This is a genomic window from uncultured Rothia sp. (genome assembly GCF_963507905.1).
GTDB lineage: Bacteria > Actinomycetota > Actinomycetes > Actinomycetales > Micrococcaceae > Rothia.
Genome location: NZ_CAUOUU010000014.1, coordinates 1 through 56,083, shown reverse-complemented (window position 1 = coordinate 56,083; position 56,083 = coordinate 1). Strand labels below are relative to the sequence as shown.

50 protein-coding genes are annotated in these 56,083 nt (G+C 56.9%); 2 read left to right on the top strand and 48 right to left on the bottom strand.

Annotated features, from left to right (window positions below):
- Positions 1–18 precede the first annotated feature (18 nt).
- From RQ593_RS08425 to RQ593_RS08305, 25 genes are all read right to left on the bottom strand, one after another.
- A complete protein-coding gene (locus RQ593_RS08425; RefSeq protein ID WP_311450343.1) occupies positions 19–741 on the bottom strand; it encodes an exonuclease domain-containing protein in 723 nt (240 codons plus the stop codon).
- A 462-nt stretch (positions 742–1,203) separates the two neighbouring features.
- Positions 1,204–1,587, bottom strand: coding sequence for a hypothetical protein (locus tag RQ593_RS08420; RefSeq protein ID WP_311450342.1), 384 nt, complete (start codon positions 1,585–1,587; stop codon positions 1,204–1,206).
- Between the two features lie 177 nt (positions 1,588–1,764).
- Positions 1,765–2,652 (bottom strand): ArdC-like ssDNA-binding domain-containing protein, encoded by an 888-nt coding sequence (locus RQ593_RS08415; RefSeq protein WP_311450341.1) that lies wholly within the window; start codon positions 2,650–2,652, stop codon positions 1,765–1,767.
- Positions 2,653–2,842: 190 nt separating this feature from the next.
- On the bottom strand, positions 2,843–3,268 hold the full coding sequence (locus tag RQ593_RS08410; protein ID WP_311450340.1) for a hypothetical protein: 426 nt from the start codon (positions 3,266–3,268) through the stop codon (positions 2,843–2,845).
- A 173-nt stretch (positions 3,269–3,441) separates the two neighbouring features.
- A complete protein-coding gene (locus RQ593_RS08405) occupies positions 3,442–3,669 on the bottom strand; it encodes a hypothetical protein (RefSeq protein WP_311450339.1) in 228 nt (75 codons plus the stop codon).
- Between the two features lie 211 nt (positions 3,670–3,880).
- A complete protein-coding gene (locus RQ593_RS08400; protein ID WP_311450338.1) occupies positions 3,881–4,354 on the bottom strand; it encodes a hypothetical protein in 474 nt (157 codons plus the stop codon).
- Positions 4,355–4,545: 191 nt separating this feature from the next.
- Positions 4,546–4,779 (bottom strand): hypothetical protein, encoded by a 234-nt coding sequence (locus RQ593_RS08395; protein ID WP_311450337.1) that lies wholly within the window; start codon positions 4,777–4,779, stop codon positions 4,546–4,548.
- 244 nt (positions 4,780–5,023) lie between these two features.
- Positions 5,024–5,869, bottom strand: a complete 846-nt coding sequence (locus RQ593_RS08390; RefSeq protein WP_311450336.1) for a hypothetical protein — start codon at positions 5,867–5,869, stop codon at positions 5,024–5,026.
- Positions 5,870–6,123: 254 nt separating this feature from the next.
- A complete protein-coding gene (locus RQ593_RS08385) occupies positions 6,124–7,179 on the bottom strand; it encodes a hypothetical protein (protein WP_311450335.1) in 1,056 nt (351 codons plus the stop codon).
- Positions 7,180–7,409: 230 nt separating this feature from the next.
- Positions 7,410–8,000, bottom strand: a complete 591-nt coding sequence (locus RQ593_RS08380; RefSeq protein WP_311450333.1) for a hypothetical protein — start codon at positions 7,998–8,000, stop codon at positions 7,410–7,412.
- A gap of 256 nt (positions 8,001–8,256) precedes the next feature.
- Positions 8,257–9,321 carry a hypothetical protein gene (locus RQ593_RS08375; protein WP_311450332.1) on the bottom strand — a complete coding sequence of 355 codons (1,065 nt, stop codon included), beginning with the start codon at positions 9,319–9,321 and terminating at the stop codon, positions 8,257–8,259.
- 171 nt (positions 9,322–9,492) lie between these two features.
- Entirely contained in the window at positions 9,493–10,206 is a 714-nt protein-coding gene (locus tag RQ593_RS08370; RefSeq protein ID WP_311450331.1) for a hypothetical protein, read from the bottom strand.
- A 170-nt stretch (positions 10,207–10,376) separates the two neighbouring features.
- Entirely contained in the window at positions 10,377–11,321 is a 945-nt protein-coding gene (locus RQ593_RS08365; protein ID WP_303964844.1) for a hypothetical protein, read from the bottom strand.
- A gap of 206 nt (positions 11,322–11,527) precedes the next feature.
- Positions 11,528–12,160 (bottom strand): hypothetical protein, encoded by a 633-nt coding sequence (locus tag RQ593_RS08360; protein ID WP_311450330.1) that lies wholly within the window; start codon positions 12,158–12,160, stop codon positions 11,528–11,530.
- Between the two features lie 178 nt (positions 12,161–12,338).
- The gene (locus RQ593_RS08355; protein WP_311450329.1) at positions 12,339–13,361 is read right to left on the bottom strand and encodes a hypothetical protein; all 1,023 of its coding nucleotides are present in this window, start codon (positions 13,359–13,361) and stop codon (positions 12,339–12,341) included.
- A 198-nt stretch (positions 13,362–13,559) separates the two neighbouring features.
- The gene (locus RQ593_RS08350; protein ID WP_311450328.1) at positions 13,560–14,114 is read right to left on the bottom strand and encodes a hypothetical protein; all 555 of its coding nucleotides are present in this window, start codon (positions 14,112–14,114) and stop codon (positions 13,560–13,562) included.
- 319 nt (positions 14,115–14,433) lie between these two features.
- Positions 14,434–15,120, bottom strand: coding sequence for a hypothetical protein (locus tag RQ593_RS08345; protein WP_311450327.1), 687 nt, complete (start codon positions 15,118–15,120; stop codon positions 14,434–14,436).
- A 78-nt stretch (positions 15,121–15,198) separates the two neighbouring features.
- On the bottom strand, positions 15,199–15,687 hold the full coding sequence (locus tag RQ593_RS08340) for a hypothetical protein (RefSeq protein ID WP_311450326.1): 489 nt from the start codon (positions 15,685–15,687) through the stop codon (positions 15,199–15,201).
- 479 nt (positions 15,688–16,166) lie between these two features.
- Positions 16,167–16,664 (bottom strand): hypothetical protein, encoded by a 498-nt coding sequence (locus RQ593_RS08335; protein ID WP_311450325.1) that lies wholly within the window; start codon positions 16,662–16,664, stop codon positions 16,167–16,169.
- A 151-nt stretch (positions 16,665–16,815) separates the two neighbouring features.
- On the bottom strand, positions 16,816–18,765 hold the full coding sequence (locus tag RQ593_RS08330; RefSeq protein WP_311450324.1) for a hypothetical protein: 1,950 nt from the start codon (positions 18,763–18,765) through the stop codon (positions 16,816–16,818).
- A 40-nt stretch (positions 18,766–18,805) separates the two neighbouring features.
- Positions 18,806–21,373, bottom strand: coding sequence for an ATP-binding protein (locus RQ593_RS08325; protein WP_311450323.1), 2,568 nt, complete (start codon positions 21,371–21,373; stop codon positions 18,806–18,808).
- A 17-nt stretch (positions 21,374–21,390) separates the two neighbouring features.
- Positions 21,391–21,966, bottom strand: coding sequence for a hypothetical protein (locus RQ593_RS08320; RefSeq protein WP_311450322.1), 576 nt, complete (start codon positions 21,964–21,966; stop codon positions 21,391–21,393).
- Between the two features lie 51 nt (positions 21,967–22,017).
- Entirely contained in the window at positions 22,018–22,275 is a 258-nt protein-coding gene (locus RQ593_RS08315; protein WP_311450321.1) for a hypothetical protein, read from the bottom strand.
- Positions 22,276–22,347: 72 nt separating this feature from the next.
- The gene (locus tag RQ593_RS08310; RefSeq protein WP_311450320.1) at positions 22,348–23,379 is read right to left on the bottom strand and encodes a conjugal transfer protein; all 1,032 of its coding nucleotides are present in this window, start codon (positions 23,377–23,379) and stop codon (positions 22,348–22,350) included.
- Positions 23,373–23,612: a hypothetical protein gene (locus RQ593_RS08305; RefSeq protein ID WP_311450319.1), complete on the bottom strand. Its 240-nt coding sequence runs from the start codon at positions 23,610–23,612 to the stop codon at positions 23,373–23,375. Before RQ593_RS08305 ends, RQ593_RS08310 begins: the two co-directional genes overlap by 7 nt.
- A 256-nt stretch (positions 23,613–23,868) precedes the next feature.
- Between RQ593_RS08305 and RQ593_RS08300 the strand changes: the two genes are divergently transcribed.
- A complete protein-coding gene (locus RQ593_RS08300) occupies positions 23,869–24,585 on the top strand; it encodes a hypothetical protein (protein WP_311450318.1) in 717 nt (238 codons plus the stop codon).
- Positions 24,586–24,746: 161 nt separating this feature from the next.
- Here the strand turns inward: RQ593_RS08300 and RQ593_RS08295 are convergent, their stop codons facing one another.
- The 23 genes from RQ593_RS08295 to RQ593_RS08185 all read right to left on the bottom strand — a co-directional run bounded on the left by RQ593_RS08295 (position 24,747) and on the right by RQ593_RS08185 (position 48,965).
- Positions 24,747–25,550 (bottom strand): hypothetical protein, encoded by an 804-nt coding sequence (locus tag RQ593_RS08295; protein WP_311450317.1) that lies wholly within the window; start codon positions 25,548–25,550, stop codon positions 24,747–24,749.
- Positions 25,551–25,732: 182 nt separating this feature from the next.
- A complete protein-coding gene (locus RQ593_RS08290) occupies positions 25,733–26,461 on the bottom strand; it encodes a methyl coenzyme M reductase subunit gamma (protein ID WP_311450316.1) in 729 nt (242 codons plus the stop codon).
- A 114-nt stretch (positions 26,462–26,575) separates the two neighbouring features.
- A complete protein-coding gene (locus RQ593_RS08285) occupies positions 26,576–28,255 on the bottom strand; it encodes a replication protein RepA (RefSeq protein ID WP_311450315.1) in 1,680 nt (559 codons plus the stop codon).
- 1,223 nt (positions 28,256–29,478) lie between these two features.
- Positions 29,479–30,258, bottom strand: coding sequence for a hypothetical protein (locus RQ593_RS08280; RefSeq protein ID WP_311450314.1), 780 nt, complete (start codon positions 30,256–30,258; stop codon positions 29,479–29,481).
- Positions 30,259–30,279: 21 nt separating this feature from the next.
- Positions 30,280–32,052, bottom strand: coding sequence for a hypothetical protein (locus RQ593_RS08275; protein WP_311450313.1), 1,773 nt, complete (start codon positions 32,050–32,052; stop codon positions 30,280–30,282).
- A gap of 455 nt (positions 32,053–32,507) precedes the next feature.
- Entirely contained in the window at positions 32,508–34,556 is a 2,049-nt protein-coding gene (locus RQ593_RS08270; protein WP_311450312.1) for a hypothetical protein, read from the bottom strand.
- A 194-nt stretch (positions 34,557–34,750) separates the two neighbouring features.
- Positions 34,751–36,493 (bottom strand): hypothetical protein, encoded by a 1,743-nt coding sequence (locus tag RQ593_RS08265; protein WP_311450311.1) that lies wholly within the window; start codon positions 36,491–36,493, stop codon positions 34,751–34,753.
- Positions 36,494–36,693: 200 nt separating this feature from the next.
- Positions 36,694–37,377 (bottom strand): hypothetical protein, encoded by a 684-nt coding sequence (locus RQ593_RS08260; RefSeq protein ID WP_311450310.1) that lies wholly within the window; start codon positions 37,375–37,377, stop codon positions 36,694–36,696.
- A 175-nt stretch (positions 37,378–37,552) separates the two neighbouring features.
- The gene (locus RQ593_RS08255; RefSeq protein ID WP_311450309.1) at positions 37,553–37,948 is read right to left on the bottom strand and encodes a hypothetical protein; all 396 of its coding nucleotides are present in this window, start codon (positions 37,946–37,948) and stop codon (positions 37,553–37,555) included.
- A 450-nt stretch (positions 37,949–38,398) separates the two neighbouring features.
- On the bottom strand, positions 38,399–38,998 hold the full coding sequence (locus RQ593_RS08250) for a hypothetical protein (RefSeq protein WP_311450308.1): 600 nt from the start codon (positions 38,996–38,998) through the stop codon (positions 38,399–38,401).
- A 321-nt stretch (positions 38,999–39,319) separates the two neighbouring features.
- On the bottom strand, positions 39,320–39,811 hold the full coding sequence (locus RQ593_RS08245; protein WP_311450307.1) for a hypothetical protein: 492 nt from the start codon (positions 39,809–39,811) through the stop codon (positions 39,320–39,322).
- Positions 39,812–40,146: 335 nt separating this feature from the next.
- Positions 40,147–40,596 (bottom strand): hypothetical protein, encoded by a 450-nt coding sequence (locus RQ593_RS08240; protein ID WP_311450306.1) that lies wholly within the window; start codon positions 40,594–40,596, stop codon positions 40,147–40,149.
- Between the two features lie 202 nt (positions 40,597–40,798).
- Positions 40,799–41,269 (bottom strand): hypothetical protein, encoded by a 471-nt coding sequence (locus tag RQ593_RS08235; RefSeq protein ID WP_311450305.1) that lies wholly within the window; start codon positions 41,267–41,269, stop codon positions 40,799–40,801.
- Positions 41,270–41,486: 217 nt separating this feature from the next.
- Complete coding sequence (locus RQ593_RS08230) at positions 41,487–42,047, bottom strand: hypothetical protein (protein ID WP_311450304.1); 561 nt, start codon at positions 42,045–42,047, stop codon at positions 41,487–41,489.
- Between the two features lie 176 nt (positions 42,048–42,223).
- Positions 42,224–42,874, bottom strand: coding sequence for a hypothetical protein (locus RQ593_RS08225; protein ID WP_311450303.1), 651 nt, complete (start codon positions 42,872–42,874; stop codon positions 42,224–42,226).
- Positions 42,875–43,056: 182 nt separating this feature from the next.
- A complete protein-coding gene (locus tag RQ593_RS08220) occupies positions 43,057–43,887 on the bottom strand; it encodes a hypothetical protein (RefSeq protein ID WP_311450302.1) in 831 nt (276 codons plus the stop codon).
- Between the two features lie 191 nt (positions 43,888–44,078).
- A complete protein-coding gene (locus RQ593_RS08215; RefSeq protein ID WP_311450301.1) occupies positions 44,079–44,522 on the bottom strand; it encodes a hypothetical protein in 444 nt (147 codons plus the stop codon).
- A gap of 11 nt (positions 44,523–44,533) precedes the next feature.
- The gene (locus tag RQ593_RS08210; protein WP_311450300.1) at positions 44,534–45,025 is read right to left on the bottom strand and encodes a hypothetical protein; all 492 of its coding nucleotides are present in this window, start codon (positions 45,023–45,025) and stop codon (positions 44,534–44,536) included.
- Between the two features lie 145 nt (positions 45,026–45,170).
- Positions 45,171–45,710 (bottom strand): hypothetical protein, encoded by a 540-nt coding sequence (locus tag RQ593_RS08205; RefSeq protein ID WP_311450298.1) that lies wholly within the window; start codon positions 45,708–45,710, stop codon positions 45,171–45,173.
- 216 nt (positions 45,711–45,926) lie between these two features.
- Positions 45,927–46,700, bottom strand: coding sequence for a hypothetical protein (locus RQ593_RS08200; protein ID WP_311450297.1), 774 nt, complete (start codon positions 46,698–46,700; stop codon positions 45,927–45,929).
- 262 nt (positions 46,701–46,962) lie between these two features.
- Complete coding sequence (locus RQ593_RS08195) at positions 46,963–47,232, bottom strand: hypothetical protein (RefSeq protein ID WP_311450296.1); 270 nt, start codon at positions 47,230–47,232, stop codon at positions 46,963–46,965.
- 260 nt (positions 47,233–47,492) lie between these two features.
- A complete protein-coding gene (locus RQ593_RS08190) occupies positions 47,493–47,960 on the bottom strand; it encodes a hypothetical protein (RefSeq protein WP_311450295.1) in 468 nt (155 codons plus the stop codon).
- A gap of 129 nt (positions 47,961–48,089) precedes the next feature.
- Entirely contained in the window at positions 48,090–48,965 is an 876-nt protein-coding gene (locus tag RQ593_RS08185; RefSeq protein WP_311450294.1) for a hypothetical protein, read from the bottom strand.
- Between the two features lie 287 nt (positions 48,966–49,252).
- On the opposite strand from RQ593_RS08185, the gene RQ593_RS08180 reads away from it, so the two are divergent.
- Complete coding sequence (locus RQ593_RS08180; protein ID WP_311450293.1) at positions 49,253–50,017, top strand: hypothetical protein; 765 nt, start codon at positions 49,253–49,255, stop codon at positions 50,015–50,017.
- Positions 50,018–56,083 lie beyond the last annotated feature (6,066 nt).

Sequence of the window (56,083 nt, the reverse complement as noted above, 5' to 3'; positions counted from 1 at the left end):
AGCCGGGGCTCTGAGACTCTAGCGGCGTACAGGCCATTCAGGGTGGCACGTGATGGTTTCGTCGCCCCTGGAAGCCCTCAGGTACGCCTGAAGGTCTTCCATCTGGACGGCGTACCATTGGCGCTGTGCCACGTGCAGGCTCGACGCGTCCACCTCGAAGAGTGCAGGGGTCTCAGCGGTGAGCTTGACGCTCAGCTCAGCGGCGGCACGTGCGTCAGCGGTGGCATTATGCGCCGCCTCTCCAAGCTCCACGCCATAGGCTTCACAGAGGGCACCAAGGTTACGGCGACCCTTCCATTTCAGGTGTGCCTTGCGGTGCATGGTCAGACCGTCAATCAGGCGCAAACCGCCGCTGTAGATGTCCGCAAAATCGGTGCTCAGAGCCAGACCATTGCGGCGGCTCTCATGGAGCAAAACCGTCATATCGAAAGACCCATTGAAGGCAACGACGGGCATGCGGTAGCGGGCACACTGTGCCAGAGCCGCCAGGATTTGGGCAATGCCTTCACCGGCGGGCATGCCCATATCTCGCACGTATTCGGTGCTCAGACCGTTTACGGCGGTAGCGGCGGCGGGCACCTCAATGCCGGGGTTGATAAGCCAGGTACGGCGCTTCACAAGGGCATGGCTAGGGCTGTAGTACAGCAACGACGCGCTAATGATGCGGTCTTCCCTTTCCTGAACGCCGGTCGTTTCAGTATCGAAGGCAACATAGCCATTCTCAAACCAAGTACGTGCCATTTTAAAATCCTTTCCTCTACATATCATGACATGATATGTAATCAATTTCCCAAATGGTTCAGAATATGACAATTGTTAATTGTCATATTCTGTTTTCCATGCTCTTATTGTGCATTTTTTGATTTTGTAGAAATTATTATTTTTGGGGTTTGTCCCTTTGGTAAAGTCCCTAAAATCGAGGGAAAAAAATTTTTTCGGGGGTAGCGGTTCGGCTGCACCACCCCGGGTGCTTAGGCGAGCCCCTGCAAGGGCTGGAGCCGCCCGGGTGCCTCATGCCCCGCCGGGGCTGTCCTAGCTTGCTGTGCCTCGCCCCGGGCGGTGGTATCGGCTGGCTAGGGCGCCAGGGTCACCGGTGCCTGTACGGTGAGCGCCTGGAGCTGGCGGGGTGCCCACCCCGCCCCCTCACTCAGGGGGCGGGTCAGAGAAGGGCGGCGGCTGGATTTAGCCCCCCTGCTCACCGGGCTACGCCTCGCTAATGGGCACTGTGAAATCGAAGATGTCACTGACCTTCTCCAGCTCAAGGTATTCAGCCGCACAGCGGAACAGCGCATCTAGCATCCCCCTCATGTTGCCTTTTCCGGACGCTTCGTAGATGTCCTGGCATACCCTTTCCCAATCGGGGGTACGTGCCAAAATCAGGGCACCCTCACCGACGAAGCTACGTAGGGGCGTTACGGGGCGGTTGAGCCCAATGACCAGCATGCGAATTTCGGCGGTTTGGGGGTTTTCTTTCCGTGCCTCTTCCGGTGAGATAGGCATTTCCAAAACCGGGATAGAAAAGGGGAACGGCTTAATGTTCTGCTTTTCCTGGTAATCCTTCAGGGAAGCGGGGCGGGTGGTTTCCATTGGTATTCTCCAATCATTCAAGGGCGGTTCATCAGGGTTTTCCCTGATGCTTTTATCGTCCTATTTTTTGATTTTCTTTTTTAGGGTTTGACATTGCTTGTCCTTTTCCTAAATAACCCTTTTCGGTGCCTTTCACCCCCAACCAAAGGTTGGGGGTGAAAGGCACCACAGGAACCCCTATTCCTTGCCCTCCAGGGGAATTACCGCGTCAAGAATGGTACGGGCGGTATTCACAACGTTGCTTGCCGCCTTTGCCAGTACCGAAACATCTTGTGCAGACCAACCGGCGACATAGGGAATGTTCTTTGTGGAGACGTCCAAACCCCATGCAGAGGTCACCACATAGGCGACGGATTCGGCTTCAGTCTCAGCCAAAGAGCGGCAACTCTCACGGTTGGAGTGGTACGCTTCCATGTCCAAATCTTCGTGCATGAGGGCGTGCCCGATTTCATGCGCCAGGGTGGAAGCTCGAAGGTTGGAAGTTCGCAGCGAATTGATGCTAATTTTCCGTTCCTTATGGTCGGTATAGCCGCCCAAATTAGCCCCTAGCGGCTCTTGTACGACCTTCCAGCCTTGAGCGGTGATGAAGGCTTCCAGAGCCTCATACAGCCCCTTATCGGCGGTCTCAGGGGTTTCTGCTTGGTGCACCTTGAACCCTTCAGGAAGGGGCTTAGCGCCCTCCAGCGGCTCGACCTGAGAGACGTCAAAAACAGAGACCTGGCGAAAGTACGTAACGCGTTTGGTCTCGCCGTTTTCGTCGGTCACCGGCTTGCCGTCATCACCTTTGACGATTACGGTACGGGGGGCAAGAATCCTAAGCCCTTTTTCACCCTTACGGACGGTGTACCCCATTTCACGCCAGGTCTTGAACCCGGCGCAATTGGTGGCATAACGATTCTGGGAAAGAATCAATACCATATTCTGGAAAGAATAGCGGCGGAAATTAAAAACAGACTGCAACATAGAATGCCAATTGTCGGTAGACTGCAATTCCTTCACCGCCTGATTAAAGACTTCCAGGGTGTCGATAACATTCTGTGAGCGCTCGCTCTTGGTGCGTGCCATAATGGCACCTCCTTACGGTAGGGGAAAAATGAACCTGTCGGTAACGACAGGTTCATCATCTCGTTTTTGGAGGTTTCAGAAATATCTTTTTTGGGGATTGTCCCTTTTATAAATCATGGTTTTGAAGCGTCGGAATAATTTATTATTCCGACGCTTCAAAACCCTCTCTTTTTAGCCCATATCGAGATCGTTAGGGCTTACCCCGGGGGCTGCTCTCAGCGGGGTTTTTGCCCTGGCTGTGGGTGCTGAGGCATTGCCTCCAGAAGGTAATCAGCTCAGAGATTTCCTCTTGATGCTCCAGGACCCACCGGCGGCTCATCATGACCGCCTGGACGCTACGGGCCACATGATGTGTTGCCGGATCCTTCAGCAGCCTCTGCATAAGCTCATCACCGCTGAAGGTGTGCACCTGTGGATCTTCCATCATCTCGATCAGGGTGTGCAGGAACCGGACGAAGGCAGCCCGGGGTGCCACGGCGAGCGCGGCGGGCGGCTCTGTGCCGGGGTGCGCCGGCTGCTTTGTGGTGGTGCTCTGCTGTGAGCGGGCGGTTAGGCGGGGTACCTTTGGGTTCTTGAGGGTGGTTAGGGCGGACTTGATCAGATGGTGGGGGTTCATGGCTACTTTCCTTCAGAGCTTGGGGGTGGGGGTGGGTTCATCTTCCCGTAGGTGAGGTGGGTGCGTCTGGGATTCTGACAGTGATGTCCTTTTCCTAAATCTCAAGCTGCGCCCCCCTTGCTTGGAGGGGTACCTCCAAGCAAGGGGGGCGGGGTGGGTGCCTGTGCCGCCTATCACATGGTTTCTAGGCGGGCGGTTAGGCGGGTGTACAAGCGGCGTACACGCGCCCCCATGCGGTACCTGAGGGTCTTGCGGCGCTCATTCTCTCGACGGATAGCCGCCGTATCCATGAGCTCACCTGTGGACGAGCGGACGAGCACACACACGCTTCCCTTCTCGTTGGTCACCTTCAGGTGGGGGCGACGGTACTTGGTGCAGGTGCAGTCTTCATGACGGTTCATGATTCTCTCCTTCAAGAGCTAGGGGGTATCAGTCATCTGTGCTGACAGGTTCATCATCTCGATTTTCGGGCGGCGTTTTTGGGTTTCGACATTGCTTGTCCTTTTCCTAAATCACCCCTGGAACGCTGCGCCCCGCCCCCCTTCTAGGGGGGGTACCCGCCGCCCTGCACCGCCCCGTAGAGGGGTGCAAGGCGGGCGCGGGGCGGGTGGGTTATGCGCCGTGTCCGCATTCCTCACAAACCCGGTCGGTCATCTCCTGGGTCGCCATCTTATAGGCGACACCCCATGTGTAACCGCCTGAGGGAACCTCACCGCGAAACACCTTATGCATGGCTTCTAGAGCGTCATTCCATGACACAGAGACCGGGACGGTGACTGATTCGAGCGGGGCATCATCCCAGCCGGTCACGGTCACCTCTGAGGCTTCCAGACCCAGCAGAGCCGCCATGTCTGAGGCGAGTGTGTCATCAGAGCCGGAACCGGTGCGTACCAAAGCGTTAAAGCTTTCGGTAATGTCCCTGACACATGCAGAGCATGGTTCACCGTGCACCGGCGCTATGTCCTTCACAGCGTCCCAGATGCCCTGCTGTGCTATCCACGGGTACAGGGCGGGGATAGGGTAGGTCACCGTCGAATCAGTGTGATTCAGGGCGCGGCATGCGGATACGGGACTCAGGGTGCTCATGGCTTCCTCCTTCAAGGATTAGGGGTGTCAGTCATCTGTGCTGACATGGTTATCATCTCGATTTTTGGGGCGGCGTTTTCAGGTTTGACCTCGTTTGTCCTTTTCCTAAATGCCCCTGAAAGAGCTGCGCCCCGCCCCCCCCCGCCTAGAGGGGGGGTACCCTCCAGGCGGGGGACGCGGTGCCTAGTCGCCTATCGCAGAGCGTCCAGGCGTTCGGACAGGTCAGCGGCTAGGCGGGTGTACAAGCGGCGTACACACGCCGCTACGCGGTACCGCACGGTCTTACGGCGGGCTTGCTCTCGACGGATAGCCGCCGTGTCCATAAGCTCACCTGTGGACGAGCGGACGAGCACGCACGCGCTACCCTTCTCGTTGGTGACCTTCAGGTGCGGGCGGCGGTAGGTGGGACAGGTGCAGTCCATCATGATTCTCTCCTTCAAGAGTTAGGGGGTGTCAGTCATCTTTGCTGACATGGTTATCATCTCGATTTTTTGGGCTCGATTTTTAGGATTTTCCCTGTTTGTCCTTTTCCTAAATCACCCCCTCCACTCACCCACCAATCACACCCCACACCACCAGATCCACACAGCAGCACACACACAAAAGGGGCCCCACCCCTCCACCTCACAGGCAGAGAAGCAGGACCCAAAAGCACCTACATCAACACACTTAACGCCACGTCTTCACCAACGGACGATTCACCAACGGAGCACCCTCCGGACCCTTCACATACGGCATAATCCACTGATGCCGCCGCAACGCACGACCCTGACCATACGGAACATTCCTCCAATGCCCCCGCACCAACACCTGATGACTCAAAGGCGAGCGCTGCCGCTGATCAGCAGGCCCCTCATCCTCCAGCACCGCCGCCGGGGTGCTCTCCTGGATCAGGCGGGAGGTCACCCGTACTGATCGCACCTGCGCGCCAGGGTAGATGTCGTAGCGCTTGCCGTGCTTGCGGCGGCTCTTACCCTTCACCTTCTGTGTAGTGGCTTCAGTGATAGAGGAATCGCCCATCAGCAGGAAGGTCGCTTGAAGCAGCAGGGCGGCGCCTTTGAACCCGGCAGCAAACTGCTCTAGCTCGATCACCTGATCTACCTGGTAGTAGTCGTCGCCTGCCTCTGGGCTGTAGCTGACGATGACATAAACGGTCTGCTGGATACGCAGGAAACCGATAGCTACCAAGGTATCGGGCTCCTCGTCATCGTCTGTGGGTAGACCAGCAGAGAAATCTAGGATCTCGATACCGGTGCCTCTCTCGAACAGGACCAGGGCGCTCGCTCCTTCACCCCACCGGGGTAGGTTGTTGGTGGATTCGATGAGGGGGAAATCTTCAGCTTGGGCGGCGTCAACGGCGATAGCTGCCATCTCATCGGAGACCCAGAACAAGTTGGTGGGGTTGTTCTGCTGATCTTTGAGCAGAGTGAGCGCGGGGTGTTCAGGGTTGAAGCGTTCGGTGGCTTCGTGAAGGTGTTTGGGGACGTCGTGGACGAGGATTCGGGCTGCGCTCATCAGGGGTTTTTCCTTCTACGGTAAGTGGTGGGTGTTTCCTTTTTAGAATCGCATATAAGGGCCTTAGGGCGGGGATTCGACCTCGTATGTCCTTTTCCTAAATTCCTTTTCGGCTACCCCCTATACCCTCCCCTGGTCTTGGGGGATTTTCTCAGCTGCACGACAGACACTCACCCCTTGTGTGACTGGCAGGCGCTCGCCGCCGCCGCTGAGCGGGGCGGGGCGGCGAGCGCTCACCCAAGGGGGTGCGTGGGTTATGCGGTCTGGGTCAGGTGTGCCTGGTACTGAGCCCATGCTTCCATGACGGCGGTATCCTCGATGACCGGGCAGACCCATGCGAATTCCTGAGCCGCCGCCGCGAGATTGTCTACCCGCCAATCCTTGAGCTTGTCCTGCATGCGGGAGGTGAGCGGGGCGTAGCGGCTCATCCAGATGCAGAAGGCACGCACCACAGGAGAGGGCAGGCTATTGCCGTGGGTGCTCAAGAATGCCTGCATGTCACGGTTCCATTCCTCAAATTCGTGATCGCTGAAGAAGACGGTATCCGTCTGGGTGGAAGGGTAGAGCCTCTGTGCCATGTCCTTTACCTGGGTGATGGCATCTTCCAGGGTGAGACCTTGCGGGTGCGCAATGTCAAAGAGGGTGACCGGTCCGGTTTCTCGTCCGCCATCCAGCCATGCCTGCACCTGTTCACGTGCCTTGTCGCAATCTTCCATCCAGCCCTCGAAGCCGTTCAGTACCTCCCAGCTGGTCAGCATCGCCTCTTCCTCAATCGCCCAGGAGCGGGTGGTGGTGTCGAAACGCTCCAGGAAGAGGTGTTCAACCTTGCCCATTTCCAGGCAGGAGGCAAGCGCCGCCGCCCGGCGGTACCGTTCAAGTACCCGGGCAGAATCAGCATCGTCGCAGAGCATGATGCGCGGTACAGAGCCGTCCAGGGAGGCGTCCAGTACTTCCTCGCCGCCAAAGACGATGCCTTCGACATCTTCTTCAATCTCGAAGGCGAAAGCGCACCGGCTCCCCAAGAAAATCCGTGCCCAGCGAGCCGCAATCTCAGCGCCCAGGCTCAGCAGTGCTTCTTGTGCGCGGCTCTGGCACCAATGACGCAGACCGTAGGATGACTGCTCCTCGGTGCGGTTATCGGCAATCAGCACCGTTGCGCGGGCGCCTGCCATCGGGTCGTAGAGCGGGCTGTTAATCTCGCTTTCCCAGGCACGCCGTGCCCGCATCCTCCACACCGCGCCGGTGCGTTCGTACCTCCATGTGGCACGCACACGCTCGTAATCCACAGAGCCGCAGGTCATCGTTTCCATTGCCCTTATCCTTTCTGTTTCTAGGGGCTAGGTCTACCCCTATCCTCTCCCCCGTAGAGGCAGCTATCGAGAAAAGAAGAGGGCTTGTCCCTTTCCTAAATATCTGTCTGGCGGCCCCCCTGTAGGGCATCTTCTAGCAGCCATACCTGCACCCCTGATCTCTCCCCCCCCATGAGATAACAATGAGGTGGCCTATCCCGCATCACGGGATAGGCCACCTCATTCACGCGCTAGTTCTGCTTGATGTGCCAGGTAATATGCTTCACCGAATTAGAACGTGCACACCGTTCGTGATCGTGTGCTGCACCTTCTTCTTCCAGCCGTTTCTTGAGGCAAAGGTAGTAGTGCCAATACTCGACCGTCGTGTACGAGTAGCCCTGATCGGAAGGCACTACATGAATCACGCCTCTACTTCTTGCCTTCAAACCGGTTGGGTCTCCGTCCCATCCTGAAGCGGTCCAGTAGTCCTCATCGGGATGATAGTAAAGGGCTGTTTCGTGACCTTCCCTGGCCCCTTCCACCGTCGAGTAAAGATCAACTCTGGGCTTACGGCGCTGCACATCCTCAAAGGTCGTACCGTGCTTAACCTCGTTGCGGCGAAGATACTCGTTGTACGTATAGAAGTTCGTATCAATCTTGAGTATCTGATCAACGGGCTCTACAACCACCGTTTCTTGATGGGCGCGGCGGTACTTCTCATTCCGCTGCTTCAGCTCCTTGCGTAGCATTTTTGTCTCCACTGCATCTACAACCATCCAAATGACCAAGAAGATAGCACCCATCACGAACGGACCCAGCACAAAAACCAGCGTCATCGACATCGTTCACTCCTTTCTCTCAAAAAACATCTGCTCCACCCTGGGAAGTTCTACCCGATTGCCGGGTGCCTGAAGACCCTTCATCATCTCGTCCTTCCAATCTGTAGGGGTATGCCGCTATTTTCCCCGTAGATTCAAGGGTCTACCCCATATTCGGGAGTTGATGTCCCACTGCTAAATACAGGTTTCTGCCAATACCACAAGGCGCCGGTACACGGAGGGAAGCCCCCCTACCGGCGCCTTGAAAGCTCACCATGTTTTAGTCTTCAATGTCGCCGAAAGGCACGAGCGTCACATCCTCATGCTGGAGCAGGCCCATCACCTGCCGGGCACGCAGCGAGGTCATCTGCAACCCTACGTCTCCAAACCATGCTCCGAACCCAAGGTCAACCGGGGCCTGGTCATTGATCTTGGACAGGTACCTGCCATCTGAACGCTGAATCACGTACAGCTGAAGGCTGACCTGATGCTGACCGCTGAGCACTTCACCGTAGAACCCCGGGTAGTCTTCCTTATGGCTGCTGAGTGCTCCAGTGTCTTCGTTGAAGTAGCCGTTGTCTTCGAGCCAGGAAACCCGGCGGGCAAAGCGTGAGGTATCGGCAATGATCACGTTTCCTGCCCTCAATTCTTCAGCCATCTGTACTAGGCGGCGGTTGAACTGGGTGCGGGAGCGGGCAACCCACCGTTCCTTCCGCTGTGCATCGCCCTCATCCACCAGATTTTCCTGTTCCTGCTGCGCCTCATAGTGCATGAGGTACCGGAGCGAGGAAATGCTCATCATTTCAGGATCAACCGTGAACTCTGCATATTCGGGGTACAGCCCAACCATGGTAGGGGCAAGCGTATGGGAGCCAATGCGGAAGTCCTTAACAATCTGTGCTTCGTACTCGGCCCGCTCCTGAAGGCTAGGAATCTTGTTAATATCCCATGCACGGTAGGTAGACAGGGCCAGTAGCTGCCAACTCATCTGCTGTGGGGTGAAGGTGCGTAGACGCATCATGACGTTAAACAAGATGCAGTCCTGCTCCTTCTGACCGTCCTTCTGAGGTACCGGGCGCCTCACCCACACAAACCGGAAAGCGCACGTGGGCTCTGCCTCAGGGTTGAGCATGAGGCTGCGGTAGACTTCCTGAGCGAACTTCAGCTGCTCACCGGCGGTGAATTCAACGACCCACCCTTCCCCCTCCTGGCGAATATGGGTACCCGGCTCCGGAGACTGCACCCCGTAGGATGCATAAAAATCATCCCTGAACTCCCGCGCCTGCTCCAGAGAGCCAAAGACACGCCGGTACGCGGCGCTCCCCTTCTTCTTCTTCTGCATCATATCCTCCTGACGTGCTGATCTAAGGTGCTTCTAGCATCAGACACATCAGAGGACTCTGAAGCAGATTCGGCGCTCATGTCCCTTAGCTACATCACAGGCTGCCACCCACAAAAAGAAGCACCAGCAGAGGGAAAACTCTCCCCTCTACTGGTGCCCACAAACCCGTTACGATCAGGGATTCTTTCGAGCATACGGGTGACGGAAGTACAGCTCAGACACTCGCTCCCAGTCCTGGGCATCCTCTTCACTTAGCTCACCGGATTCATTAGCCCACGCATAATCCCCGAGAAGATCCATAGTCCTAAACTCACTTTTGGTAGCAGGCGCCAGAGTCAGACGTTCCTTCTCATCATCTAGCCCAAAGGCGTAGCGGAAATACGCGGCCACGTTCTCTACCGAATACTCCAAAGGCTCAGGATGCGCCAAAACAAGGCTGTATTCATCAGACTCTTCGATAGTCTCCTGAATATATTCCTTGCTCAGCTCAGAAATCTGACCCACACTCGGATATAAGCGCAACAGACGAACACCAGAGTCAGCAAGTTCCTTAGACTTAGCAGCAAGCACCTCGTCCGAGTAGTCCCCCTCACCCCAATGCAGGTAGCCGTAAGGGGCATGTATATCATCGGCAGGTTCCACGACATTACCCTTTTCGTCGGTCACCAAATCATGACATTCATCCGTCCACATCGTGGATTCGGGACTGAAGTGATCGAGAGCATCAAAAGAGCGTGAGCTACCCACACCCACACCATTTGAAGCCCACTCAGCCAGACCCTCCAGACTATCCACAGCCCGAGCGACTACCACCCACTCACCATTGGGCTGCAACACCTCAACGGTTGCCACGTATTTCTGATTCGACTGCTGAATCTCTGCCGTCATCACTTTCTCCTTCTCCTTGAATTGATCTTTACACCTTGAGGGTACGCGCTCGCTGACCAGGGCGCATCCGATTTCGTCATTCTCCCTCTGCACCCTGTGGCGCATAGAGGGAAGACCCCGGCACAGCACGTAGGATTACTTCGTGCTGTGCCGGGGTCTTTTGCGGTGCGTTAGCGGGTTTCCATCCGACGGCTCAGCACAACCTCACGGTCCAGCTCATCCTGACTCAGAGGCTTCACGGAATCTTCCGGCAGCCCGTAGCGGCGCTCCAGCTCAGCAGCTGCCAGCACACCCTGGATAGGCAGGTCGCTGGTAATCATCTGGGAGATGCCGATGCGCTGAGTCGGAGACTTCCACATCTGCTCGGGGACGTCCAGCAGGTACTCGACGGCGTCGTAGTGTGCTTCGTCGCCGGTGTAGATGTCGCGGAAGCGGTGCCAGGTGGGTCCTTCTTCGTCTTCTGCCTGGGCCCAGACCCACAGGGCGGCTTCCAGGCCGATGCGGAACAGACCGGCGGGAGAGGCTGCCTTCATGATGGGAGTGAAGCGGCAGCGGTAGGATACGGTGCCGTCCTCTTCACCGTAACCGTATTCTTGCATCATCTCTGCCAGGTGCTCCTTAGCAGGAACCAGCTTCACGCTCTGATCACCGAACACGTAGCGGGCGTAGGCCAACACGTTCTCAACCGTCAGCTCCAGGGGGCGGGTGTGGAAGGTCATCTTTTCCATCTCTTCCAGGTCGTCCTCATCAGCGACTTCCCCCTTCTTCCAGTTGGAATCGAACAGGGCGGTGACGGTGCCTTCTTCTCCGTCCCAGTACTGGCCGTCATCGGTGAACCAGCGGTAGTAGGGTCCTTCCAGCTGCTTCTTGGTCTCTTCTGAGAAGGCGGTGAATCCAGAATCTTGCAGGTCTTCAATGAAGAGTTGCTGGGAAGGTCTCGGGTCGGTTTCCAGCCATGCCAGGATGTCGCTGAGGGTCTGGTAGCCGTCAATCAGCGGTTCCTCAAAGGTGGTGTTCTTCCAGCCGTCACGCACGGTGCGAGTGAGCACGTACTGCTCGTCGGTGACAATATCCTTCTGCAATTCGGCCACGGGGGCCTGATCCATCAGTGCCATGATGGGTCCTCCTTCTTTCTGTCGGGTAGTGGACAATTTTAGGAATCTTCTTGTGTGTTGTGTTTTCAGTATGGCCTCTGAATCGCCTGCCTGCACTGGGTTTGGTCAGGTATGTCCCTTCCATAAATAGGGGGCACCACCCCTCCCCCCTGCTGCTCTCCAGAGACACAGGCAAGGGGGGCGGGTGCTTCACCGGAAGGCGAGGGCTAAGCAGCTACCAAACCGGCATCTGCCAGTCGGAACCCTTCAGGGGACCACTGCCCGGTCACCTCCTGTTCAAAGGACTCCAGCAGCTGCCCTAAATCCTCGCCCTCGTTGAACTCAGCATTAGGCATATCCGAAGCCTTCAAACGCACCCAGTCATCGTCCCTCTGCACTTCCAAGGCAACATCTGCCCAATCGCCATTGAGAAATTCCAGCAAATCCCGCGCCTGCATCCGGTGCTCATCCTCATTATTGGCGCCAAAGCTCACCCCACGCACTTCACCCCACGGGGAATCAGCAGCAACAAACCCGACCGCCTGCGCATCCCACAAATCACGCACAACACGGGTTGCACACTCTAACCCACACTCACGGATCAGCGAACGCACTACCTGCACTTGTTCCCTCTCAGCCTTGGTCTTCCACCAGCCCTCCAGGCAGCTGTGCGGTTCGCCTTGGAGAGCTACGGCGTACTGTGGTTCCCATGCGGTGCCGTCGATTTCGACAAAATCACTGAGCGAATCGTAGACATTGACACGGTAGGTTTCACCCTTCCAGACTCCTGTGGCGATCACGCCGCTTTTGTGGCGCGGGGTGCGTCCGATGGCTTCGGGGGTGAATTCGGGGCGACACATCTTCTCTTCCTCCTGATGTTCAGTGCTGTTCTGATACCTCTACTATCCCGATTTTTAGAGCCCTCTACTGAAGTTTTGACAGGTATGTCCCTTCCATAAATAGGGTGGCTGCGCCGGTGCTAGAGAGGGGGTGACCCCCTCTCTAGCACCGCCGCCCGCCCCGGGTCACCCCCGTCGGCTAGGACTCAGCAGGTACCATCTTCAACACATGAGGCCACGGTCCCATCTTCGCCTCATCCATGACCCGCCGTGCCTTCACCCAGGTCATCTTCACCCCTGCACCATCACCAAGCTGTACCGCCCCCTGAGCGACACGCTGAACATTGCGCCCGCCCTCATCCTGAAGCACGTACAGGTCGGTGTGTACCTTCTTCACACCCGTCAGAACCTCGAAACAGAACCGTGCCACGTCATCATCTCCAGGCTCCAGCGGGTTCATGGCGGGGGTGAAGTACCCGCGCTCGCTGAGCCAGCTGACGCGGCGGGCGAAGGGTGAGCTGTCAGCAACTGCGGTGTTTCCGTATGCGAGTTCTTCACCCAGAAGCAGAAGATGGCGGGCGAAGGCTTCGCGGGTCGGGTAGTTCCAGTCTTCAGTGACCCATTCGCTGTCCGGGTAGCGGTAGGTGAGCGAGAGGGTGTTTTCCTTTTCCTTGATGATGAGGCGGCGGTATTGCGGGCTGAGCGTCACTTCTGCGGGGTGCAGGGTGTGGCGGCGCATTCCGTCGTGCAGACAGTCCATGAGGGTTTGTTCACAGGTGGCGCGGGTGGAGGCGTCAGGAATGGATTCCGGACCCTTCCATGCGTCGTAGACGTCTGAGACGATGGATTCCCAGCGGAGCCCGCCGGTGTAGAAGTTCTTCCACAGGAAGCCCAGGGCGTAGACGATACCGTCTCGTTCCATGCCGTTATCGGGGTCGGTGTAGGTCTCACGTGCCCAGAGGAAACGGACATCTCGCACCTTTTCGGGGTTGGTTGCTCGAACGTCTGTGGAGAGGTCCTTTAGAAGCCGTGCCAGCTGAGCGGAGGTCATCTCGACCGCAAAGCCTTGCCCGTCCTTGATGAGGTGTGCATTCGGGGCGGGTACTTCTGCCTGATACCAGCCGTAGAATTCGTCACGGTACGCCTTAGCTTCTTCCAGGGTGTCGTAGCTACGGCGGTAGACCTTACCGCGTACCGGGTCGGTGTAATACGAAGCCTTCATAATGTCAGTCCTTTCATGAGGCGGTGGATACCGGCTAGGGGCGTTTCCCTTTTGTTCCGGTGATGGTTTCAGTATTCCTGGATTTGGGGCAGCCTTTTTAGGTTTCGCCCTATTTGTCCCTTTCATAAATGGGGTGGCTGCAGCGGCAACTAGAGAGAGGGGGTGACCCCCTCTCTCTAGCGCCGCCTGGCTGACCGATTAGCTTTCCAGCACGTCACCGATGAGGTAGCCGCATGAGAGGGCGGTGGGTTCCTGGAGGATGAAGCCCTCTCGAATCAGCACGGAGCGTACGTGGGCATCTCCCAGGTCGCCGCGTACATTCGCCTGGATTCGCTCGATGAGCTGAGAGTATCCGGGGGCGGGGACGGCTTCTAGGATGCTGTCGAAGACGCTACGGGGGTTCAGAGCGTCGGTATCAGCGGTAACCGGGGGCATGGCGGCAATGATGGAGCGAAGGCTCACCTCAACGCCAAAACGGCGTACCCAGGACAAAACGTAGCCAATCCTCCAGTCGGTGCGTACCGGCACGTCATGAAGCTCTTCCAGGGTCAAGATGCCCAGGGTGTAGAGCTTTTCTGCCATGTGGTGAGCGAATCCCTCGACGGTGCACACGGTGGTGGATGCCCCGCCGTCGAGGGGGAAGAGTTCGGCGGCGGCACGCCCGTTCAGGCGGGCGGATGCCACCCAGAGTTTGGGGGCGTGAACCTCAACAGCAAGCAGGTTCTCAACAGGGTTCGGGCAGGGGGTACGCATGGGGCGTCATTCCTTTCATTCGGTCGTGTTGTTGTGCCTTTATCGTCTCGCTGATTGCCGCCCCACTTGTCTGTTTTTCCCTATTTGTCCTTTTCCTAAATACCCCTTCTGTAAGGGGTGTTAAATAAGGTGTGGCCGCACCCGGTGATGGGGTGCGGCCACAAAGGCTGGCGGGTTCTCTATGCCTTACTCACGGCAGGCAGCGTAACGCCCGGGGGCAGCAGTAGCTTACGGAAAGGATTAGGTGAAATCATGCCCCCTCCATCCGGGAACCGCACCTTGTTGGCGGCGCGCTGCAGATCATCAATCTGCGCGGCGGTCAGCTCCTGAAGGTATACGACACATGAAGGACGAACACGTGCTTGCGCTCCCAATCGGAGAGGTAGCCGATGCAGGCCAAGTCTTCATCAACGTACATGCGCTCCACGCGCTCTACTTTCCAGGCTGCCTTCTCATCCACGATGATCTGACCTGCCGGGATGTACTCATCACCCCGGGGGTTCCGTGACTGCACCATCACGTCCTTTTTCGGACGCTGAGGTGTGGTCACCGTATGCCCCTGACGGACCGACTCTTCCGTGGGATCCAAAGAGACCCTAAACCCCAAAGGGATACCGTCATAGTCCTGAATCTCATGCGAGCCAACATGAAATCCTAGCTGCCTGAAACGCTCAGCGACCTCTCGCATCAGCTCCTCAGACGCCTTCCACGCCTGCATGAGGCTGCCCCGTAGCGGCATCTCGATTCCTTCCACCTGATCAATGACCGAGGCAAGGTTGTCCATCCACCCATCAGGGGCATGAGAGAACCGCCGCAACGCATCATCACTGCGTACCAGGTGCGGGCGGAACAGGCAAGGCTCTTCCTCTGTGTGGTGAAGCAGCCTCATTTCAAAGTCTGAGGTGACATCCATAATGGCTTTTCCTTTCGACGGTGTTTCTTCCTCTTCAGTGTGACAGCTGAAGCCGCCGCATGTGGTACTGGCGGTCATCTGCTGCGTGTGCAAAAAAGGACCCCTCCAGATTCAGAATCTGAAGGGGTCCTCCTAAACGGTTTATAACTCGCTCTCTACAATACCGCACCCTTAGGTCAGGTCACGAACGGGAATGTCCTTCTTCAGATTGAACTGGTCAATCAGCTTCTGCTCTGCTCGGGTGTACGGCTCAATCAGCGTCAAGTCTTCCCCTTCAGCCTCGGCGTACCAGTCCGGCAGACTCCAGCCCTTGCCGCTATATTTCTGCTCAGCGGGGACATCTTCACCGTTTTCATCCGCACAGGTCAGATGCACATACGGGATCTGGTTAGTGGACGCGGCCGAGCGGCGCACCCATTCCAGGGCCAGGGTCGGATCTTCCAGCACGTCGTGGCGGCTAACGACCTCCCAGAAGTCGATGTCCTCACGAATCTTGAAGCCACGGCGGTTCAGCAGCAGGTGACCGTCTGCATCGTATTCTTCGTTCCATTCACTGATTTCTTCGGCGATGCCGTCGTAGTCGTAGAACCCTTCCGAGCTGGACAGGGCATCTGCAACATAGGCCTTAACATCCGAGATGCGGGTGTAAAGGGTGGTCATGGTGGGCCTCCTTAGGGCTACACGGGGTACGTGTCGTGTTGTTATGCCCCTTACTGTAGGCTCCCCTCATCCCCTACTACGGATGAATCGTAGGTCTTGTCCCTTTCCTAAATCAGAATGAGGCACACTCTTCCACCCCACCCCTTGTCCCCTACAACCACCCGCCGGTACACTAAAAACCACATGTCGGTAAGACATATCTTAGGAATCTTCAATCCGGCTAGAGCCATGAAAGCTCTAGCCGGATTTCTTTGTACCCACCCCCTTATGCCCCACAATCTGCTCACACACCCAGGGGGACATTTGATACCCAATACCTCCCGCACACCATATATATAAGGGCACACCCCGCCGCCCTTAACAGAAAAAGGCCCTGCAGCTAAAGCTACAAGACCATCACACACTTTCTTGGGCACAAAAAGAGGCGGCGCACCATGACCCTCACCAGGACACATGGCACGCCACCACAACCACACGACCTACAGTTTAATTTTCTGTCCGTCGTTACCCAAAGTGTACATCGAAGCACGCGCTTCTGAACAACCCTGCACCTCACGCACACCCACCAGAGACGCAAACTTCGTCGGAGCACTCTTACACGCCCGCACCGTCACCGTACCACTGGCATCATCCACCGAAATACTACCGGTCATACCCAAAGAACTCAAAGCCGCATTCCCCTCAGAAATCATGCGCCCCCGATCAATATTGCCGTAATCGGCAGCACCAGCAGCCGTCGCAATACGAGCCACCGACTGAGCCGCACCCGTAGCCTGCGACTGAGCCGAATTCTTCTGGCCCATATCCACCAGCAAAACACCCATCGCAAACAAGAAAACCGGCACCAACACCAGCACCATCACCGCCTGAGACGCACCCTCCTCACCACGATCACGAACCTTACCCACGGCAGCGCTCAGCTGCGCTCGCATCAGGCGGTAGAGGGTGAAGTTTTTAGGGGTATTGGCAGAGCTCATAATGGTCTCCAAGTCGTAGGGGTGGTTGTATTGTCCAGTATATCTCTTTAGTACACATATACGAGGAAAGGGAGGTGGGGTACAAGGCTGCGGGCCCGGCAGTCACCCGCCAGACCCACATCCTCAATCAGGAATCAAAGAGAGGACCCCCTTAGTCCCTCTCCTTTTTCTTCTTCTCGCCCTTCTTTGAGCTCTCCTCTGCATGCCTGAGCTGATCATTGATACTGAAGGAAGGGTACGCATAGCGTCGCTCGACGGTCATCATGCGGCGCTGACCCCGACGAGCCATCACCGTACCCGCCACACGCATGCCCATACCGGGGACGAAAGAGCCAGGGACAAAGGCCGCAAACGTACCTGCTCGCTTGAGCATTTTGCCCCGCCGCTGCATCCTCTTCCCATCCTTGTAGTACTGGCTGTGAGCAGGACCCATGTAGCGTCGCATCGCGGCATGATTCTGCGGCACACCGCCCTGGCTGTAGGCTGGCTGCTCCGCACCCTTCTTGAACCGGGCCGCTCCGAGCCCAAGCAAGCCGCGCTTCTGAGAGCCAGCAGAAGCCTTCTCCACAGCACCGCTGTGTGAAGCGCTCGCACCAGCACCCATTCCGGTTGCCTGAATTGCCTTGGCGGAGAATGCCGGGGCAGCTCCAGCGAACTTCACCGGGGCAGCTGCGCTGGCACCTTTCAGACCAAGTCGAGAGAGACGTTCTGCCAGCGCACTGCCGTCCAGCCCATGGTCTCGGAAATATGCCCAGGTCTTTTTCGCCAGGATGAAGACCAAGACAGCCATGATGATGCTCCGAAGGATGGGTGCCCAATCCCGCGTGGCCTCATAATATTGTTCCAAAACGTACAGATATAAAATCAATATGCCAATGAGGGCGCCGCACTGCATGGAAGCATAAAACGTGCCAACAACTCTGACGAAGAACCTGTAACGATCAACCATGGGGAGCATCGCATACCAGGCGAACACGGTTGCCAAGACGCCATTGACGCAGGCATCAAAGACCGCTTTAAAAATCAGGCCAATGAAAACCGCCACGAGAAAAAGCGGAGAGAGAGCGCCCAGTGTGTAGGTGGCCAGCAGAACGGCTCGATAAAAGTTTGGGTTATCGACCCATTTCTTTGTGTCCGAGCATCCGCTAGATCCTGTGATAGCGTCCCTTCGATCATTGCTGGCGACATCTCGGTAGTCCTTATCCCGCAGCATTGAGTCGAATTCTTTTTTGCACTTGCCATCCAGGTTCTGTCCAAAGCTCACGACCTGGAACGGCTCACGGATCAGCACCGACGCTAACGAGCGGGTGATGATGTCTTCAGGCTTCTGATTGGTCAGCCCTGTTCCCATGCCGCTGGCTTCAATTTGAGCCCTCTTCTTGTCGTGAAAATAGATGTCGGTGGCAACATCTGATCCCCACGTCGTGGCATTGAGGAGCCAACCTGTCTGCTTCGTTCCGTCGTCACCTTGATGGTCGCGCAGCTTTGCAGTGGGATTCGCCAGGGCGGACCCAGAAATCAGCGTGGTAATCGTCAGGATGATCGCCAGCTCCGCAGTAGCTGCCCCGCGCATATGCAGCACGAAAAAGAACAAGCTGAAGAACGCAGCGACAATCGTCAGAATCATCGGCTGGATGTGCATCCGCTCCATCAGAGGCGAAACCTGCGCCCCAATAAACATGAACGGTGAAAGGATCCAATCCAGCCACTGAAACGACAACACATAGTGCAACAGAGACAGAGCCAGAGCAATCATCCCGAAATGGGCACCCCACTGAAAATCAATGAAGAACGCCACAACCGTCTTGCTGAAGGTCATGGCATCGCCACGGTCCAAAGGTAGCGTTGAATAGCGGCTGAGCTCAATGCCATCTTTATCTTTCAGGTTCGAGGTGTCCAGAAAGAGGGTGAACGCATCGCCACTGCTCTTCTTCCCTTCATCGGCATGCACGACAGGATCAGTGACCGCCGCAAGAAGCAGGTAAATCACCATGATCTTCACCGCCAGAGCAGCACGAGGCCTGCGCGCGGCAAAGGACAGCCACCACTGCGCCACCACAGTAGAAGGGCTCCGGTAAGCCTTCAAAGACGAGAAAACCATGGGAAATTCCAATCAGAATAAAGAAGAATATGTTGAAGACCTACGCCTCAACGAGAGAACGGTCAGCAAATACTTGTTGCTTTTTCTTCATCGTGCTAGGGGGAGTAGTCAACGTTGCCTGACGAGTCTTCGGATCCAACGGCAGCTGAATCTTAATTTTTCCGATGCGCGATTTCACGTCACGATAAATGCACTCACCACGACGTTCTTCCTCCTCCTCTGGAGACAATCCAGCCAGAAGGTCGCGGTACTCAGCCGTATCGTAGCCTTTCTGCAACCAGGACAAATTCACATTGGCCAAGTCCTGGTCCGCAGTGCGGAAGAGGAAGCGGTGCAAAATCAGGCTGCGCAGCTTAGCAGACCCAAAGTCGAGAGCCGAGTGCGAGCCAAGACCGATAGCAGCCTTGTGCTTTCGACCACGACTAATAAACTGTTCCACTCGATGACAGGCCTCAGGAGAGGCCGTCAGGTGGGCTGCCTCATCGACAATGAAAATTGATTCACGGGAATCATCGTGCGTCGCCAGCTGATAAGAAATAGCCGCAATATGGCCATACGTCGCGTAACCAATTTTCTTGGTCAGCGTCATCTGAGCACGCATCTCAGCGGTGGAAAGGTCATTCTCTGACGGTAGATCCATGCCGTGGGTCGCAAAGATGATCGCCGGGGCATCCAAATCCAACACAGGCAAAGAGTCATCGAAGAGATACCTCATGTGCCTCTTGCGCGACAAGATGTCAATCTTCACCGCCGCCTCTTGTGCACCCTCGATGAGGTTATCCGGCACACCACGACCTTTTGCCAGCGCATCACGCAGCTTTGACATGGACGTGATTTTCTCAAAATACGGGTTATTTTCGGGATTGAGGACGCTGTCAATAGCAGCACCTACCGGAGTGAACGCGTTCAGCCCAAAAAGCATCGAAAGCAAGTCCATGACCTGCTGGGCCGCCTCTTCGGGAGAGTCACTATTGCGGATCGGATCAAGAGAATACTGGGGGTTCTCAAAATCAAGAACAACGACTTCGGTCATTGCCTTAGCCAGTTTGGCCCATTCCTGATTCTCCGAATTATCCACAGCAATCACCTGTCCACCGCGGTTAATAGTGTGCGCAGCAACAGTTTTAAGAAATGCCGATTTGCCCGAGCCGAGATCACCCACAGCACCGAAGGAACCCGAACGGTTAGCCTCAGCATTCCCACCAGGACTCATAAAAACCGGAGTGTTGCGCCCAGAGGACAAGTTCTCACCAATCAAGAAACCATGGTTCTCACCCAGCTGAGTCTCAACCAACGGCACACCAATACTGAAATCGTATCCGGTAGTAATCTGCGTCAACTCATTCGTGATGCTGGAGGCCATCGTTCCCGGCAGCATATCCCACCACAGGCTACGCTGATCTCCCACGGGCGCGTCCAGGACGAACTCACTACCACCGAAAAAGGTCTGCACCTCATTAGCCTGTGCTTCCACCAGCTCAGGAGTCGGACCACTGACCGAAAAAATCATCGACGCACTGACCTTCACCTCACGCTCCGAGGCATTCAGACTCTCCACAAACTCTTCCAGAAGCTTACTCGCCTGAGCCAACTGCGACAGACCACCAGAAATCCTATTTCCAGAACCATCCTGCTGGAACAGCTGATCCTCAATATTGCTCTCACTACGGGCACTATCCTGATTCGCCTTATGCTTCGACTGAACCTTCACCCGCAGAACAAATTCACAATCGACCGGCAGCTTATTGACCGCCTCCAAAAATTCACCGCCGGGGAACACAAAACCACCGACCGGGGTGGCCGACATAATCATCTGAGCCTGATAGGTCGGAGCACCCAAAGGATGTTCCACCTTCACATAGCGACGCTTGAACGCCTCAACACGACCAGAAACACCATCCACATCAGACATACCAGCTTCATCCAGCAGCGGCTCAGGCAACGACCGAAGATTCACCCACCCATCAGCACGGTTCTCCGCAGTGATGCGAGCATCCATCGGGTAAGGATCCTCCGTACCAATTCCACGCATCTGCGCATGATCCCAAATCCACTGCACCGCCTTCATCGACACCGGAACCGGATTGAAAGCGACAGGAATACGCATCGACAGCTCACGCGCACGCCTCTTCCACCGACCGAACATCTCATCAGAAGGAGGAACCACCGGAAGACCCAAATGCGACTGCACCGGCTGATGAGCAGCCCAGACAGAATCCTTCACCCGGTTCACCGGCTGCGACCACGTCGACAGAGGGAACGTGATGAAGAACATGCGCTCGCCGGAAGGGCTATTCTCTAGCTTTTCCATCGTCAGCTTCGTCTCGTTCACCCAGCCGGGATAATCGGGCAGGTGGATGCCTTCGGTCATGGATTTGATGATGGACAGCGGGTCAGTGTCAGCAATCAGCGAGTAGATGGTGTATTCGCCGTGCAGACGCTGATACAGGGACTGGTGAGCGGCGCGGGCGGCGATTTTGTCTTCCTTGAGCGCGAACCCATAGGGCAAACCGGTCAGCGCGTAGATGGCGTGGGCGATACCGTGCTGGGTGACGAAGATGTTTTCACGACCCCACAGCAGGGGGTTTTTCCGGGTCGATGCTGCCATGTTTCGCTCTCCTGTCGTTAGTTTTTGGGCCGTGCGGCGATGATGTTTTCTAGGGTGGAACGACGGTTCGCCGTCGTGGTGGATGGGGCCGGGTTCTTTTGCGTCACAGGTTGGGGCTCTGCCCCCTGCGAGGCGAGGAACTGCTGACAAGCACGAAGTCGTGCCTGCTGCGCTTGTTCAAAGACTTTGATGCTTTCCTCTTCTGTCTTGAAGGGGCGATACAAACGAGGCTGACGAATCTTGAACGGAGCTCCCCGAAAGGTGCCATTTTTCGGCGCTGAAACTGCCGAGGCAGAGGATGCGGACATGTAAAAAAGGTTGCGTCGAGTCTCAGGGATTTTGCCCACGGCAATGGTGATGCCCCAGGCACCAGCAAGGATGAGCGCCGCATCCGTGATGATGAACCCGGTTGAGAGGAACCGGCTCACCACCTGCCACAGAATCATCAGGGCGATGACACCGACGACCAGCTGCGGGATCGTATAGGGTCCGCCCCAGATGCGGGTGCCGTCGGTCAAACGTCCCACCAGGGTCGGAATCTTCAACCCGCGAGTGTAGAACTTTCCGACGCGCAGATCATCATCGAAATTCATTGCGATTCCTTTCAAAGTGTCAGGTGGTGAGCATCAAGTGCGCGGGGTGGGTTAGCCTCCCTTGGACGCGCTCTGCCACCAACCAGCAATGTCGTTGATGCCGCCCAGGGCGACAAGCCAGATGACAAAACCGGCAATGACTGCGGCACCGAGTGCCTTCGCAAACGTCAGGCCGCCCTTGATCGCCGCAAAGAAAGCAATGATGCCAACAACGACGCCGACAATGAGCTTGAACGTGGTGTCGATCTTGGTTGCCGTCGAGGCGGCCCAGCTGAAAATATCACCTGCTCCCAGAGGCAGTGATGTCATGGCCAGTGTGTGGAACTCCATCAAGTGGTTCATGGTCAGGTCCTTTCAAATTCAGGGAATATGGTGTGTTAGTTAGGCCAGTTGAGGGACAGTGTCAATGCTTTTGATCTCCCACCTCCCCGCACGAGAAGTCACCGTCAAAAAGTACGTGGTGGTTTGCATGTTTGCCCCGTTCTCCAGCTGGGCTGTCACCAGAACGTGCACTTCCACGCCATCCTTTGCGGCAGTTTTGACGCTCATCTCATCGCTGGACCGCAGGCTCTGGACGGTGACCTTGCTGTACGGTGCGGGCGTCACCGCGCTCACGGAAGAACCAGGAGACGTGTAGCGGCTCACTTCACCAGCTCCAGCAAGCAGGGCCGACAAAAACTCCTGAACCGTCGCAAAAGCGGCAGCGTCCGTCACCTGCTGCGGATAAGCAAACAGCTCATCCGATTTCGCCTCACCGGGTGCAGCAATCGGGGCAGGAAGACCCAGCACCGACAAACCCCCAGAGGCAGGGTCAGTGCGCAGAACAACCTGCCACCACCTCTGAACCCAGACCGTCTTGGCTTCCTCATTCTTTGAAGCTGCCGCAAGGGTAGTTTTCACCTCACCGGTCACACGCACGGTGATGAGATTGCCTTCCTTCACGAAGCCGGCAGCCCGAAGGTTACGAGACTCCGTCGGCGACTGAGCATTCACCGTCAAAGACGGAGCATAAGCATCCAAGCTGGTGTGATCAGTGCTCGTCGCTTCCAGCCACGCCGAAACATAGCCCACAGCCATCGCTTCACCGCTGGTGTCCGTGATGCTCAGATGCGAGATTGCTGTGGGATGAGTACTCGCAGCCGCATCACGAGCATCCGAGGCAACACCCATCGCCGTGCACGAGAGCAAAAGAGCACCACCAATCACGCTGTAGATGGCACCAATAATCCCGTAGGTCACAAGCCTGTTCGCGGCAGTGCCACCAACCGGCGGATCCATAGGAGTACCCTCCGAATCGCCCTTCGCCTTCTTCTTGCCAAACAGATCAGCCAAACCCCTCTTCGGGGCCTGTTCCAGCTGCTGATCCTGCTCATCCACATCAGGCTGATTGCGACGCAAAAGGTTCTTTAGCACTCTGACACCTCCTCTCCCTCAGCCTCACCAGCACCATTCATCACACGCTGAGCCGCCGCATTAATCTGCTTCAACTCCTTGCTGACCAGAAAATCAGCAGCAGCCCGCTGCGCCGACTCACTAAACGGCTGATCCAGCAGACCGATGATGTGCGCAATCAACACATCCTCACCAGCAGTCATCGCCGACAAATCATCCAAACTGCGGGTCAAAGCGTCATCCGATGTGCGCATCAATCAGGTCCTAACTCAACAGGGGGCGGAAAAATCTAACATTCACACCAATAAAGGCACCCTTGAATCCCCCTCAAACCTCACCACCCCCCAAAAAAAATAAAAAAAATTTAAAAACCCCACCGACAAGCCAAAACACCCACCAACACCAGAACCGCATACAGACACCACCCACCCTGCACCCAGCCAGAACTACAGACCCGATTTTGCCTACTAGAGATAAGGAAACACACCACACCTCACCGAGGAGACCACCATGACCACCCCCCTGATGAACACCACCACCATCATCGACACCCTCAACCGCGACTGGACCATCACCAGCAGCCAAATGGTTCTCTTCCAGGACGCACCCATGCTCGCCGCCGACGTCCTGCACCTGCTGCTCACCACCGCACCCGGCCCCGCACAAGACGCCATCTGGCACGAAGCCCTCACCCGCGCACTCACCGGCGACACCATCATGGAACGCACCCTCACCCAATCCACCATCCCCTGGATCCTGCGCCTCAGCCGCCAAAACGCCATCATGCAAATCCTCACCCACCGAGGCGAAGCCGAAGACGCCTTCAGCATCCTGGCAGGCGCAGCCCTCGAAGCCATCCGCAAGTACCCCCTCCACCGCACCGAAAAAGTACGCGGCACCCTCTTCTACCGCCTCCTGCGCATCGTCACCCGCCTCAAGGACGCCTACACCCTCCCCATCGACACCGAAGACACCACCACCACCCACACCCCCCTCACCTTCACCGACACCACCACCAACCGCGAAGCCGCCACCGAAGCCGTAGACCGCCTCCTCGGCGACGCCGTCAACGCAGGCATCATCACCGCCAAAGAATCCGACCTGCTCATCGCCTACTACACCGACGCCGCTGCGCTCGCGCAGCGTGAGGGTTGCTCCGTTAAGGCTTTGGAGTGCCGTGTGCGTCGTGTGCGTAATCGTGTGCGTGATGGCTTGAATCTGATGTAAAGCCAGCACAGGGTGGTTTTTCTGGGCGTGTGGTCTCCCAGAGATAAAAAAGATGCACATAACAAAGAACATGTTCTTTGTTATGTGCATCTTTTGTGTGTGCCCAACAAACACAAGAGGGGCAGCCCAGCAATAACGCCAAACTACCCCTCACACACGCATCACTTGACGTTGACCGCGTAACCATTCTGCACGCGAATCAGCTGTGAACCGTCCATTGGCACCTCATGGATGAGTACACCGGACTCATCGCCAGTAGTCCATTCCACCCTGTACAGGATAGAGCTGCGCACCTGGTAGACGTCCTGTTTCTTAGCCTTCCACGAGCAGTTGGAGCCGCCACGCGGCTCACCACCGTAAATCTGACCGGCATCATCACACTGGATAAAGCCCTGGGTACCGGTCTTCTGCCCGTCGAAATGAACGTTCATCGCCATAAAGCTGAGCTTCAACTGAACGTGTGCGTCACCGTCCGTGGATTCCACAACAATCGGATTCCGCTTGCTCGACGCGCGAGCCTTCGACGGCGGCACCCAAGCCCACACATAACCCTGAGTGAACACAAAGGCGTCCGAACGCAGGTTCGCGTCAGACGGCTGAGTACGAACCACAAGCTTCTCGAAATCGTAATCAGCGAGCGCATCCTCAGCCAGCTGTGCACCCTTCTTCGCGGCAGTAGCACGAGCCTCCGCCTCACTGGTCGGAACCGTGATGTGGTTCTTGCTAGATAGGGCGCTTAGTGAGGGCTGATTTCCCGTCGGGGTGCATTCAAACCTGGTGTAGTTCTTGGCTATAACAGCAGAGTCAATCTTCTTGCTCGCGTAGCACGACTCCGGCGCGTAGAACCAGGCATCGTCCTTCTCACAGGGCACCTCGACACCGCCGGTAGCGATGCAGGTCTGGCCCTTCATCGAAGCCACCGGCTGAACGACAGGAGAATCCCCTGCATCACGGTTTTCATTCACCGGAGCAGAATTATCAGATGATTTTTGTTTTCTACTATGTTTAGCTGAGATGTGGGAGTCGGATACGTCCACGCTGGTATTATCTGCAACAGCTGGGACTGCCAGGCTAGAGGCCGTAAGCGTCGCAACAAGAGCAGCAGAGAAGACGTGCTTGAGGTATTTCATCTTCACTTCCCCATCCTTTACGAGGCGCAACCAGTATTCAGCTCACGCGCACCGGCATACACGTAACGGCCATCCTGCAAACGCAACACCAGAACCTCATCAGTAGTCACTGACTCCGGGCCGGTCACAGCACGCTTACCATCAGGAGTGCGAACCTGCGTCCAATCCGAGCAGTACGTCACCTTCAAGTACGAGTAAGGGTACGAGGTGCCATCCGGGTATTTATACGTCAGGATGTCAGAGACTTCCACGTTGCGAATAGTTACATCGCCGGTAAATACACCGCCGTTGTTCTTGAAATCTGTATGAAGAGAGTCAATGGTTTTCTTTACCTGATCCATAGTTCCGGAATCAACGAACTTCAGAAGCTCCTCATCACTGGTATGTTCCAGGTCGCCATGCGCCCAGGCGTTAAACATGCGGTTCTCGTTGATTGCAACACGCTTAGCTGCCTTGATTGCTGCTGCCTTGGCGATCGCGGCATCCGGATTCGTGTCATCATCTGCACGAATTTCAATCACTTCAGAACCCTTCGGATTTGCCGCCACAGTTGCCGAGGCCGAAGCCTTCGCAGTAGTGGGGGTGGAAGCAGCAGACGCGCTCGCCGAGGCGGTAGCGACCGGGGCGTTATTGGCGGTTTCGGAGGATTCGCCGGCTGCCTGTGCACCGCCGCCACATGCAGAAAGTGCAAGCATCAGGGTGACGGACAGGGCGGCCAGGCCGGTGCGGGTGTTCAGAGTCTTCATGGTGTTCTCCTTTGAGGGTTCCCCGGTTTTTGTGCCTGTGGGGAGGTGGCAATGATAGGTTTATCGGTTGGTTTCACGGTAGCACAAGGGCCTGCCAGTGGTGCTGGCAGGTGGTTAGATGCTCAAGGTGGCGCCGCGTGCGATGGCGAAGCCCTGGTAGCGTGCCATTTCGGAGGTGGTGTCGAAACCGGCCTCGGTGAGGCTCTTCAGGCGGGTGGAGACTGCGTCCCAGCAGGCCTGTGCTTCGGCGGCAGTGGTGTCCGGTGCCTTCAGCTCGGCGGCGCATCCGCTGCAGACCTTGCCGGTGATGTCCATGGAGTGCTCGGGGCAGGTGCCCTTGGGCATGGTCACCAAAGGTACCGGTGCGGTAGCGATGGTGCGGGTGGGCGGCGGGGTGCTGAGGCCCAGCAGTTTAGGCTCCTTGGTGAGGGAGTGGGCGGCCAGTGCCTGAGGGTCGCTGATTGACTTGGAGCGGGAGAAGACGGTGGAGACGGCAGTGCGCAGTGCGTCGTCGGAGACAGCGGTGAGGTCCAGGCCGTTGCTGGTCAGTTCTTCGCGCAGCGCGGTGAAATCGACGCCCTGATCTGCGACGACTTCGACGATTTCGGGCTGGGCGTCCTGCACCGTAGCAGGGGTTTCGATGCGGACGGGAGCCGTGGTGGGAGCCAGTGCGGGGCTCTGGGATGCGAGGGTTTCGGGGTGGTTGGTGGTGCGCTTCTTTGCAGATTTCGGTGAGGACTTCTTGGCACGGCGAGCACCCCAACCGAGAAGCTTCTGATGCTCGGGGCTGATGGGGCTAAAGTGCAGACCACCACCGGTGGCGTAGTGCTTGAAACCATACTCTTCGATGTAGGTGTGCACGTCAAACTTGGGGCCCAGCGGGGCAAAATATTCACCGGCAGCAGTGCGCAGTGCGTTACGGAAGCTCTTACGGAAATCACGCTCTGCAGTGGCTGCACCGAACTGCGAAGCCAGAGCAGACCACGGCAGGTAGGCACCCTCACCGCGCAGGCGAGGCATACGTCCTGCCAGCCACAAGAACGCGTCACCAACCATCGGCGAACGCGGGTACTTGCGGGTAATTTCACGCCAATTCTCGATCAGAATCCTCATAGACCCTTCGACGGGGGATGCTTCGGCGCTGATGCGGTCGAAGAATTCCTGGCTGAGGACGACGACGGAGCGGTAGGCGTCGTCGAGCAGTCCGTCCTTGTCGAAGGTGAACTTCTCGCCGGAGCCAATCATGAATTTTTCGGTGGAGAAGTTGCGTCCGGCCAGGGTCCCGGGGTGGTGGATGGTGATGCTCAAATCCAGGATGGCGCGCAGCTGATTCTGGACCATGGCACGGTTGGCAGCGGAGTAGGGGATGTCGAGGTCTCGCAGGAATCCGCGCCAGGTGCGGGAGATCTCGATGGTGCGTGAGTTCGCGTCGAGGGCTGAGGAGACCAGCCACATGAGCACTTCGCGTCCGATGCGGCCGTAGGGGATCATGCCGTGTTCGAGGTCACCGTGGGCGTTGAACTTTTGCGGTGCGGTGAACAGCACGGAGATGTCGCCATTGGTGCGCACCCAGGAGGTTTCGGGCATGCGCTTGTACGGCAAAGAATGGTTGATGAACAGCCACGGATAGTGTGCAACCGTGTGGTCGGTAAATGCGAGGGGACCAGCGGTTTCGGGGTGCTGGAGAGTGCCGCCAGTGGGGGCGGTGTGCTCAGCGATGATGCTGCTGAGAGTTGCTTCGGCTTCATTGCCGGGGGTGGACTTAGTGTCCGTGGGTACGGTAAAATGAGGCATTGTAACGCCTGACTTTCTTTTGTAATTTTAGCTTCTTTAGGTGTTACCTCTGGTCCCGTGGCTGCTGGAATAGCCGCGGGGCCAAATTTTTTTTAGTAACGCTCTCACAGTATCCGCACAGGGTTCAGAGTGTCAAGCAGTGGATCAAGCTTCATGACATCGTCGTCATCAATCCCCTGAATCAAATGTTTTCCACAGCCCTCATGCTCGCGCGCGCTGATGATGATAGGAAATATATTTTAGGAATATATTATAGGGGCGCTTTTTTTGAACACCGATTCTGTCCAGTAAATACAAGGGATTTTAGGGTTTTCCACAGGCCTAGTGGGGGAGTTGTCATCCCGGGGTTGCGGGAGTTCTAATCCCGAGTTGGGGGAGTTGTCATCCCGGGTTACGGGAGTTTACATCCCACTTAGCGGGAGTTGTCATCCCGGCTTTAAAGGGGTTATCCACAGGGTGCAAACCAGCACCTTTATTTAAAGAGTGAGGAAAATCACTATAAGAAAACTTGAAATTGCCGCAATGTCTAATTGCTAAATTACTTTCCCAAAAAACTAAAAAACACCCCACCCGCCAGATATACAAAAAGAGGCGGCCCGGCACACTCACCAGACCACCCGCCAAAACACACCAGCACTCACTCGCCGCAGAACCACCCCCGAATCCCCTCAGGACCACCTCTCCCCCACCACCACTACCTGCCAACAACCCGACAAGTCGAAAAGTTGGCAAGTCGGCAAGTTGGCAAGCCCCCCACCCACCCTCACCTGCACACACAAAAAGGGTGCCCCCACCACCTGAACCACAAGCAGCAAAGACACCCTCACGCCCAAGAAACAGGAAGACTACTACCCCTCAGCAGGCAACCGAAACGAGGCATACACCCGCTGAGGCTCAGCCGCCTTCACCACCTCAGGACGAGACCACAAATCCCCCGCACCCTTTACCACCGGCAATGGCACACGGCTCGGCTTACCCGCCAAACGACGATGCACCAACGTCTTAAACGATCGCACGCTGGCATAACCCAACAACTCAGCCGCCTCATCAGCAGTACACGTGCACGCGGCCAAGATATCCTCCAACGTACCAGTCTCCACCAGCCATTCAGCTAACTGCTCGTCCGTGCTTGTGAATTCCAGCGCTCTTTCTAAGCGCTCACGCAGGCTTCCATCTTTGCGTTGTGTCATTTCATAGCCTCTTTCTAAGAAGTAATAGGTGTTTTAGCGGCGCTTACGGAATTGGCTCCAGAAGCCTCGGCGGGTGCCTGCCTGGTCCTGAGTCTTACGCTCTTCCTTGCTACGGACAGCATCGAAAGAGACCATCTGGATCTGCACGATGCGTCCAGAAGAGCCATCGTAGACAGCCTGAAGCTGATGCATCAGCCACGACTCAAAGCTACCCTTGTGTACATCCTTCACATCAGATAGGACGTCGGAGGCATGGAAGCCTCGCTTGCTGCCCACGCGCAGCTGATGGCGGGTGCCGTCAGCGTTCTGAACGGTGACGTTCATGTTCACGCGCTTGTCAGTGTGTGCCTGACGACGGGTGACGTCATGCAGATCATCCATTGCGGCGTTAAAACCAGCCGCACGACCCTTCGTTCGCTTGCCCACCGGCATGTCGACCATGTAAAAACGGTTGCCGCCTGCTCCTTCAAGAGGTTTGTGGTGGATGAAAGCGCTACGGCGCGGTTTGGGAACCGGGGTGCCTCGCGTATCGGACGGAACAATCGACTTCTTCTTCGAGCCGCGCGGGGCGCGCACACGAGCCAGCTTGCCGTCCTTGCGGCGGCGACGGGGCGCCTGGTGCTTTACCTGACCAGTTTCTGCCAGCTCCGTGCCAGGGATGCGGTAGGCCTCGTTCTTGCAGGTGCCTGCCAGAATCTTGCGCACCAGAGTCTCTGAGCGGCCTAGCTGCTCGGCAATCTTCTTATTGCTCAGCCCATGCACCTGCTTGATGTAGGCGAAGAGCTGAGAGAGCGGTGCCTTTTGCGGATCCATGCTTCACATCCTCTCTAGGGTCTAAGCGTCTTCCTCGAAGACGTCGTAATCAAATAGAGCATCTTCCGGAGGGATGAACTCGTGCTCAAAGACTGCCTCATCCACACCAGGGGTGTATCCAGCCTTCACGGCTCGGTCTCGTAGCTTGTCACGGTCAGCACGCAGCACCGGAGTCTTCACCGGCCCAGGCAGCCACCCCTGAAGACGCAGCAGACCGGCACGCCCGTCATCGGCGCCACCATTAGCTTCAGGGAGCGACCATGACGGCAACACGGACGAATAAATAGCGTCACCGTTAATGCCGATGATGGACCGGCCCGGCAGAGTCAGAGCACCGGTCTGCACCGGGGCGAACCCCTTACGGCGCACCGTATGATGCAACACGCGAGCGCGTCCACGTCCCCATACCTGTACCGCGAATTCGGGGCGGTAGAAGGCTTGTGAGCGGGGGTTGTGGTTTTGGGGGAGGGTGTAGATGAATGCATTGCCTTTGCGGATTACTCCGTCTAGGTATTTGCCTGGGATGCTGGTGTGGTCGTAGGTGATGGCGGTGGCGGAGCGGCCACGGGAGGCGAACGCACCGATGGACTGAATGACGATGGCGCGTAGTGCTGCGCTGATAGCTTTGGCGACGGCAGGGTGTAGGTCGGGGCGGTTGTCTACGACTTCTCGTGCTTCGGAGAGACGGTTAGCCCAGGTATCCAGGGGGCGTGCGTTCACTAGGCGGCGGGTTGCTTCGTCGGCGCCGGGCTCGAAACGCTTGCGCTGTGCCTTCTTTTCGGTGGTGAAAAGAATGCCTTCGAGGAAGCGGAAGTGCCAGCCGAACTTTTGGGCGACGAACAGCTCGGAGGCGTCAATCCATGCCTGACCGCGTGCGCCGGGGCGGTTGGGGTAGTACCATCCGTGGGTTTTGTCCTCGAAGGGGATGCCGAAGATGCCGACGTGTTCCCAGGTGTCGGGGACGGTGAATTCGACGGCGAAGCGGGCGCGCACGTACTGGTTCTCGCGCCAGAGGTCTTCGCACTGCTTGGCGGTGAGTCGGTGTCCGGGGCCGGTGCCCAGTTCGCTGCAGAGGGCCGAGTACATGAAGCGTCCGTCGGTGTAGGCGAAGCCGTCAAGCTGCGGGGTGTGCCTCGGGTCGATCATGGGGACGACGTCGGGGTGCTGAGGCATAGCGGGACCGAGTACGAGGTGGTCGAGGTGGTGCTGGGTGCTGGTGCGGTGCAGGTCTTCAGCAATGTCCGGGTCCACGGGGATGGGCGCGTAATTCTTGGGCAGTGAGGCTGCCCACAGGTTCTGCCCGGTGGCGGCGGGGGTGAGCATCAGCGGAGAGCCGCCGAGCAGGTCAGAGCGGAAGAAATAGCTCAAGATTGATTCAAGGGTGCTCCATGCGCTGCGTGCCTGGTTGGGGGTGAGGTTAATCTTGCCGAACCATTCGGAGGAGACCTTCACGTCGATGCGCTGGCCGGTTTCGATGTTGTCGAAGCGTCCGGTGGGAGGGGTGCCGAGCCAGTGGCCTCGGGGGGTTTCCCAGCCGGGGGTCTGGGTGAGCAGCCAGTGGCGGGTGTTGCGGTCGTTGCGAGGCACTTTGCCGGTGAGGAAGATGCGGGTGACCGGCTGGCCTGCTACGCGCAGCTGGGCTGCAGCGTTGAGCTTATCGACCAGGTTCGGGTTCTTGCGGCGAGCGCCCGGGGCTGCCTTGAAGGGTACGCCGTCGGAGGTGACGCCGTAGCCGGTTTCGTAGTCCATGAAGGCGGTGTGGATGGGTTTTGGGTTCCAGGGGGTGGGGCGCATATCAACCTCTTGTTGTTAATTTACAACTTTTGTCACTGTGACAAATATATAATGTTTGGGGGGGCGAAAGCAAGCTTTTTCGAGGCTGTGAACCCTTGAAAATCCGCGCTAGATTCGGTGTTTTGTGCACTGGTTCGGTGGTTCATGAAGTAAGCCTGGTTTCTCGTGTGTGAGTGCACGAAGAAGCCCCGCAAGAACTGGTTGTTCTTGCGGGGCTTGTGCGTATCTGGAGGTGAGAGCGCTCCATCATAGATGAGGGAGCAGGGGGCATAAAATGTGGGCCCGGAATTCCGACGTCCCAGGCCCACATACATGCACAAAATACATCACTCCATCTTCCAGGAGCTGCATTTCGGTATATAACAACACGACAAGGACCTCTAATAGGAGCCCATGTCAGAACCTAATATACCCGCTGGTGCCTGTGGGTACCTAAACAGCCTAGTGCGCAGGGGTTAGATCTTGCGGGAGTCGAGGTGACGCTGATGCCACTCCATCATTTCCGGCAGCAACAGTTCAGGCTCCACGCTCTGACCAATGATCGCAGGCACATCCTCACCGACAATGAACCAGTCCTCAGGCTGGGAGGCCACGTAGGTTTCCCATTCTGAGAGGGTCCAGAAGCCCAGACGCTCATCACTAGAATCCACAAAGGCCCAGTCGGTGGGCATCATGACCGGGTCCTTAGCGGTGTCCTCGGGCTGCTCCTGATGGAGCAGGTTCCGCCAGTTCTTCTTGGTCATCACCAGCGCATTGGAGCCGTCCTCGAAGTACTCATCACGGTCACCAATGTAGGAGTCGGTGCGCAGGCGCTGCCAGAACTGCTCCAAGGTGATAATGCCCTGCTTCAGCAGCAGGCACAGGTACTCGACACGGTCCTTGCGCGGTGCGAAGCCGCCGGTGGGCATATCCGAATACAGCGGGAACAAGAAGCCTGCCCGGTAGTCATCCAGGTTCATCGTCTCCCAGCAGAAGCCGTTGCCGTCGCACTCATCATGCGGGTCAAGCAGCGTCATGCCGGAGGACTCATAGATGGCCATGAGCAGCTTCGCGGACCCCTCGCCACCGGCGCGGGTGTACGCCGTGATCAAGTGCTCGCGGGCGTACTGCTCCTGAGCCTTGGTCAGCACGTACTCGCCGCCACCGGTGCGGCGACGGAAATTCAGGTGCTTCTGCTCAGTGCCAGCCTGCAGGGCGTTGCGGTGACGGGCAGCTGCTGCCGCAATCATCTCATCGGTCAGCGGCAAAGTACCAGCCAGGTGTGTCAGCGTCTCGTGGGGGGTGACCAGGTTGGCTGCTCGCAGGGCGGCTTCACCGTCATCAGGGTTTCGGCGGTAGAAGCTTGCGACGAATTCCAGCTTGTCCTCAAGGTCCATGGTGGCATTGTTCTCACGGTGCCACTGAGCATCTGCTTCATTCTCTGCTTCTTCTGCCCATTCGAGCAGCTGCTGCAAAAGAGCGTCCACGCTGTAGAGATCCTTGTAGATGCGGTCGTAGAATTCCTGACGCTGCAGGTTGATCGCTTCACGCTCTTCGACCAGGCGCGCATCCGCTTCCTGCGCTGCCTCGTAGGCACGCTGCTGATCAGCGGTCAGTGAATCCCACCAGGCCTTCTCGGCAGCCTCATTGAGCTCATCCTCATCAGGTGCCGGCAGCTGAGGTACACGCAGCGCACCCGGGGTATCGAGCTGACCGGTACCGACAGCCTCCACGGTGATCGCACCGTGGCGATCTTCGCGCAGCGGGTGGTCACTGTTCAGCCACTCACGTGCCTCACCGATAGTAATCGGCTTAGTCAGCCGGTACAGGCGCAGCTCCTGATTCAGGCTGTAGAGGGCAGAGCGCAGTGAATCGAAATGTGCGCGGGCAGAGGCCTCATCCAAGTGCGCGTAGATGAAGTCGCCGCACTCCTGCCAGTAGGGAGCCTCCAGGCGGGGATCTCCCCACACCAGTTCCTTACCGTCCGCACGCTTGTAGTGCGGGCGGCCCACCGGCGGGTTATTCAGCTCCTTACGGCCTCGGTTCAGGTGCACCAAATAGCCGTAGCAGCCGGGCTCATCCTCCAGCTCAGCGTCCAGGACAAGAGCATCACCGGCAGAGGCACCCTCCACCACCCAGTGCTTCTCATCGTTGAAGTAGGCGATTTCCTCATCAGTCATGCTCTCGAAGAGGGAGGCGTCAAAGAGCATGCGCGGGTCGGTGAAATCACGCCCGGGTGCCACATCCCCGAACGCGTTCGGGATATGACGCGGAAGGTCAGCGGGGATTCCCTCACGGTGCCACTGCAGCGGGTGGGCGGTCAGATCCTTCACCCACGGGGTTTCACCGGTCACGCCCGGGGCACGGGCAACCATCAGCTCAGCAGAGAGATCCTTACCCTTGACGGTGACGCGGTGCTTCTTCTCCAGCGCCTCGTAGCTGAAGCGGCGGCGGCGCAGACGGTCACGCTGGTACTGCTGCTGGTAGGCCTTATCTCGCTCTTCCGTCGATTCAAAGGTAGACATGGAAGCTTCCTTCCTTTCGTTCGGTCGTGTTGTCGTGTTGTTCTTGTGTATCTGCCTCCACCATAGCGGATGAAAAACGGCAGATCCGGTCAAATGAAGGCGTTTATCGCGGCTGCAAAAGCCTAGTTCCCCGTGATTTCAAGGGAACCAACCCACATATCGGTTTCAAAATGTCCCACATTCAAAGGTTGTGGTTAGCGTCGAACATCAGCCATCGCATCAAACTGCTGCGCGCTGACCACCACCACAGTCTTCTGACCCTTGCGAATCACAACCATGCCCGGCTTGGCGGGGTGCTTATACGCCTTCAAGCCATTAGCCAGCTTGCCCTCCTGCGTGAAGGGAACCGACACCCACTTCTTGCTGCCGCCCGCCTGAGTCGAGGACACACGGTAGAAATGACCCGCATGGAAATCACTAGGATCAACCGGCTTACGCTCAGACTCCACGCGAGCGCTGTAGACCAGGCCGCCCTCGCTCTGCTGCATCTTCGCCATGGCACTGTTGCCGCGTTCGACCGCTTCCTTCCTGCGTGCTGCAACGACGGGGCTATCTGCGAACTGGTTAGCTCGGCGCTGCTCACGGGCCAGGTTACGCTCGACGCGGTCTCGGCCTCCGCCTCGATTACGTTTCTCGCTACGGCTTTTGGGCTGCAAGCGTTCGGGCTCATTGACCATGATTTCGCGGGATTCGGCCTCGACCCTGTCACGGGCGCTCTTGTCCATGGCGCCGAACTGCTCGGCTGCGTACGTGTTGATGCCTTGACGGCGTGCCTTCACCGCAACATCTAGCAGCATGTTGTCCAGCGAACCCAGCGTCTGAGCGACATTCTCCTTGGCACCGGAGACGCTGTTGAAGCTGGTGCGAGCGCCCTGTTCGGTCACGAACTGTTCGGTGGTGCTGTTGTGGCGGTGCCCGCGATGGGTTCGGTTGACCTTGCTGTTGAACGCGTTGTGGCGGGAGAACATGGTGGTGTCTCCGGCCTCGGCTGCGCCTGTCAGGATTTGGTGCGTGTGTACGTGGTTCGCCTTGATTTCGGCGAGTTCTTCGTCGGTCAGTTCGTTAGCGCGTGCGAAGTGGTCCCAGTCGTTCTTGCGTAGGCGGATGCCCTTGTGCAGGTCCTGCCAGGGCTCGCGGACAGCGGGACGATTCTCATAGACCGCGCCCACGTTGAAATAGGCGTCCTGCACGGAGGAGTTGGGGATGAGAATGCCCAAAGTTTCGCCGTCCTGCTTGATGAGGTATTCGACCGTGTAGGAAGAAGATCCCTTGGTTTTCTGCATGATGCGCGCCTCAATATCGAGGTGGACGCGCTCACCGGTGGGGGTTTCGAGGCGGACGTGGCGGGTAATCGTCATTTCACGGTGGATACCGGTGGCATCAGAGAGCTGCAGTGTGTCATCGAAGCCGTCAAGGATCAGTTCACCGTCGGGGCAGGCGCGGTCCCACTGGCGAATATCGACCTGAGCGATCTCCTCAGCAGAGTAGGCGGCTTCACTGAAGATGCCGCGTTCCAATGCGTTCTCGTTGCGGTCATTAGCGATCTTGGAGGCCAGCTTGGCCTGGTCCCACCGGTGTGCACCATCAACGGCTTGCTTTTCCAGCATGTCCAGGTTGCGCCTCTGGTGATCCATGATGATCTCTTGCAGAGCCTTATTCTCTACGGTCACGTCACTAGAGAGCATGTCGAGACGCTGCTGAATGGCGCCCTGCAAAAACTGGTCTCGGGCCTTAGGGGAGGTGTAAAACTCCCTCTGGGCGTGCATGTAGGCGAGGAACTTTTCATCCAGCAGGCGGCGGGTCGCAGCAGAGACTTTTCCCCCGTTGGCCGCTTCGCTCATTGCTAGAAGTAGGGCGGCGTTGTACTCATCCTGAGCTTTCCTAAAGTGCGGGGCGTAGTGGGTGAAACAGCGCGGTCCAGGCTTCCAATCGCACATGAGGGCAACGCTCCTTAAACAAACATTTGAATATGGGACATCATCAGTACCTATTATATTATTCCCTTGCAATAAAAGGCATCATTGAGGCATAAATGCCCAACATATGACGCCACACCCACCCCACTGGAGACAAAAATAACCCCCACAGCACAGCGCACATCACGCACTGCACCATAGGGGTCAGTCAGGCTAATGAATTAGCCCTCCAGAAGCCTCATACGAGCCTGAGCAAAACGACGAATCGCCTCTGAATAGAACCACGACGAGGGCACAAACACCTGCGAGCGTCCCCGCCCCGAAACGTAGATACGCTTCGCCTCCTGGTGGCATATCTGTGCCACATCTTGCGGCCAGCGAATCTTCCGCCGAAGCGTCTTCGGGCTCGGCGGCTTCTGACCAGAGGCTAGAGTCTGTCGAATAATCTCTGCCTGCTCCAGGCCCTCCTGACGGGTCGGCAAGTAGCCCGTAAAGGCTGCGAGCATGTAGGACTGCAGGGGCATGCGTACTCCCACCAGCTGCTCCTCGGTATCTCGCACATCCTCCAGCATCTGCAACGCATCAGCATCAACCAGTAGGGAGGTCAGCGACCAATCACGAGCCGCACAGCTGCACTCATCACGGGGAACCGGCACCCGCTGCCCCTGATCATCTAGAATCTTCTGACACTGGCACCACAAGATTTTCGGTAGCGTGTCCAGGTAGGCGAACTCGGGTGGGTAGGTACGCTTGCGTACCCTGGCCATCTTATGCACGACCTTCTGCTCACCCTGACTTGCCCTTAGTAGCTGCGTCAGAATCTCCCGATCCATCGCCGCCTTACTCGCAGTCAGCTTTTTAGCCCGCGCCTCCGCCTTTGCAAAAGCGCTCTGTCCACCAGCCATCTCTTCCTCCTGCCTCGGATTTTCTTTTCCCTACATGAGACTATGCCTGCATCATACACCGCACCCCATACGGAGCATCCCGCCGCAATCTCACCAAACACGAGGTGAGGACCCCAACCCACACTCGGGTTGAAGCCCTCACCACGCCGGTGCTCCTCCAAAATGGGGGCTCAGGTTATCCCTTCTTCGCTCCCTCAGAGACCATATTCGGATTGATCGTCACAATGATGGCGTCCTTCGGCACGTGCACTACAGTAGGGGCCTCGCGTTCAGTCACCCACTCTTCCTGTGCATCATCAGCGTGCCGACCGCACTTTTCTGCTGCGAGTGGCACACGCTTCTCCTTCGGAGAGAACTCGTTAGATCCCCTCAGAGGGTTGCTCTCGTAACACAGGGCAGGGTCCTGCTGGATGTCGCTATAGGTCGCCGTACGCTTCTTCACGGTCTCAATATCGACTCGGGCTGCCTCCCCTGGCTTCAAATCATCACGCAGACGCACCTCATCACGAGGAATCAAACGATCGATAATGTCGCCATTCTCCGCACGATAACGAAGGTAAATATACGTCACCGGATGTCCATCACTAGTGCCCTGTACATACCCTACAGTGCTCAAAAAATTCCCGCTTACAGAGCCTTGGAGACTAGCAGATTCCACCTGCTCCTTGGATAACTGAAGTTGCAACAAGTCACTGGTATGCGTACTCGTCTGAACCGCTTGATCTAAGCGTGGGTTCTCATCAAATGCACCAAAATCCCAAAGAATCACGCCTGCAAAGAGTCCCAACATGAGAAAAAGAGTAAAGAGAGCACCTTTGGAAGAGCCCATGGAAAATCACATCCTTCATATGACAGAACGCTCGGGATCTGTCGATTAAAACATCTGTTATGCCTCAATTGTGTGCGAAAAATCAGAGAAAAATAAGTGCGACTCGGTATGTTCTGCCATTACTCACCTTCCCAGCTACACCCCATTCTTGGGTTGAGGCTCATTTACGTCATCGCCCCTCCAAGGGACAGACTATCCCTTCTTTGCTCCCTCAGGAACCATGTTGGGATTAATCGTCACAATGATGGCGTCCTTCGGTACATGCAACACCAGCTCCTCATGATCCACCTTCCATTCCTTCGGAATCTCGTTAGCTTCCCTGCCACACATCTCAGGAGGTACTGGGCCATTCTTGTAGCACAAGGAAGGGTCCTTCTGGATGTCTTCGTAGGTGGCCCGACGCGTCTTGACCGTGTGAATCTCAAGGGTGGCTGCCTCGCCCGGCTTCAAATCATCACGCAGACGCACCTCATCACGAGGAATCAAACGGTCGATAATGTCGCCATTCTCCGCACGATAACGGATGTAGATATATGTCACCGGGCGCCCATCAAAACTGCCTGTCACATAACCCACCGTGCTGAGGAAATCGCCGCTGACGTGTCCTTCGAGACTGCCGGTCTGAACCTGCTCCTTCGATAACTGAAGACCCATCAGCTCATGCGTACGTGTCGTATCTTGAACCGCCTGACCGTGAGTCGGACTCAGAGAAAGCAGAACGATACCTACCGAAATGAAGACGGCAGGGAATAGCAAGATTGCGATGATGTACTTGGAGACAGAACGATCCATAGTGATACCTCATTCCTGTTTAATAAGTTGTGTTATGCCTCAATCATACGCTAAAAATCAAGGTAAAAACTAGATGTGACATTGCATGTCCCAAAGTAAAACACTTCCCATTAGTCCCCCCTGCACTCGCTCGTTTCATCACCGCGCGGCACCATGAAGGCCCAGCATCTGATAGCACAATGCAATGAATGCAGAGTGCAATGACCGCACAATGCAATCACTGCACTCTGCAAGCACACCCCCCCGCACCCCGCCCGCATCCGTCTACGCATAAAAAATGTGCCCTTCATCATCCAGGGGTGAAGGGCACATGCTCAGAACCTAGCTATCCATCTTGGTAAGCAGCATCTGATTGTAGGGGTAAAACTGGGCGTTCAGAAAAGTTAGATAATCAGCCAGGTTCTCATAGGTTGGGGTGAGTGGTTCAGGGTGCAGTACGTAGACTTTTCCTTCTTCACGTAGGGTTTCTAGAGACACCTCGCCTCGCTCATATCGGCTGTAATCGTACGCACGTAGAACTTCGATAGCGTTCGGGTCGGGGTATTCCGGCACCGTGTGCGGCTTGATGTGCGCGAGGGGGGAAATGGTTGCCGGGTTATCGCTGAACCACCTGTAGCCGGTGCAGGGCCTACAGGTGCCGACACCGAAGTAGAGCTCATGCTTCAGTTCGGGGATATCGTGAATCGGAATGCAGAAATCTCGAATGTTGCCAGACTGGTTCACGACTCTCAGGCCATCGGCAGGGTCGGTGATGACAAAGGTGATATCGGGCCTATTGTCAGCGATATTTGCAATATGGATACGGTATTTCATGGGTTCCTTCCATGTAAGCACCCCAACAGTGGGGTGATTTTCTCCATTGTATGACGGGGTTGGGTGGGTTGGTGTAGAAAGGGGTTGCAGGTGGATCTGCAGCCCCTTCTGATGGGTAGAAACAAACGCGGCACTGTGCACCCTGCAGAGCGCTCGGTGCGGTGGGGCTCCCCTGCTGGAGAAGTTGCCGTATTCTGTCTTTTATGCCGTAATTATGCCAGTAAATATATGGTGACTACCGGGCTATGACATGGAATGTCCTTATATATAAGAAAAAAATTTCCCTGGGCGGCGCTGCTGCTGCGCCAACCCGGGAAAGCTGCCGAATCTACAGGCTAAAGGCGTTCATAGGCGCCCTGTGCGTTCATCACCATTCGGCGCGAGCTGGAAGCGGTCTCAGTGACCGGGTGACCAAACACCCAGGTTGTCCATTCCACAACGGCGGGGGTGATGGTCTTTTTCTTGAGGCTCTTACGGAACGCCTCAACGTCTGCGCCTTCAGGAATCTCATGAGTCAGGTCTAGCTCAAAGTCACCGTTCATCAAGGCGGCGCGGACAGCAGAGCGGTGCTCACCGACAAAGAATTGTTCAATGCAATCAGAGTCGAACGTGCCCCGGCTGTGCTCCCAGAGCAAGGTGAAGATGTGGCGCAGATGGGTGTTCTTGGTTGAGCCAGGGACGGGGTAGCGGTCCAGCAACTCCACACACTGAACCTTAGGGGTAAAGCCCTTCTTCTCCAGAGAGGAAAAAGCGGCGTGTAGGTCGGTATCGGGCTGGGTGCTCATGGCGTGCCTCCTTAGGGCGTTAGGAATAATTGCCTTGCTGTTCTATGCCTTAATCATCCCATAAAAGACAAAACCAAAAAGGATAAAGGCATATAATGTCCCACTGTGCAAGGTTGTTTGTCCCGGTCTGTGTCAGCTGACGCAGACCGGGAACTCTCATCTACTCACCTACCCCGGGTGAGATGAGTAAAGTGCGGGGGTGCTAGGCTTCTTTGGCGCACTGGCATTCATATTCTCGCTGCTCATTCATCAGTCGAAAACAGGAAGCGGCGGAATTGAAGGCGGGGGTGTACCCGAGCAGATTCGTAGCCCACAGGGTCACCAGCGGGGTAATGGTCTGCTCAAAGGCAGCGGCGCGGAAATCCTCAAAGCTGAAACCTTCAGGAATTTCCGGGATCTTGCCGGCAGCTTCCAGCTCAAATTCTCCGTTCTCATGAGCTTTCAGAACCTGAGACCAGCCCGCAGGGCTGAGAAACTGCTTGAGATGGTGAGGCTCATACACCAGACCCTCACGCTCCCATGCAAGGCGTACGTAGAAGCTGATGTGGGTGTTCTGAGTGGACCCTGAATCTGGGTGGTGGAAAACGCTTTCCAGCAGTAGAAGCGTTGGGGTGAGCCCGTGCTCTGATTGCAGGGCGGTGAGCGTGCTGCGTAGATCCATGCTGTCGGACATCTCGGTTCTCCTTAGGGGTTGATATTGCCGTGTTGTATGCCTTCATCATCCCAAGGATTGAAGCCCTAAACTCATAAACAACATGGAATGTCCCACTATACAAGGCTAGGTTTTGGGGTCTAAAAACGATGAAAAGCCTACAGGAAGGGGCACCCCCAATCTGTAGACTTTTGAATCGCTTTTTGAGGTGGGCACCAAAGCTCCCCCCCAACCCTCCCTAGCGGCTGGAAGCATAGACCCTATCGGAGATATGAAGCTGCGCCGGATAGGAAAAAACACCATCGGGTGAATACTCAGGATCTGCCGCTAGATTCACCCCATCAACCCAAAGAACCCGCCCCAGCCCCTTCTGAGAGACCGCATGACACAAATCAGGCTCACGCTCTAGACGCTTATTAGTTTCCGCAAGCAGCTGCGCCTCTACCTGATCCTCCAGGGCACATGTGCCGAACCCGTCAGGGGGTCCCGGATCATACATATGCACCCAGGACTGCATTAGGGCGCGCCGGGCATCCAGCAGGTCAAGATATTGATCCCAGCTCCTGTCATCCTCAGGGTTACTCGTGCGGTAGATGTACTCAACATCGTAGTTTCCGTAATCGAAGCCGAAACCCTGGCGGTACCGCTGAGCTTCTTCATCAGCAGTAGATAAAGCCTTGAGCGAGAATTGCGGTAGTGGAACGCGCGCCAATGTGCCGCCGGTAGGGTGCCACAGCTGCACCCCCGGATCCTCCCAGCAATCGTCAATGCCCAAAAAGCACCGAACCTCACGACCCATGATTGAACCCTTCCGCATCCGTGGAACTATTGCCGTGTCGTTATGCCTATCGTATGGCGCTTATTGAGCATCAAACCGGCAAAGGTGACAGTATGTCCCTACCCTAAATACTGGTGGCCCGCTGCCAAACACCCCCCCCATCAGGGGCGTGCTTGGCAGCGGCCCGCACCCGGTAGCTACGCTGCTACCGCCTGCTCAGATACCAGCTCCAGCTCAAAATCATCACCGAGGCGGGCAACGTCCCACTCAAAATTCTCCATTGCATGCTTCAGGGCATCATCGCCCTCATGGCTCTCAGAATTAGGCAACGACGTGTAATCGACACTCACCCATTCAGAGCCCTGTCCATTATGGGAAGGCTCCTCAACCTCCAGTGCCACATCGACCCAATAGCCACCGACGAATTCCAGCCAATCAAACACACCCCTAATGTTCATGCCCTCATCATTGGCACCGAAACCGATACACTCCACGCGCCCCCATGCGTAGGTTTCCTCGGTAACCACCGCTACCGCCTCGGCATCAATGAACGCACGGGCAAACCGTAGAGCGAACTGTAGACCGCGTTTGCTGATGAGCTTGCGCAGCAGGGTTAGGGTCTTAGCATCATCTACCGTGTCCTCCCAGCCGTGCAGGGGGTCGCTTGAGGCGATGCTGCACATCGGCTCGTACGGGCCGTTCTCAACCTCCAAATACTCCAGTAGCGCCGGGTACATCATCACCCGGTAGCGCTTGTCCTCATAGGTGCCTTTGGCAAAGGGGGCGTTGAGCGTGAACCCGGGGGCCGGTCGGGTGAACACTTCAGGGGAAAAAGTAGAGTCAGTCATGGGGGAATCTCCAATCACAAAAGAGGCGAACATGCCGTGCTGTTATGCCTCAATCATGGCACGTAGTGAAGCCTCCAACTCATCTAAGACATGGAATGTCCCACTGTACAAGGTGTGAAGCAGCCCCCCTCCCTCCAGGCTCTAAACAGAACCCAGAAAGAGGGGGGCATGAGGGATATAGCCTAGGGGCGGCTCCAGACCTTCACCGCGTAGACCTCCACCGGAGAATCCAGCTCGATTCCGTGCTTTTCACCGCGTCCAACATAGAAGACCCCGGGCGATACGAAATGGCTTGAGCCGAACAACCCGGCCGCATCGAGCGCATCCGTAAGAGCCTTCTGGTCATGAAGAATACTGTGAGTACCCAGCACCGGCATGCCACGAAGATTCTTCACCGAAGAGCCACGCGGGAAAGACTGAAGAGCCTCAGGGGCACCACTCAACGGCACCTGAATCTCGCAATAGCCCGCCCAATCCTCCAGCTCCCAATCCCACGGCTGAACAATCCAGCGGGGGCTCTCAGCATCATTCACCGCCAGAAGACGAACCGTACGGCGAGCGCTCGGACGGAGCCACAGGGCAAACTCACCATCCTCACCGGGGCCAACGTAGAGGTCAATGAGCTCAAATAGGCGCTCCACCACCTCATCGGTCTCATTGACCAGTGGCGGGATACCGGACGCATCGGAAGGCTCCACATCCCCCAAATCCGCAATACGCAACGACGGAAGGTTGAAGCCGCGCTCCTGCAAGAAAGCACGCACCGCGCCTTCTTCGGAGGCGTTGTAGAGAATGGAGCGGGTGAGATTATCCAAAAGCTCACGGTCGCCGGTGTAGAAGCTATCCTCTAGCCACTGCTCAAAGCTCATCCCCTCATCCTCCAGCTCTTCCAAAGCCGACACCCTGCACCCACCAAGATGCAATCCCTTAGCGTCTGAAGCCGGGGCGGTACTCAACCCCAAGAAGCCATAATCAGCCTCCACAGGGTACAAGCGAATACGGGTAGAAGACATGATAAATCCTTTCACAATGGGCTCTTGGTGGATACCAAAAACCGGGACAGTTGCCGTGCTGTTATGCCTTAATCATGCCACGTATTAAAAGCTAAAACCCATGAAGGACATATAATGTCCCAACCCACAATGAGCCACCAAAACAGCGAGCGCACCCCACCTTTTTTCGGCCAGGTGCGCTCGCTGTTTTTCTAGATTGGAGGCTGCTGTGTTGCTGCTTCTTGCTGGGTGATGGCATCCCCCCACCACAGCGTAAGGTCGGTGATTGCCCCTCGCAGGTGGACTAGGCGTTCACTTCCGGTGCTCTTGCCCGCTTCAATGAGGCAGATGAGGGCCTGCACCTGGTAGCCGTTATGGAAGGCGGCGCTGTTCTTGTGGATGAGAGTGATGGCGATGCTGAGCCACTGGAGGCGAAGGGTACCGCGCACCACGTCACAATCGGTGTCTTTCTCCTCCTTGGGGCTGCGCGCTCCCTTGCGGGTTCGGGCAATTTTCTCGATGGCCTGCTTCAGAGCTTCGGGCGAGTTTGCCGGGGCATCCCAGACCATCTTGAACGCCAGCCCAATATTTTTAGGCAGCAACTGCTGAATATCCTCACCGGTTGAGGCGGAGGGGTAGAAAGGTTCCTGATTCATGGTTGCCGTCCTTAGACGAGATGGGCGGTAGCGGCATAGATGTCCTGCATCCGGCGGTCATGCTCTGACTCATCGGCGGGCACCTCGCCGGTGATGAGGTAGAGCCCTCCGAAACCTCGCGCGGCGGCATAAAGGATACGGCGGGTATTATCCGCCCCATGCAAACCAGCCAACCCCGCAATAGTCGTATCGTCCTGGAAATATGAGAGCGGGGCAAAGAAATTATCATCTACCCCGCATCCGCTACGGGTGAGGCGAAGATGCCCGGGGGTATCGAACTCAACGAGCGCACGGAAAATGTTCAGTCGCCCGTACTCTTCAGCGGTGACCTGCACGAAGTCCTCACCGGAGCCTGCCTCGACTTCTCGAACATAGGCATTGAGCACCTGAAACACCGTGATTGCCGATTCGGGATAATCAAGAACTTCATACTCTAGAACGCTGTAATCGCTGGACACAGGGGTAATTCCTTTCACAATAGGGGGGTCTGCTGCCTCGTTCATGGCAGCACCTAAACCTGGACGAAGAGGGGTAACCGGGGGGGGCGGTAACCATCACCCCCCCCCGGGGTACAGGCGGCGAGCGCCCGCTAATCGGTGTCGAAATCTTCAGCGTCGAAATCCACCTGATTCACTTTCCGGCATCTCCTTAAGCCATGCGGTCGCAGACCTTCGCAACCAGCACATAGGAACCGTCAGGCAGGCGCCCGCTGGACGTGGTACCGTCGGCGTGCACCGCATCTCCACAGCTGAGCTCGGCATACTCGATGACGCGGTAGCAAGCGTTGTAACTGTTCTGCACCCTTGCCTCAAACAGAGACTCCAGTGCAAAAATGCCCTCCTGGCACACGTTACCCAGATCGCCATCATCATTAGAAAGCAAGTACCACATCTCCCTACCGCCCTTCTTAAAGAGCTTCATATCATCGGGAGTAATACGAGCCAGGAACAGCTCAGGTGCATGATGAGCTCCAAGCAACAGGGCCGGGGGCTCATGGCATCCACCTTCCAAAGAAAGCATGGCCCGGAAGATGTCGCCGCTGCTGTAGTAACGGGTGCTCTTACCGTCAACGGTCACCTCAGCGGCAGGCTTACCCAAAGCCGCCAAATATGCCAGAGCGGCACTCTCCTCAGAGTCCTCATGAATGGTGGTGCCGTCATACAGGCAGGTAGCAGGCTTAGTACTCATGGCAGGTTCCTTTCGGTCGGAGATGAAGAAGAATCCGGGGGGGGTATCCCCCGTTCCTCATCATGTTCTATGCCTTAATCATTCCATGAAACAAAAGCCAATACGCATAAACAACATGGAATGTCCCACCCCACCAAAAACCAAAAAGGCGAGCGCCCCTCACCCAGTTACGGGTGAGGGGCGCTCGCCGTGGCTCTGATTCAGGGAGCCAAGGGTTTATGCTTCGTGGATCCTGAGAAAATCACGCTCTGCTTCGATAAAGCGCTGCTTGGCCATGATCGCTTCCCCCTTAGCGTCTGAACTGATTTTAAGGAGTTCTTCGGCGGTCTTAACGGCTTCCTCAGAGAGTTTGACGGCCTTGGTAACTTCCTGAGCGGCCTCACGCAGACCCTCAGCGTCACCGGAATCTTCCTCAATGAACGGGCGGAATTTCTCGGTAGATTCGGCAGCTTTCTGAGCTACCGCCGCAATCCGATTGATCACCTCAACATACTCAGCCTTGATCTTCTCGTCTGCAGCTGTTCGGGCGATTTCAGAGGCGGTACGGGCCGCGAACTTGGCTTTGAGGATCCCCTTCTGGATTTTAGTGGCAGGGTCGTGTTCCTGCTGCCACAGAACAAGCTCATTCTTCGCCACGCCGAGGGTGGACACTCGGGTAGGCCCATCCTGGCAGGAAGCGAGGATCAAAGCGGTAAGGCAGGCCACCTGGTGAGGCGACATAAACTCCTCGGCATTGCTGACAATGTGAGTAAGGAAAGCGTTAAGAATCGCTACATCTACGTCGTCAGCAACATCCTTGCTTTCCCGGTCAATGAACTCATCAATGAGGTTGTAGTCAATATGCAGTTTCTCGGCCACGTACTCTTCGTCATCGATAGACCAGATGCGGTTGAAGATGTAGCTAATGCCGCGGGGCATGTTCGTGCGTGCAGTATGCTCGTGCCGCTGCTTGAAAGTTCCATCCTGGATATAGGGGTTGGTGGAGCGCATTTTCGTGTGTCCTTTCTCTAGGGGGTGCTGCCACGCTTATGCGTGAATCCAGCTGTTGACGCGTCATGGGTCAGCAATCAATATTTGTCATGGGTCAGCAATCAATATTTGCTATGCCTTCATCCTCCCACATGCGGTAATAATGTGCCTGGTGACTCGTCATAATGTCCCAGGTGCACAGATTTCATATGCGAGCGCGCCCCGGCGCAGAAACGGTGTGAAGGGGCGCGCTCGCTGAGTGTAAGCGCTGGTGGGTAGCTGCCTAGTCGTCGAGGTCGAGCAATTCTACGCCGGGGTAGTTGTTGACGTAATTATCGACCAGCTTCTCGAAGCGGTATTCGCTGATTCCGTAGTGGGTCATCGGGTCTCCGGTGTGGTGGACCTGCTTGTTCTTATCCAGCCAAGCCTTCATTGGGTACTTGGCGGGCTTCTGCGTCCTGCCGAGTACGCCGTCCAGGTCGTTAAGGTACCAGCGCTTTTGGCTGGTTTTCGGGTGCTTCCACGGGATAATCTTCTTCGGTTCGGTTGCCATCGTCTGCCTTTCTAAGAGAGTTCCTGATAAAGGTCTAGAAGCTAAGCTGCCAGGTACGGCGCTTCAGAGGTTCATCCCTGATGCTTCTAAACGCCAAACACTGTTATGTGTTATGCCTTAATTGTCCCACAAATATAAAGAGCTCGTGCCCTAGTTCGTCATCATGTCCCACATGACAATGTATATAAAAAATGAGCGCCCCACCAAACACCGGGGAACGCTCATTGAATATAGACGCTAACTGTCAGTCACCTAACCGATCAGCCCTCTCTACGGTTGAGGAAGCTGCCGTACGGGTGGGACAAGAACCGGCGGGCAATCTGCTGCCACTGCACCCGCTCTGCCGCACTCAATTCCCCCTGCTCCTCACGCCACATGAAAGACTCCAAAATCGACCACGTAGCAGATTCTCCACCAGCCACCGGCGTAACACTCACCTGTTCATTGCCGGACAGGCCGAAAGACTCACGAATATACACCGCAATATCCTCAGCACGATACGGCGGAGAAACCACCCTCGCAGCATCAGCCACCAGAGCAAAGAAACGGTCCTGCTGCACACCTACGCTTCTGCTCTCGGCGCTCGCACCTACACCCAGAGCAGCCCACGACACCAAGCCTTCCAGAGTATCGACTGCCTCAGCAGTTACGACCCACTCCCCTGCCGCCGGGTCCCATACCTTCACCATTGCTCGGTACAGGGTGGCACCCTCCAAACGTTCATTCATCGAATTCTCCTCTCTCACACCAAAACCCGCCCACTCCATCACGCGAGCGCCCACCCCCAAACGGGGGAAGAAAAAAGAGGGGGCGCAGCCGGCGCCCGGCAGTCACCCCCCTCTTTCTTAAATTTTCATCTAGCCTTCATCAGCCAAAGCCACAGAGCCAGCAGGCAAACCAAATCGACGTTCAAACTCGGCAGTAGCAAGCTCAGCAAGCTCAGCCACACTGTGCTGTGCTGAAACTTCCACGTCGAAAGTCACCTCATCATCGCCAGGGTGAATCAGTGGGGAGAGAAGATCAACGCAGCTGTCGTCCACATCCACAATACGAAGTACGAACTTAACCCGTGCCGCACCGGTTGTTGCGTGGTAGCTAGGTTCACGAACCAAACGGTACGGCTGCTTCTGAGGCAGTGATTCCAATTCCTCATTCAGTCCAGCGATTCGCGCGGCAAACTTCTCGCGCACCGACGCAGGCATCACATGACAGTCACTCTTCCGATTAGCAGCCAGTTCTTCCATGCGACAGCTCAACCAGGCGCTCGCCTTGTGCAGGATGACTGCAGAAACATCGAGGGTAACGCGGGCATACTCGGCCACGCTCTCCTCGGTGCAGGGAATCGGGTTCCGGTGCACCACCAAAGCGGCAGAATCCCAATCGTCCTCATCCTCATCCAGATCATTCACTACCGAGCCGTCGTAGACCGTCACAGCATCCGGATCAGAACCAGTCACCGGAGCCTCCGTGTACCAGCACCACAGAGCCTGAACCTGATCCTCAGACAGCTCCTTGCGGTCAGAGCCATACACGAACCAGCCACCCAACGCGTCCACCAGAGTCTGCGACATCGGGGTCTTCAGATCAGGCTGGCCAATCCACGCAGCCAACTCCTCAAGGGTCATCGGCTCATCAGTGCTCCAGCGCTCGCCGTTGAAGGGGACGACCTCCAGGATGTACTGGTCATCGGTCACGACATCGTGACGGATGCTTTCGGCAATGTTGGCACGCATGCGCATATCCTTCCGTGCAGGGTGGGGGTGAATACCCGCCCATGTTGTTAAATTACAACTTTTGTACTTGTGACAAATATATAGTTCCCCGACATTCCAAGCAACCCGCCACGCCGTTTCTTATGGTGTGATATACTCAGGCTCGAAAGAAGCTCGCTTGCGAGGAGTCTTGAGAGGTCTGAGTATCTACCCCAACAAAACAAGTAATTACCGGCAGGCTCCAGACACCCAGACATACCCCCACATCGGCAAGACTTCCTCAAACCTCACCGACAGAACAGGCGGCCATGAGCACCCCAAACCCAACCCCCAAACAGCACGCCCTGCCACACCGCCTGCTTTCCAAAATCCCCGTCTCCCTCAGCCTCCTCACCGCCAGCACCACCGGATCATTCCTCCTCGGAATCACCGGACTCTGGCACCAATGGATGCCCACCTACCTACTCCTGTGCCTCATCGGCCCCTCCCTCCTGCCCTCCTCACAAGACAGCCTCACCCGCCGCTGCAGGCGAGCGCTCGCCGCCATAGCTGGAGCTCCCGTCGGGTTGCTCTTGGTAGGCGATGCTCTGCAAGCGTCAGGTGCGGCACCGACCGAAATACAGGAGGTCGGCCTCCTCATGGTGGCCTATCTCATCGTGGGTACCTGCGTGTTCGACAGTCTTACTGAAAGCCTCGATGATGCGACTGCAGACCAGATGGACGCCATGAAAAACATCATGATGCCCCTTCTGGGAGGGGCCGCCACCTCCTTACTAGCACTAGATTTGAAGCAAGCCATAGACGGATTCCATATTCCCCCGATCACCGCCTTTATGTTTGGCACCTTGCTTTTCTATGGCGTCAGTAAGACCCAAACTATTGCGCAGAATCACGCCCCGATCTTCGGCCCACTCCTTACGGTTGCAGCCTTCTTCAGCTGGAACGCAGCCGCAGACGCCATCTTCATCGTCGGAATCCTCAGCCTCATCATCAACCTGTTGATCATCTACCATCGCCGCACCAACGGCGTGACCGATACCGAAGACCAGCTAGAACCCACCCCCACCTTCTAAAAGAACCACACCCCATCACCCCCGCTAAACCCCACCTAGCGGGGGTGCTCTATACCCTCCACTCCCCCACTTCCGCCCATCTATCCCGCCCGCGCTCGCCTTTCTGCAGCCTATTTATCTACGCCAAGAATCCAACAAGTCGGAAACTTGGAAAGTTGGTATGTCGGAAAGCTGGAAAGTTGGCTTATCGGGATTCCAATATGGCGGGAAAGTGGCAACTCGACATGTCGCCAAGTCGGCAACCCGGCAACCCTAAAAACGTACCCCCAAATCTCCTAAATCCAATGAGTTTATCCTTGTTAAGCTAGATATACTTCAAAACTTCACACAACAAGGAACGTGTGAAAAGTTATGCGTCAAAAAATGACGAACCATGTAGACACCCCCGCCAAAAACCCGCTACACTAGAGACAGGTAGCAGTGCTAAAGCCCCTGCCTCCTCGGTAATGCAGCGTCCTATCAACCACGCATTACCCCCTTCCCTGGCCATCGTGGCCGGGGCTTTCCTTGAGGCACGATCTTTAGCACGCGGTGAATTCTTCGCCTAACCCCCTATTTCTCCCGGTGCCAACCTTTGCCGGAAGACCCGGGAGACTTTCATTGAGGCGTGTTCTATAACAAAAACAAGAGCTCACAGCTACCCCCTTTCTCCCGCCCCAACCTCGGGGCGGGAGACTTTCATTGAGCAAGCCCTGATGCCCCCTCTCGGAGATACGCATCAGGGCTTCGCTGTACCCCCCCGCCTAACCCCCACCAGCAGCAGCCAAAAAGCCAAAGAGCCAAGAAACCGACATGCCAAGAAGTCGGAAACCTGGAAAGTTGGAAAGTTGGAAAGCCAAGAAACCAACCACCCCAACCCGGCTACCCCTGCCTCCTGCCTCCGCATCGCCAGCACAACGACATGACAGCACTATGCAGTGAATGCACAATGCATTCACTGCAATCTGCTATCACCCACCTCCCCCTACGCGCTCGCCTCTAGAGCAAGACCCTAAACCCCTTCGCTCCTGACTCCGGATTAGCCCAATGCGCAGCAGGGGGAGAATATGCAAAAAGGAAGGGAGCCCTGAAGAATAATCTTCAGGGCTCCCTTTCTGGAGCTTGCACTCATCTCCGCTGAGGTGCGGAGAATGCACTAACCGACAATAACCATATCGGCTCATCCCCACAGCGGTGCGGGGATCATGCCTTCATAGTATCACTTTCGGCGCCCTCCACACTCTTCTTTCTTTTATACAACACGTAAGAAAATCACATACCATTCCACATGAGCAGAACTATGTGAAAAAAATTCGCTCTCAGGTGACGAATCTGCTTGCAACCCCTGAATTTACGCGGTATCGTTGAGGTATAACTGAACAGAGAAACAGAGAAAAACACGCGCACACTACGTGCGTGTGTGAGGAAGAAAAACATTGAAGCGCACCCGTTTCACGTTCTTCTGCACCCACCTCCACTGACCTGCTGGCTGCCTCTTATGAGACGGTCCAAAGAGTCCGGAAGATGAAGGGTTCCTACCGGGGTTCCATGCTTGAGTTCCCCCCTTTACCCCTGGTGCAGAACACCCCTAACCCCTCTTGACACACCCCTTCGGGGTGCCTTGCGGTTGATTCCTCCCTTGCCCTGAGCCGGGGGTTCCCAGACACCCCCAAGTAGGGTTATTTCGTGCCGTACGTCTGGAGCATTGAGTGCGTGCACGACTTTCATTGAGGACTCCACTAGTAGTTTCAGGGAGCATTGCTTTCCTCTCTTTTCTCCCACGCACAGGAATGTAGCTGGCTTCGGCCCGTTGCTCTTGTGTGTTGGGAGCTTTCATTGAGGCAGACACTGTAAGTTCTCTTGTGCTTTACGGTCGCCTTCTTCCCCGCTGACCTCTCTTGTGTGGCGGCGGGGCTTTCATTGAGGAACGTACTGTTTATTTTTATTGGGTTTAAATATTCCTCCTCTTTCCCTCCCTCTGCGCCAGCATCTCATGCTGACCCAGAGCGGCGGGACTTTCATTGAGGAATGTACTGTAGCCACATTGGAGCGGAACTTTCCTGTCTTTCCCTCCCCTGTCTGCATATCCTGTTCGCAGGAAGGCAGGCAGGAGGTAGGGCTTTCATTGAGGAACGAATATTTTCATGATGGGTGCGTAACTCCCTCTTCTCTTCTCCCGCGTACACCGCCCAATGGGATAGGTGTACCACTTAATCTGTTGGAGGTGTGCGACGGGAGCTTTCATTGAGGAATCAAGGTTATCTAGCGAGATTTCTTGAACTCCTACATTCCCTGCCGCACCACCCTGTGGTAGCGGCAGGGCTTTCATTGAGGGATGGAGTTTTACTTCTGAGTGCTTCTATATTCTCTTCTCCCACGCACAGGAATGTAGCTGGCTTTGGCCTGTTGCTTCCTGTGCTTTGGGAGCTTTCATTGAGGAATTAAATTTTGGTTTGGTAGTAACTGGCTGTTTGATTCCTGTTCCCCCACCTCACCGCTTTGTGGCTGCGTGCTACAGGCAGGGGGTGCGGGGCTTTCATTGAGGGTAGTAATTTACCTCGGATGGAGCAACGCTTTCTTCCTTTTTCTCCCGCACACAGGAATGTAGCTGGTTTCGACTCGCTGCTCCCCGTGCTTTGGGAGCTTTCATTGAGGGATCAACATTTAGGTTGGTAGTAACTGGCTGTTGGCCGATGGGTCTTTCCCGGTGTGCCGTCTACCCCGCCCTGTGCGGGGGTGTTGGTTCTGGGAATGCCCTTTCTTTGGGATGGCTTATTCCTCACTCTTCTCTGCACCCTGTTCGGTGACTATGGGTGGGCACACCTCCTTTCTTCTTCTCCCCTTCATGGGGAAAGATAGAGGCGGGTGTGCCCACCCCCTTTTTTTTATTTCTGGTACGCCCGATCTTGAACCCGCTCTCTTTGCATGACTGCCCCTCCCCTATCTTTCTGCCCTGCGCTCGCACGTCCCCCACCTGCGCCCCGGTCTACCCGCCAACTCTCCGACTCTCCAACAAGTCGGCAAGTTGGCAAGTGCCACCACGCCCCGCACCACCAGCAGCACTGGAGACCGCCTAGCGCGGCTAAATCCGCCCTGCACCTTTGCCTGCAATCACCCCTGCCGCGCTCGCCTGTACCCGCCTGCGAGTGCCCCCGTCGCTCCTCTGCAACCCACACCACGGCCTGATAGCACTCTGCATTCACTGCAAACTGCTATCACACCCACCACCCCCGCCCCCCTCCTTCCTGCACACCCCGCACCCCGCACCCCGCACCACTACCCCCCCCGCCGCCCCACCTCTGCTGCCCCCCCACCGCACCCGCGCCCCCAACCCGTGCTGGCTGCCTCTCTTTTCTCCCTATCCGCCGGTAAGCCCCCCGCCCCTGCAGCACCCCCCGTGCGCTCGCCGGTGCCGTATCGTTCCAGTTCATCCCACCCCGCCTGCTGTACCCCGCCCCCCTGCCTGCGCTCGCGCTACCTACCAACTCTCCGACTTCCCAACAAGCCGACAAGCCGACAAGTTGGAAAGTTGGCAAACACCACCCACCAGCAGGCGGGCGGGGGAGAGGCACCCCCACCCCGCCGCCCCTGTGCCCGACCTCGCCCACCCGGCGCTCACCCTTCCCTTCCTCGCACCCGCGCTCGCCTACACCTGTACCCGCTCCTCCTCCTCACCTGCGCCCGCCTTACCCCAACCCACCCCATCAACCCGTGCCGGCTGCCCCTCTCTTCTCCCTACCCCGCCGGTAAACCGCACCCCCCCTGCAGCACCTAACGCAGCCAATACGTCCCACCCTCGCTTACCCCCGGGTAAACCCGCACCCGCCAGGCAAACCAAAAACCCGCTGCCCTCCTGCTCACCACTGCACCCCTACACTCACCCCGCCCGCGCTCCACCTCCAGTGAGCGCACCCCCGCCCGTGCACACCATCCGCCAACTCTCCAAGTCTCCAACTTCCCAACAAGCCGACAAGCCGGAAAGTTGGAAAGTTGGAAAGTTGGAAAGTTGGAAAGTTGGAAAGTTGGCAAGCGCCCGCCGTACAACACGGGGGAGCCCCCGAACGTAACGTGGTCAGTTCATCACACCCCCGCCTTTCCGTCTTCTCCCCACCCGAGCGCTCGCCGCCTGATCTCACCCCACCACACCCAGCACCACCAGCAGCAGCACCGCCGCTGCCCGTAACGCGGCTAAACGTCCCGCCCCCCCGGCGCTCGCCCCTTTCCTTCCCGCCGCTACCCGCCAACTCTCCGACTTCCCAACAAGTCGGAAAGCCAACAAGTCGAAAAGTCGGCAAGTTGGCACCACCCACCAATGGGCGGGGGAGAGCAGCCTACCAATCACCTAGCGCGGCTAAACCCCCCCACCTCCTGCAGCTCTCCAATCCTTCTCTCTTACCCCGGGGTAAACTGCCGCTCCTTGTGCGCCCGCGTTTGCCGCTGCCCATCTGTTCACCGCCTACGCTCTGCAGCACTACCCGCGAGTGCCCCTTGCAGCTCTCACGTTCTCCTCTTACCCTGCGGGTAAACCGGTCTGCACCACCCGCTACGCTCACCCGCCCGCGCTCGCCTTCTTTCCTCACCACCACGGGCGGGGGAGGGAAGCCAATAACCCCTCCTTCTTCTCTCGCCCCGCCCCTGCGCGCTCGCCTCCTTGATCCGCTACCCCGTAGCGCGGCTAAACCCCCCACTCTGTATCCACCCCCCTGCGCTCGCACTTCTTCTCTCTTGCCCCGCCGGTAAACTGCCGCTCCTTCCTGCGCTCGCCGCCCTCCTTCCTACTGACGCTCCGCAGCACCCGCACCACTACCCACCAACTTCCCAACAAGCCGACAAGTCGAAAAGTCGGCAAGTTGGCAAGTTGGCAAGTTGGCAAGCACCAGGGCAGGGGAGAGCAGCCCCCGTCTATCGCGGCTAAACGTCCCACCACCCCCGCTATCGTTCCAGTTCATCACACCCCGCCGAGCCCCGGCGCCCCGTCTGCATTCCTCCTGCGAGCGCCCCGCCGCGCTCACCCCCCAGCAGACCACCAAGCCCTGGCATCTCCGCCCGCCTGCCCCCGCGCTCGCTCACCCCTTTGTGCTACCTCCGCGCCACCCCCGCCCACACCTCGCCCGCCCTGCGTATCGTGGTCAGTTCATCACACCCACCTGCAACGCTCACCCCACCGACGCGCTCGCCTGTTTCCGTATCGCGGCTAGCCCCCCCACCTCTGCTACCACCCCGCGAGCGCTCACCCCCGCCCCCTGCAGCACCGCTTCCTGGCCTGCGACCGTCCACCAGCACACCCACACCAACCACCGCCTGCGCTCGCCGCCGCTCTGCAGGCGGTAGTAGCGTGTTCTGATCGGAAAAGGGGTTACGGCGTGGGGTCTTTGTGTGCTCTTCTAACGGCAGGGTGTGGTGGGCTGTGAGGCGTGCCGGCTGCTTGCTTGTCGCTGCTTTTCTGTGGGGGATTGATGCAGCCGGCGGGCTAGTTGCCGGCTGCTTCATTGGTAGGGGTGGTAGGGCATAGCTGATAGGGGGAGTGGGTGCCGGGGTAGGGGGGTGCCTCTTCTCTGCGGGGTTTATGCACGGTAGGAAAATACTAAGATGTAGCGAGAGTAGGCGCACTTTTGGTTGTCAAATCGACTTATTAGATGTGCATTTCTTGTATGCCTAATAATTACTGATACGCCCGCCGGTAGGGGAGGGGGTAGGGGCATTTTTGGGCGGTAGGCGCCGGGCTGGTTGCCCTTGTATTTGCTGGCATGTGAGGGGTTGAGGGGGAGTGGGTGGGGGAGGGGGTCTATGCGCCGCCGTGTAAGGTAAACAATTGTTTTATGATGTTAGCCACACAGATATTTCACGCTATTTACATTCTTTTTACACGGGTAGGCAGCCGAGGGGTAGAAGCCGTAGACGCCCCGCTAAGCCCCCTATCTGTCGTTGTGGTTACTGGCACCAACTGATACCGTTTGGGAGCTTCTACGGGGCTGTGAGGGGGTCACAAGAGCGCGCGACAGCGCGCAAGCCCGCCGCTAGGCGGGCGCAGGGAGGCGCTTGCGCCGACCGAGCGGGCGCGTCAGCGCCCTCGCTCGCTGCCCCCCC

Coding starts and splice junctions, on each gene's coding strand:
- RQ593_RS08425 (WP_311450343.1), bottom strand. CDS start 741: ATGGCACGTACTTGGTTTGAGAATGGCTATGTTGCCTTCGATACTGAA.
- RQ593_RS08420 (WP_311450342.1), bottom strand. CDS start 1,587: ATGGAAACCACCCGCCCCGCTTCCCTGAAGGATTACCAGGAAAAGCAG.
- RQ593_RS08415 (WP_311450341.1), bottom strand. CDS start 2,652: ATGGCACGCACCAAGAGCGAGCGCTCACAGAATGTTATCGACACCCTG.
- RQ593_RS08410 (WP_311450340.1), bottom strand. CDS start 3,268: ATGAACCCCCACCATCTGATCAAGTCCGCCCTAACCACCCTCAAGAAC.
- RQ593_RS08405 (WP_311450339.1), bottom strand. CDS start 3,669: ATGAACCGTCATGAAGACTGCACCTGCACCAAGTACCGTCGCCCCCAC.
- RQ593_RS08400 (WP_311450338.1), bottom strand. CDS start 4,354: ATGAGCACCCTGAGTCCCGTATCCGCATGCCGCGCCCTGAATCACACT.
- RQ593_RS08395 (WP_311450337.1), bottom strand. CDS start 4,779: ATGATGGACTGCACCTGTCCCACCTACCGCCGCCCGCACCTGAAGGTC.
- RQ593_RS08390 (WP_311450336.1), bottom strand. CDS start 5,869: ATGAGCGCAGCCCGAATCCTCGTCCACGACGTCCCCAAACACCTTCAC.
- RQ593_RS08385 (WP_311450335.1), bottom strand. CDS start 7,179: ATGGAAACGATGACCTGCGGCTCTGTGGATTACGAGCGTGTGCGTGCC.
- RQ593_RS08380 (WP_311450333.1), bottom strand. CDS start 8,000: ATGTCGATGACGCTGGTTTTTGTGCTGGGTCCGTTCGTGATGGGTGCT.
- RQ593_RS08375 (WP_311450332.1), bottom strand. CDS start 9,321: ATGATGCAGAAGAAGAAGAAGGGGAGCGCCGCGTACCGGCGTGTCTTT.
- RQ593_RS08370 (WP_311450331.1), bottom strand. CDS start 10,206: ATGACGGCAGAGATTCAGCAGTCGAATCAGAAATACGTGGCAACCGTT.
- RQ593_RS08365 (WP_303964844.1), bottom strand. CDS start 11,321: ATGGCACTGATGGATCAGGCCCCCGTGGCCGAATTGCAGAAGGATATT.
- RQ593_RS08360 (WP_311450330.1), bottom strand. CDS start 12,160: ATGTGTCGCCCCGAATTCACCCCCGAAGCCATCGGACGCACCCCGCGC.
- RQ593_RS08355 (WP_311450329.1), bottom strand. CDS start 13,361: ATGAAGGCTTCGTATTACACCGACCCGGTACGCGGTAAGGTCTACCGC.
- RQ593_RS08350 (WP_311450328.1), bottom strand. CDS start 14,114: ATGCGTACCCCCTGCCCGAACCCTGTTGAGAACCTGCTTGCTGTTGAG.
- RQ593_RS08340 (WP_311450326.1), bottom strand. CDS start 15,687: ATGACCACCCTTTACACCCGCATCTCGGATGTTAAGGCCTATGTTGCA.
- RQ593_RS08335 (WP_311450325.1), bottom strand. CDS start 16,664: ATGAGCTCTGCCAATACCCCTAAAAACTTCACCCTCTACCGCCTGATG.
- RQ593_RS08330 (WP_311450324.1), bottom strand. CDS start 18,765: ATGGTTTTCTCGTCTTTGAAGGCTTACCGGAGCCCTTCTACTGTGGTG.
- RQ593_RS08325 (WP_311450323.1), bottom strand. CDS start 21,373: ATGGCAGCATCGACCCGGAAAAACCCCCTGCTGTGGGGTCGTGAAAAC.
- RQ593_RS08320 (WP_311450322.1), bottom strand. CDS start 21,966: ATGAATTTCGATGATGATCTGCGCGTCGGAAAGTTCTACACTCGCGGG.
- RQ593_RS08315 (WP_311450321.1), bottom strand. CDS start 22,275: ATGACATCACTGCCTCTGGGAGCAGGTGATATTTTCAGCTGGGCCGCC.
- RQ593_RS08305 (WP_311450319.1), bottom strand. CDS start 23,612: ATGCGCACATCGGATGACGCTTTGACCCGCAGTTTGGATGATTTGTCG.
- RQ593_RS08300 (WP_311450318.1), top strand. CDS start 23,869: ATGACCACCCCCCTGATGAACACCACCACCATCATCGACACCCTCAAC.
- RQ593_RS08290 (WP_311450316.1), bottom strand. CDS start 26,461: ATGAAGACTCTGAACACCCGCACCGGCCTGGCCGCCCTGTCCGTCACC.
- RQ593_RS08285 (WP_311450315.1), bottom strand. CDS start 28,255: ATGCCTCATTTTACCGTACCCACGGACACTAAGTCCACCCCCGGCAAT.
- RQ593_RS08280 (WP_311450314.1), bottom strand. CDS start 30,258: ATGGATCCGCAAAAGGCACCGCTCTCTCAGCTCTTCGCCTACATCAAG.
- RQ593_RS08275 (WP_311450313.1), bottom strand. CDS start 32,052: ATGCGCCCCACCCCCTGGAACCCAAAACCCATCCACACCGCCTTCATG.
- RQ593_RS08270 (WP_311450312.1), bottom strand. CDS start 34,556: ATGTCTACCTTTGAATCGACGGAAGAGCGAGATAAGGCCTACCAGCAG.
- RQ593_RS08265 (WP_311450311.1), bottom strand. CDS start 36,493: ATGTGCGATTGGAAGCCTGGACCGCGCTGTTTCACCCACTACGCCCCG.
- RQ593_RS08260 (WP_311450310.1), bottom strand. CDS start 37,377: ATGGCTGGTGGACAGAGCGCTTTTGCAAAGGCGGAGGCGCGGGCTAAA.
- RQ593_RS08250 (WP_311450308.1), bottom strand. CDS start 38,998: ATGGATCGTTCTGTCTCCAAGTACATCATCGCAATCTTGCTATTCCCT.
- RQ593_RS08245 (WP_311450307.1), bottom strand. CDS start 39,811: ATGAAATACCGTATCCATATTGCAAATATCGCTGACAATAGGCCCGAT.
- RQ593_RS08240 (WP_311450306.1), bottom strand. CDS start 40,596: ATGAGCACCCAGCCCGATACCGACCTACACGCCGCTTTTTCCTCTCTG.
- RQ593_RS08235 (WP_311450305.1), bottom strand. CDS start 41,269: ATGTCCGACAGCATGGATCTACGCAGCACGCTCACCGCCCTGCAATCA.
- RQ593_RS08230 (WP_311450304.1), bottom strand. CDS start 42,047: ATGGGTCGTGAGGTTCGGTGCTTTTTGGGCATTGACGATTGCTGGGAG.
- RQ593_RS08225 (WP_311450303.1), bottom strand. CDS start 42,874: ATGACTGACTCTACTTTTTCCCCTGAAGTGTTCACCCGACCGGCCCCC.
- RQ593_RS08220 (WP_311450302.1), bottom strand. CDS start 43,887: ATGTCTTCTACCCGTATTCGCTTGTACCCTGTGGAGGCTGATTATGGC.
- RQ593_RS08215 (WP_311450301.1), bottom strand. CDS start 44,522: ATGAATCAGGAACCTTTCTACCCCTCCGCCTCAACCGGTGAGGATATT.
- RQ593_RS08210 (WP_311450300.1), bottom strand. CDS start 45,025: ATGAACGAGGCAGCAGACCCCCCTATTGTGAAAGGAATTACCCCTGTG.
- RQ593_RS08205 (WP_311450298.1), bottom strand. CDS start 45,710: ATGAGTACTAAGCCTGCTACCTGCCTGTATGACGGCACCACCATTCAT.
- RQ593_RS08200 (WP_311450297.1), bottom strand. CDS start 46,700: ATGCGCTCCACCAACCCCTATATCCAGGATGGAACTTTCAAGCAGCGG.
- RQ593_RS08195 (WP_311450296.1), bottom strand. CDS start 47,232: ATGGCAACCGAACCGAAGAAGATTATCCCGTGGAAGCACCCGAAAACC.
- RQ593_RS08190 (WP_311450295.1), bottom strand. CDS start 47,960: ATGAATGAACGTTTGGAGGGTGCCACCCTGTACCGAGCAATGGTGAAG.
- RQ593_RS08185 (WP_311450294.1), bottom strand. CDS start 48,965: ATGCGTGCCAACATTGCCGAAAGCATCCGTCACGATGTCGTGACCGAT.
- RQ593_RS08180 (WP_311450293.1), top strand. CDS start 49,253: ATGAGCACCCCAAACCCAACCCCCAAACAGCACGCCCTGCCACACCGC.